At 73.8% G+C, this 53755-nt stretch carries 66 protein-coding genes and 1 riboswitch (1 of these 67 cut by a window edge); of the genes, 32 read left to right on the forward strand and 34 right to left on the reverse strand.

Features of this window, described 5'->3' with window-relative positions; translation table 11 throughout:
- The 3 genes from IG63_RS0102155 to IG63_RS0102165 form a co-directional block, all read right to left on the reverse strand.
- Nucleotides 1-589, reverse strand: partial view of a sigma-70 family RNA polymerase sigma factor gene (locus IG63_RS0102155; RefSeq protein ID WP_036194308.1) — the 5' portion only. It extends 56 nt beyond the left edge of the window; only the first 589 of its 645 coding nucleotides appear in the window; its start codon is at nt 587-589; the stop codon falls past the left edge of the window.
- Nucleotides 590-805: 216 nt separating this feature from the next.
- Nucleotides 806-1441, reverse strand: a complete 636-nt coding sequence (locus IG63_RS0102160; RefSeq protein ID WP_030482737.1) for an alpha/beta hydrolase family protein — start codon at nt 1439-1441, stop codon at nt 806-808.
- On the reverse strand, nt 1441-2226 hold the full coding sequence (locus IG63_RS0102165) for an SOS response-associated peptidase (protein WP_030482738.1): 786 nt from the start codon (nt 2224-2226) through the stop codon (nt 1441-1443). Before IG63_RS0102165 ends, IG63_RS0102160 begins: the two co-directional genes overlap by 1 nt.
- A 64-nt stretch (nt 2227-2290) precedes the next feature.
- Here IG63_RS0102165 and IG63_RS0102170 point away from each other — a divergent pair, with 64 nt between their 5' ends.
- The 3 genes from IG63_RS0102170 to rsgA are packed head-to-tail and all read left to right on the forward strand — an operon-like array spanning nt 2291 to nt 5123.
- Entirely contained in the window at nt 2291-2806 is a 516-nt protein-coding gene (locus tag IG63_RS0102170) for a DoxX family membrane protein (protein ID WP_030482739.1), read from the forward strand.
- 43 nt (nt 2807-2849) lie between these two features.
- Nucleotides 2850-4121: a 3-phosphoshikimate 1-carboxyvinyltransferase gene (aroA, locus tag IG63_RS0102175; protein ID WP_030482740.1), complete on the forward strand. Its 1272-nt coding sequence runs from the start codon at nt 2850-2852 to the stop codon at nt 4119-4121.
- On the forward strand, nt 4122-5123 hold the full coding sequence (gene rsgA, locus IG63_RS0102180) for a ribosome small subunit-dependent GTPase A (RefSeq protein ID WP_030482741.1): 1002 nt from the start codon (nt 4122-4124) through the stop codon (nt 5121-5123).
- 33 nt (nt 5124-5156) lie between these two features.
- On the opposite strand, the gene IG63_RS0102185 is transcribed toward rsgA, so the two are convergent.
- A complete protein-coding gene (locus IG63_RS0102185; RefSeq protein ID WP_030482742.1) occupies nt 5157-5615 on the reverse strand; it encodes a DUF2231 domain-containing protein in 459 nt (152 codons plus the stop codon).
- A gap of 43 nt (nt 5616-5658) precedes the next feature.
- Here IG63_RS0102185 and hisN point away from each other — a divergent pair, with 43 nt between their 5' ends.
- Nucleotides 5659-6543, forward strand: a complete 885-nt coding sequence (gene hisN / locus IG63_RS0102190) for a histidinol-phosphatase (RefSeq protein WP_030482743.1) — start codon at nt 5659-5661, stop codon at nt 6541-6543.
- Nucleotides 6544-6628: 85 nt separating this feature from the next.
- The gene (locus tag IG63_RS0102195; protein WP_030482744.1) at nt 6629-7060 is read left to right on the forward strand and encodes a CBS domain-containing protein; all 432 of its coding nucleotides are present in this window, start codon (nt 6629-6631) and stop codon (nt 7058-7060) included.
- A gap of 1 nt (nt 7061) precedes the next feature.
- Here the strand turns inward: IG63_RS0102195 and IG63_RS0102200 are convergent, their stop codons facing one another.
- Entirely contained in the window at nt 7062-7724 is a 663-nt protein-coding gene (locus tag IG63_RS0102200) for a maleylpyruvate isomerase family mycothiol-dependent enzyme (RefSeq protein WP_051706048.1), read from the reverse strand.
- Between the two features lie 7 nt (nt 7725-7731).
- Nucleotides 7732-9459, reverse strand: a complete 1728-nt coding sequence (locus IG63_RS0102205) for a DEAD/DEAH box helicase (protein ID WP_036194162.1) — start codon at nt 9457-9459, stop codon at nt 7732-7734.
- Nucleotides 9460-9539: 80 nt separating this feature from the next.
- Between IG63_RS0102205 and IG63_RS0102210 the strand changes: the two genes are divergently transcribed.
- Together IG63_RS0102210 and IG63_RS0102215 are read left to right on the forward strand one after the other, a co-directional pair.
- A complete protein-coding gene (locus IG63_RS0102210) occupies nt 9540-10565 on the forward strand; it encodes a permease (RefSeq protein ID WP_051706049.1) in 1026 nt (341 codons plus the stop codon).
- On the forward strand, nt 10562-11227 hold the full coding sequence (locus IG63_RS0102215) for a TIGR03943 family putative permease subunit (RefSeq protein ID WP_051706050.1): 666 nt from the start codon (nt 10562-10564) through the stop codon (nt 11225-11227). Before IG63_RS0102210 ends, IG63_RS0102215 begins: the two co-directional genes overlap by 4 nt.
- Before the next feature lie 26 nt (nt 11228-11253).
- On the opposite strand, the gene IG63_RS0102220 is transcribed toward IG63_RS0102215, so the two are convergent.
- Nucleotides 11254-11571 carry a hypothetical protein gene (locus IG63_RS0102220; protein WP_030482749.1) on the reverse strand — a complete coding sequence of 106 codons (318 nt, stop codon included), beginning with the start codon at nt 11569-11571 and terminating at the stop codon, nt 11254-11256.
- Nucleotides 11568-11867, reverse strand: a complete 300-nt coding sequence (locus tag IG63_RS0102225) for an ArsR/SmtB family transcription factor (RefSeq protein ID WP_030482750.1) — start codon at nt 11865-11867, stop codon at nt 11568-11570. The genes IG63_RS0102220 and IG63_RS0102225 overlap by 4 nt, the downstream gene beginning before the upstream one ends.
- Before the next feature lie 81 nt (nt 11868-11948).
- Between IG63_RS0102225 and IG63_RS0102230 the strand changes: the two genes are divergently transcribed.
- Together IG63_RS0102230 and IG63_RS0102235 are read left to right on the forward strand one after the other, a co-directional pair.
- A complete protein-coding gene (locus tag IG63_RS0102230) occupies nt 11949-12323 on the forward strand; it encodes an FKBP-type peptidyl-prolyl cis-trans isomerase (RefSeq protein ID WP_030482751.1) in 375 nt (124 codons plus the stop codon).
- 29 nt (nt 12324-12352) lie between these two features.
- Nucleotides 12353-12892, forward strand: a complete 540-nt coding sequence (locus IG63_RS0102235; protein WP_036194163.1) for an ASCH domain-containing protein — start codon at nt 12353-12355, stop codon at nt 12890-12892.
- Between the two features lie 129 nt (nt 12893-13021).
- On the opposite strand, the gene IG63_RS0102240 is transcribed toward IG63_RS0102235, so the two are convergent.
- Nucleotides 13022-13231: an RNA-binding S4 domain-containing protein gene (locus IG63_RS0102240; RefSeq protein ID WP_211249178.1), complete on the reverse strand. Its 210-nt coding sequence runs from the start codon at nt 13229-13231 to the stop codon at nt 13022-13024.
- 47 nt (nt 13232-13278) lie between these two features.
- Entirely contained in the window at nt 13279-14532 is a 1254-nt protein-coding gene (locus IG63_RS0102245) for a DUF445 domain-containing protein (RefSeq protein ID WP_245604261.1), read from the reverse strand.
- 106 nt (nt 14533-14638) lie between these two features.
- Here IG63_RS0102245 and IG63_RS0102250 point away from each other — a divergent pair, with 106 nt between their 5' ends.
- From IG63_RS0102250 to IG63_RS0102265, 4 genes are all read left to right on the forward strand, one after another.
- On the forward strand, nt 14639-15121 hold the full coding sequence (locus IG63_RS0102250; protein WP_030482755.1) for a glutathione peroxidase: 483 nt from the start codon (nt 14639-14641) through the stop codon (nt 15119-15121).
- A 61-nt stretch (nt 15122-15182) separates the two neighbouring features.
- Nucleotides 15183-16343, forward strand: coding sequence for an acyl-CoA dehydrogenase family protein (locus IG63_RS0102255; RefSeq protein WP_030482756.1), 1161 nt, complete (start codon nt 15183-15185; stop codon nt 16341-16343).
- A 13-nt stretch (nt 16344-16356) separates the two neighbouring features.
- Entirely contained in the window at nt 16357-17484 is a 1128-nt protein-coding gene (locus IG63_RS0102260; RefSeq protein WP_030482757.1) for an acyl-CoA dehydrogenase family protein, read from the forward strand.
- Nucleotides 17485-17622: 138 nt separating this feature from the next.
- Nucleotides 17623-18117: a GNAT family N-acetyltransferase gene (locus IG63_RS0102265; protein ID WP_030482758.1), complete on the forward strand. Its 495-nt coding sequence runs from the start codon at nt 17623-17625 to the stop codon at nt 18115-18117.
- A gap of 127 nt (nt 18118-18244) precedes the next feature.
- Here the strand turns inward: IG63_RS0102265 and IG63_RS0102270 are convergent, their stop codons facing one another.
- The 3 genes from IG63_RS0102270 to IG63_RS0102280 are packed head-to-tail and all read right to left on the reverse strand — an operon-like array spanning nt 18245 to nt 22104.
- Nucleotides 18245-20326, reverse strand: a complete 2082-nt coding sequence (locus IG63_RS0102270; RefSeq protein WP_245604263.1) for a vWA domain-containing protein — start codon at nt 20324-20326, stop codon at nt 18245-18247.
- Entirely contained in the window at nt 20319-20720 is a 402-nt protein-coding gene (locus IG63_RS0102275) for an OsmC family protein (protein WP_030482760.1), read from the reverse strand. Before IG63_RS0102275 ends, IG63_RS0102270 begins: the two co-directional genes overlap by 8 nt.
- Nucleotides 20713-22104, reverse strand: a complete 1392-nt coding sequence (locus tag IG63_RS0102280) for a magnesium chelatase ATPase subunit I (RefSeq protein ID WP_030482761.1) — start codon at nt 22102-22104, stop codon at nt 20713-20715. Before IG63_RS0102280 ends, IG63_RS0102275 begins: the two co-directional genes overlap by 8 nt.
- Before the next feature lie 19 nt (nt 22105-22123).
- Here IG63_RS0102280 and IG63_RS23465 point away from each other — a divergent pair, with 19 nt between their 5' ends.
- The 4 genes from IG63_RS23465 to IG63_RS0102300 are packed head-to-tail and all read left to right on the forward strand — an operon-like array spanning nt 22124 to nt 24170.
- Nucleotides 22124-22516, forward strand: a complete 393-nt coding sequence (locus IG63_RS23465) for a YchJ family protein (protein WP_245604265.1) — start codon at nt 22124-22126, stop codon at nt 22514-22516.
- 31 nt (nt 22517-22547) lie between these two features.
- Nucleotides 22548-23402 (forward strand): adenylate/guanylate cyclase domain-containing protein, encoded by an 855-nt coding sequence (locus IG63_RS0102290; protein WP_036194165.1) that lies wholly within the window; start codon nt 22548-22550, stop codon nt 23400-23402.
- Nucleotides 23395-23802: an ankyrin repeat domain-containing protein gene (locus tag IG63_RS0102295; RefSeq protein ID WP_051706052.1), complete on the forward strand. Its 408-nt coding sequence runs from the start codon at nt 23395-23397 to the stop codon at nt 23800-23802. The genes IG63_RS0102290 and IG63_RS0102295 overlap by 8 nt, the downstream gene beginning before the upstream one ends.
- Before the next feature lie 5 nt (nt 23803-23807).
- Nucleotides 23808-24170: an NYN domain-containing protein gene (locus IG63_RS0102300; protein ID WP_030482765.1), complete on the forward strand. Its 363-nt coding sequence runs from the start codon at nt 23808-23810 to the stop codon at nt 24168-24170.
- Here IG63_RS0102300 and IG63_RS0102305 read toward each other — a convergent pair.
- Nucleotides 24133-24744 carry a TetR/AcrR family transcriptional regulator gene (locus IG63_RS0102305; RefSeq protein ID WP_036194167.1) on the reverse strand — a complete coding sequence of 204 codons (612 nt, stop codon included), beginning with the start codon at nt 24742-24744 and terminating at the stop codon, nt 24133-24135. The two genes, IG63_RS0102300 and IG63_RS0102305, sit on opposite strands and share 38 nt — an antisense overlap.
- Nucleotides 24745-24780: 36 nt before the next feature.
- Between IG63_RS0102305 and IG63_RS0102310 the strand changes: the two genes are divergently transcribed.
- Nucleotides 24781-25740 (forward strand): DMT family transporter, encoded by a 960-nt coding sequence (locus tag IG63_RS0102310; RefSeq protein WP_051706054.1) that lies wholly within the window; start codon nt 24781-24783, stop codon nt 25738-25740.
- Nucleotides 25709-25969 carry a putative quinol monooxygenase gene (locus IG63_RS0102315; RefSeq protein ID WP_211249169.1) on the forward strand — a complete coding sequence of 87 codons (261 nt, stop codon included), beginning with the start codon at nt 25709-25711 and terminating at the stop codon, nt 25967-25969. The genes IG63_RS0102310 and IG63_RS0102315 overlap by 32 nt, the downstream gene beginning before the upstream one ends.
- A gap of 21 nt (nt 25970-25990) precedes the next feature.
- Here IG63_RS0102315 and IG63_RS22970 read toward each other — a convergent pair whose 3' ends face one another.
- From IG63_RS22970 to IG63_RS0102340, 5 genes are all read right to left on the reverse strand, one after another.
- The gene (locus IG63_RS22970) at nt 25991-26578 is read right to left on the reverse strand and encodes a protein-tyrosine phosphatase family protein (RefSeq protein ID WP_169741745.1); all 588 of its coding nucleotides are present in this window, start codon (nt 26576-26578) and stop codon (nt 25991-25993) included.
- Between the two features lie 10 nt (nt 26579-26588).
- A complete protein-coding gene (locus IG63_RS22975) occupies nt 26589-27668 on the reverse strand; it encodes a hypothetical protein (RefSeq protein WP_030482770.1) in 1080 nt (359 codons plus the stop codon).
- On the reverse strand, nt 27665-28210 hold the full coding sequence (locus tag IG63_RS0102330; protein WP_030482771.1) for an RNA polymerase sigma factor: 546 nt from the start codon (nt 28208-28210) through the stop codon (nt 27665-27667). The genes IG63_RS22975 and IG63_RS0102330 overlap by 4 nt, the downstream gene beginning before the upstream one ends.
- A gap of 81 nt (nt 28211-28291) precedes the next feature.
- Nucleotides 28292-28444 carry a hypothetical protein gene (locus tag IG63_RS22495; RefSeq protein ID WP_157209981.1) on the reverse strand — a complete coding sequence of 51 codons (153 nt, stop codon included), beginning with the start codon at nt 28442-28444 and terminating at the stop codon, nt 28292-28294.
- 125 nt (nt 28445-28569) lie between these two features.
- Entirely contained in the window at nt 28570-29040 is a 471-nt protein-coding gene (locus tag IG63_RS0102340) for a hypothetical protein (RefSeq protein ID WP_030482772.1), read from the reverse strand.
- Between the two features lie 73 nt (nt 29041-29113).
- Here IG63_RS0102340 and IG63_RS0102345 point away from each other — a divergent pair, with 73 nt between their 5' ends.
- Complete coding sequence (locus IG63_RS0102345; RefSeq protein WP_030482773.1) at nt 29114-29620, forward strand: 2'-5' RNA ligase family protein; 507 nt, start codon at nt 29114-29116, stop codon at nt 29618-29620.
- A 27-nt stretch (nt 29621-29647) separates the two neighbouring features.
- Here the strand turns inward: IG63_RS0102345 and bfr are convergent, their stop codons facing one another.
- Nucleotides 29648-30136: a bacterioferritin gene (bfr, locus tag IG63_RS0102350; protein WP_030482774.1), complete on the reverse strand. Its 489-nt coding sequence runs from the start codon at nt 30134-30136 to the stop codon at nt 29648-29650.
- On the reverse strand, nt 30123-30341 hold the full coding sequence (locus IG63_RS0102355) for a (2Fe-2S)-binding protein (protein ID WP_051706057.1): 219 nt from the start codon (nt 30339-30341) through the stop codon (nt 30123-30125). The genes bfr and IG63_RS0102355 overlap by 14 nt, the downstream gene beginning before the upstream one ends.
- A 165-nt stretch (nt 30342-30506) precedes the next feature.
- Here IG63_RS0102355 and zwf point away from each other — a divergent pair, with 165 nt between their 5' ends.
- Together zwf and IG63_RS0102365 are read left to right on the forward strand one after the other, a co-directional pair.
- Nucleotides 30507-31955, forward strand: coding sequence for a glucose-6-phosphate dehydrogenase (zwf, locus tag IG63_RS0102360; protein WP_030482776.1), 1449 nt, complete (start codon nt 30507-30509; stop codon nt 31953-31955).
- Nucleotides 31948-33774: a glycoside hydrolase family 15 protein gene (locus IG63_RS0102365; protein WP_030482777.1), complete on the forward strand. Its 1827-nt coding sequence runs from the start codon at nt 31948-31950 to the stop codon at nt 33772-33774. Before zwf ends, IG63_RS0102365 begins: the two co-directional genes overlap by 8 nt.
- A gap of 109 nt (nt 33775-33883) precedes the next feature.
- Here the strand turns inward: IG63_RS0102365 and smpB are convergent, their stop codons facing one another.
- On the reverse strand, nt 33884-34372 hold the full coding sequence (gene smpB, locus IG63_RS0102370; RefSeq protein ID WP_030482778.1) for an SsrA-binding protein SmpB: 489 nt from the start codon (nt 34370-34372) through the stop codon (nt 33884-33886).
- A gap of 16 nt (nt 34373-34388) precedes the next feature.
- The gene (locus IG63_RS0102375) at nt 34389-34865 is read right to left on the reverse strand and encodes an SRPBCC family protein (RefSeq protein ID WP_030482779.1); all 477 of its coding nucleotides are present in this window, start codon (nt 34863-34865) and stop codon (nt 34389-34391) included.
- Between the two features lie 26 nt (nt 34866-34891).
- Between IG63_RS0102375 and IG63_RS0102380 the strand changes: the two genes are divergently transcribed.
- Nucleotides 34892-35824 carry a pyridoxal-phosphate dependent enzyme gene (locus IG63_RS0102380; protein WP_030482780.1) on the forward strand — a complete coding sequence of 311 codons (933 nt, stop codon included), beginning with the start codon at nt 34892-34894 and terminating at the stop codon, nt 35822-35824.
- A gap of 19 nt (nt 35825-35843) precedes the next feature.
- Here IG63_RS0102380 and IG63_RS0102385 read toward each other — a convergent pair whose 3' ends face one another.
- Together IG63_RS0102385 and IG63_RS0102390 are read right to left on the reverse strand one after the other, a co-directional pair.
- On the reverse strand, nt 35844-36335 hold the full coding sequence (locus IG63_RS0102385) for a cupin domain-containing protein (RefSeq protein ID WP_030482781.1): 492 nt from the start codon (nt 36333-36335) through the stop codon (nt 35844-35846).
- Complete coding sequence (locus IG63_RS0102390) at nt 36332-36760, reverse strand: VOC family protein (RefSeq protein ID WP_036194174.1); 429 nt, start codon at nt 36758-36760, stop codon at nt 36332-36334. The genes IG63_RS0102385 and IG63_RS0102390 overlap by 4 nt, the downstream gene beginning before the upstream one ends.
- A gap of 52 nt (nt 36761-36812) precedes the next feature.
- Between IG63_RS0102390 and IG63_RS0102395 the strand changes: the two genes are divergently transcribed.
- Both IG63_RS0102395 and IG63_RS0102400 read left to right on the forward strand, forming a co-directional pair.
- A complete protein-coding gene (locus IG63_RS0102395) occupies nt 36813-37451 on the forward strand; it encodes a TetR/AcrR family transcriptional regulator (protein WP_030482783.1) in 639 nt (212 codons plus the stop codon).
- 43 nt (nt 37452-37494) lie between these two features.
- On the forward strand, nt 37495-38403 hold the full coding sequence (locus IG63_RS0102400; RefSeq protein ID WP_030482784.1) for an alpha/beta fold hydrolase: 909 nt from the start codon (nt 37495-37497) through the stop codon (nt 38401-38403).
- Here the strand turns inward: IG63_RS0102400 and IG63_RS0102405 are convergent.
- A complete protein-coding gene (locus tag IG63_RS0102405) occupies nt 38375-39028 on the reverse strand; it encodes a hypothetical protein (RefSeq protein WP_030482785.1) in 654 nt (217 codons plus the stop codon). The genes IG63_RS0102400 and IG63_RS0102405 overlap by 29 nt on opposite strands.
- A 91-nt stretch (nt 39029-39119) precedes the next feature.
- Between IG63_RS0102405 and IG63_RS0102410 the strand changes: the two genes are divergently transcribed.
- Nucleotides 39120-39479: a hypothetical protein gene (locus tag IG63_RS0102410; RefSeq protein ID WP_030482786.1), complete on the forward strand. Its 360-nt coding sequence runs from the start codon at nt 39120-39122 to the stop codon at nt 39477-39479.
- 10 nt (nt 39480-39489) lie between these two features.
- On the opposite strand, the gene IG63_RS0102415 is transcribed toward IG63_RS0102410, so the two are convergent.
- The 5 genes from IG63_RS0102415 to IG63_RS0102435 all read right to left on the reverse strand — a co-directional run bounded on the left by IG63_RS0102415 (nt 39490) and on the right by IG63_RS0102435 (nt 45906).
- On the reverse strand, nt 39490-40206 hold the full coding sequence (locus IG63_RS0102415; protein WP_051706059.1) for a sulfotransferase-like domain-containing protein: 717 nt from the start codon (nt 40204-40206) through the stop codon (nt 39490-39492).
- Between the two features lie 94 nt (nt 40207-40300).
- On the reverse strand, nt 40301-42436 hold the full coding sequence (locus tag IG63_RS0102420; RefSeq protein ID WP_030482788.1) for a DEAD/DEAH box helicase: 2136 nt from the start codon (nt 42434-42436) through the stop codon (nt 40301-40303).
- Between the two features lie 291 nt (nt 42437-42727).
- On the reverse strand, nt 42728-43042 hold the full coding sequence (locus tag IG63_RS0102425; protein WP_030482789.1) for a DMT family transporter: 315 nt from the start codon (nt 43040-43042) through the stop codon (nt 42728-42730).
- Nucleotides 43043-43053: 11 nt separating this feature from the next.
- A riboswitch (guanidine-III (ykkC-III) riboswitch) is annotated at nt 43054-43121 on the reverse strand.
- A gap of 51 nt (nt 43122-43172) precedes the next feature.
- A complete protein-coding gene (locus tag IG63_RS0102430) occupies nt 43173-44072 on the reverse strand; it encodes a cation diffusion facilitator family transporter (protein ID WP_030482790.1) in 900 nt (299 codons plus the stop codon).
- A 25-nt stretch (nt 44073-44097) separates the two neighbouring features.
- Complete coding sequence (locus IG63_RS0102435) at nt 44098-45906, reverse strand: bifunctional sugar phosphate isomerase/epimerase/4-hydroxyphenylpyruvate dioxygenase family protein (protein ID WP_030482791.1); 1809 nt, start codon at nt 45904-45906, stop codon at nt 44098-44100.
- A gap of 18 nt (nt 45907-45924) precedes the next feature.
- On the opposite strand from IG63_RS0102435, the gene IG63_RS0102440 reads away from it, so the two are divergent.
- Entirely contained in the window at nt 45925-46557 is a 633-nt protein-coding gene (locus IG63_RS0102440; RefSeq protein WP_030482792.1) for an FMN-binding negative transcriptional regulator, read from the forward strand.
- Here IG63_RS0102440 and IG63_RS0102445 read toward each other — a convergent pair.
- The gene (locus IG63_RS0102445; protein WP_036194177.1) at nt 46532-46852 is read right to left on the reverse strand and encodes a putative quinol monooxygenase; all 321 of its coding nucleotides are present in this window, start codon (nt 46850-46852) and stop codon (nt 46532-46534) included. The two genes, IG63_RS0102440 and IG63_RS0102445, sit on opposite strands and share 26 nt — an antisense overlap.
- 131 nt (nt 46853-46983) lie before the next feature.
- On the opposite strand from IG63_RS0102445, the gene IG63_RS0102450 reads away from it, so the two are divergent.
- A complete protein-coding gene (locus IG63_RS0102450) occupies nt 46984-48126 on the forward strand; it encodes a DUF3500 domain-containing protein (protein ID WP_211249170.1) in 1143 nt (380 codons plus the stop codon).
- 21 nt (nt 48127-48147) lie between these two features.
- On the opposite strand, the gene IG63_RS21960 is transcribed toward IG63_RS0102450, so the two are convergent.
- Nucleotides 48148-49011: an SDR family NAD(P)-dependent oxidoreductase gene (locus IG63_RS21960; protein ID WP_211249171.1), complete on the reverse strand. Its 864-nt coding sequence runs from the start codon at nt 49009-49011 to the stop codon at nt 48148-48150.
- A gap of 70 nt (nt 49012-49081) precedes the next feature.
- Here IG63_RS21960 and IG63_RS20355 point away from each other — a divergent pair, with 70 nt between their 5' ends.
- The 4 genes from IG63_RS20355 (at nt 49082) to IG63_RS0102475 (ending at nt 53016) form a co-directional block, all read left to right on the forward strand.
- Complete coding sequence (locus tag IG63_RS20355; RefSeq protein WP_211249172.1) at nt 49082-50023, forward strand: SDR family NAD(P)-dependent oxidoreductase; 942 nt, start codon at nt 49082-49084, stop codon at nt 50021-50023.
- A 43-nt stretch (nt 50024-50066) separates the two neighbouring features.
- Nucleotides 50067-50990 carry a pyridoxal 5'-phosphate synthase lyase subunit PdxS gene (pdxS, locus tag IG63_RS0102465; RefSeq protein ID WP_030482797.1) on the forward strand — a complete coding sequence of 308 codons (924 nt, stop codon included), beginning with the start codon at nt 50067-50069 and terminating at the stop codon, nt 50988-50990.
- Nucleotides 50987-51571 carry a pyridoxal 5'-phosphate synthase glutaminase subunit PdxT gene (gene pdxT, locus IG63_RS0102470; RefSeq protein WP_030482798.1) on the forward strand — a complete coding sequence of 195 codons (585 nt, stop codon included), beginning with the start codon at nt 50987-50989 and terminating at the stop codon, nt 51569-51571. The genes pdxS and pdxT overlap by 4 nt, the downstream gene beginning before the upstream one ends.
- A 131-nt stretch (nt 51572-51702) precedes the next feature.
- The gene (locus IG63_RS0102475) at nt 51703-53016 is read left to right on the forward strand and encodes an HNH endonuclease signature motif containing protein (RefSeq protein WP_030482799.1); all 1314 of its coding nucleotides are present in this window, start codon (nt 51703-51705) and stop codon (nt 53014-53016) included.
- A 464-nt stretch (nt 53017-53480) separates the two neighbouring features.
- On the opposite strand, the gene IG63_RS0102480 is transcribed toward IG63_RS0102475, so the two are convergent.
- Nucleotides 53481-53720, reverse strand: coding sequence for a DUF6411 family protein (locus tag IG63_RS0102480; RefSeq protein WP_030482800.1), 240 nt, complete (start codon nt 53718-53720; stop codon nt 53481-53483).
- Nucleotides 53721-53755 lie beyond the last annotated feature (35 nt).

Raw genomic sequence — 53755 nt, forward strand, 5'->3', positions numbered from 1 at the left:
GCACGTAGTCGGTGAGCATCTGACGCAGCTGCCGCCGACCGCGGTGCAGCCGCGACATCACGGTGCCGATCGGCGTCTCCATGATCTCGGCGATCTCCTTGTAGGGGAATCCCTCGACGTCGGCGAGGTAGACCGCGAGCCGGAAGTCCTCGGGGAGCCGCTGCAGCGCGTCGGTCACGTCGGAGCTCGGGAGCCGCTCGAGCGCCTCCATCTCCGCCGACTTCAGCCCCGAGGAGCTGTGGGACTCCGCCCGGGCCAGCTGCCAGTCCTCGACGTCCTCGGCCATGGACTGCTGGGGCTGGCGCTGCTTCTTGCGGTAGGTGTTGATGAAGGTGTTGGTCAGGATCCGGTAGAGCCAGGCCTTCAGGTTGGTGCCGGGCCGGAACTGGTGGAAGTTGGCGTAGGCCTTGGCGAAGGTCTCCTGCACCAGGTCCTCGGCGTCGGTGGGGTTGCGCGTCATGCGCATCCCCGCCGAGTAGAGCTGGTCGAGGAAGGGCAGAGCGTCACGCTCGAAGCGGAGCTGCCGCTCGGCGTCGGTCTCGGTCTCGACGTCGACAGGGGCCTCGAGGTCGTCAGGTGCGGAGGTCATCACCCTCCACGATAGCGGTGCGCCGGCGGTGGGCCCCGCGTCAGGACGCAGCGCACGCAGGTGCTGCTCGGGAGCGTCGGCCGATCGCTCCAGGGTGCTGTTGAACGCGCGGATCACGTGGCCTCCTCGGGCTGGGGTGTCGCAGGGCGACGGCGTCGTCACTGGTGCCAACACCACCCCTCCCCGGGGGATTCCCGTCCCGCCGGCGACCGTGGGTCAGCCGCCCGCGAACTCCCGCACCAGCCACTCCAGGGTCGCCTCCAGGACGACGCCGAGCGCCTCCTCCTGGGTCACCGGCGCACGCGCCCGGACCTTCATGGAGTGGTCGGCCTCGGGCACCGGCACCAGGTCGAGGTCGGCCGGGAACTCCTCGGGAGCGCCGAAGGGGTCGCGCTCCCCCTGCACGACCAGGGTGCGGACCCGCGCCCGCTGCAGCTCGACGAGCCGCGACTTCTCGGGCCGGCCGGGTGGGTGCAGCGGGAAGGCCAGGGCCAGCGCGGCCCGGGCGCCCACGTCACGCGCGACGCGGCACGCCGAGCGTGCCCCCGCGCTGCGGCCCCCCACGACCAGCGGGGCCCGGCTGCGCATCGCGTCGAGCGCGGCGACGTAGCACTCGTCGATCGCCGCGGGGGCCGGCGCGAGCCGCTTGCCCTGCACCCGCCACGGCATCTCGACGAGCGTCACCGAGACGTCGTGCCGCGGGAGCCGCAGGGCCAGCAGCTGCAGGTCCGGCGCGTCGATGCCGCCGCCGGCGCCGTGGGTGAGCACCAGGGTGGCGATCGGCCGCTGCGCGCGGCGTACGACGAGGCGGGCCTCGCCGCGGGGCGTGCTGACCAGCCGCTCGGAGACCATCAGCCCCGGCCCTCCACCGGAGCGGGCGCCTCGTCGGCGAGCTCCTCCAGCGGGAGCGGCTCGAGCAGCTCGGGACCGTTGTTGCGGACGTTGGAGACCAGCGTGGAGACGGGGTAGGCCTCGAGCCGACCGGGGGCGGCGGGCTCAAGCAGGCCGAGCAGGTCGTCGGTCTCGGTGCGGCGCGGGTCGAGCCAGTCGGCGTAGCGCTCGCGCGGCAGCATCATCGGCATCCGGTCGTGGATGCGGCCCACGGAGTCCTCGGCCGAGGTCGTGATGACGGTGCAGGTCCAGAGGAAGCGCTCGGGGTCGTCGTCGGCGCGGTCGGGGTCGCGCCAGATCTCGTAGAGCCCCGCCATCGCGAGCAGCCCGCCGTCGGCGGGCCGGATGAAGTAGGGCTGCTTGCGGGGCTTGCCCGCCTTGGTGCGCTGCTCGGTCTCGTACCACTCGAAGTAGCCGTCGGCCGGCAGCAGCGTGCGGCGCTTGGCGAAGGCCTGGCGGTAGGCGGGCTTCTCGGCGAGCGTCTCGACGCGGGCGTTGATCATCCGGCTGCCGATCTTGGGGTCCTTGGCCCAGAAGGGCACCAGGCCCCAGGTGAGCGCCCTCAGCTGTCTCTCGGGCTCCCTCTCGGGCTCCTCGTCCTTCGCCGGCGGCCGCTCCACCACGGCGTAGACCTGCTTGGTGGGGGCGACGTTGAAGTCGGGCTCGAGGTGCGGCAGCTCGCCGCGGACCTCGAACTCCTCCGCGAGGTCCTCGGGCTTCCGGCTCGAGGCGTAGCGACCGCACACGTGCGCGAGGCTATCCCGATCCCCCGACAGGTTGGGGGCCGTGCCGGCTGGGTAAGGATGAGCCATGAGCATCATCCGCCTCGTCGCCCGCCCCCTGCTCGCCTCGACCTTCGCCGTCGGCGCCTACAGCGCGCTGAAGAACGCCGACGCGCTCGCGTCGAAGGCCAAGCCGGTCACCGACAAGATCGTGCCGCAGCTGGAGAAGGCCGGGCTCCCGGTGCCCCACGACCCCGCCACGCAGGTGCGCCTCAACGCGGCGGTGCAGCTCGTCGCGGCGATCTCGCTTGCCCGCGGCACCGCTCCGCGCGTCTCCAGCGCCGTGCTCGCCGCCTCGATCATCCCCACGACCGTCGCCGGCCACGCCTTCTGGGCCGAGGACGACGAGGCCACCAAGCAGCAGCAGCTGCTGCACTTCGCCAAGAACGCCTCGATCCTCGGTGGTCTCGCGCTGGCCGCCGTCGACACCGACGGCAAGCCCGGGCTCGCCTACCGAGCCGGTGCCGCCTCCCGCGCCGCCAAGCGGGAGGCCAAGCACCTGCGCCGCGAGGCCAGGCTGGCCGCCAAGGCGGTCACCTCCTGACGCACGGCCCGGCGGGAGCTCGTCCCTCGTTAGCCTGGGTCGTGTGACGACCGCCCACGAGGACCTCTGGCCCGCTCCGGTCGCGCACGCCCCCGTCGCGGCCACCGTCGCGCTCCCGGGGTCGAAGTCGCTGACCAACCGGGCGCTGCTGCTCGCCGCGCTCTCCGACGGCCCCAGCGTCGTACGACGCGCGCTGCGCTCGCGCGACACCGAGCTGATGGCGGCGGCGCTGACGTCACTGGGCTCGCGGGTCGACGCCTCCGGTGACGACTGGGCCGTGACGCCGGGGCCGCTGCACGGCGGCAGCGTCGACTGCGGCCTCGCGGGCACCGTGATGCGCTTCGTGCCGCCGCTGGCGGCGCTCGCCGACGACGAGGTCACCTTCGACGGCGACGCCCACGCGCGCACCCGGCCGATGTCCGGCGTGCTCGACGCGCTGCACGGCCTCGGGGTCGAGGTCGAGGACGAGGGGCGCGCGACGCTGCCCTTCACGGTGCGCGGCACCGGCGCGGTGCGCGGCGGCACCGTGGTCATCGACGCGTCGGCGAGCAGCCAGTTCGTCTCGGCGCTGCTGCTGGCCGGGGCGGCGTACGACGAGGGCGTCGACGTGCGCCACGAGGGCGAGCCCGTGCCCTCGCTCCCCCACATCGACATGACCGTCGCCTGCCTGCGCGAGCACGGCGTCGAGGTCGACGACACCGAGCCCGACCGCTGGCGGGTGCCGCCGCAGCCCGTGCGCGCCACCGACGTGACGATCGAGCCCGACCTCTCCAACGCCGCGCCCTTCCTGATGCTGGCGCTCACCAGCGGCGGCCGCGTGACGGTGCCCGGCTGGCCCCGCGCCACGCACCAGGCCGGCGACGCGCTGCGCGACCTGCTCGCGCGGATGGGCGCCACCGTGTCGCTCGACGACGCCGGGCTCACCGTCACCGGCAGCGGCCGCATCGAGGGCATCGACGCCGACCTGCACGACGTCGGCGAGCTCACCCCCGCCGTGGCCGCGCTGTGCGCGCTGGCCGACTCCCCCTCCCGCCTGCGCGGCGTCGCCCACATCCGCGGCCACGAGACCGACCGCCTGACCGCCCTCGCCGTGGAGCTGCAGGGGCTGGGAGCCGGCGTCCAGGAGCACCCCGACGGGCTCACGATCGCGCCGGCGACGCTGCACGGGGGCGAGTTCAAGACCTACGCCGACCACCGGATGGCGCACGCCGCCGTCGTGGTCGGGTCCCGGGTCGAGGGGGTGCTGGTGGAGAACGTCGCGACGACCGCCAAGACCTTCCCCGGCTTCGCCGAGGTGTGGGCGGGGCTGTTCTGAGTGGCGGGGTCGACCGGGCGCTACGGCGCTGAGGACCCCGAGCACTACGAGCGACCCCGGCGCCGCACCCGGCCACGCACCAAGGAGCGGCCGTCGTACGACGACGCGGTGCCGGCGGTGGTCGTGACCGTCGACCGCGGCCGCTACACCTGCCGGCTCGCCGACGACCCGCAGGTCGTCGTCACCGCGATGAAGTCGCGGCCGCTCGGGCGCAAGGGCGTCGTGGTCGGCGACCGGGTCCGCCTCGTCGGCGACAGCTCCGGCGCCGAGGGCACGCTGGCCCGGATCGTGCTGGTCGACGAGCGGGTGACCGTGCTGCGCCGCACCGCCGACGACGACGACCCGGTCGAGCGCGTGATCGTCGCCAACGCCGACCAGCTCGTCGTCGTGGTCGCGCTCGCCGACCCGCCCCCGCGGCAGGGACTGGTCGACCGCGCGCTCGTGGCGGCGTACGACGCCGGCATGGACCCGCTGCTGTGCCTGACCAAGGCCGACCTCGCCGACCCCGAGCCGGTGCTGGCCGGCTACCGCCCGCTCGACGTGCCGTACGTCGTCACGCAGCGCGGCGAGGACGTCACGCCGCTGCTGCAGCGCCTCCAGGGACGCACCAGCGTGATGCTGGGGCACAGCGGCGTCGGCAAGTCGACGCTCGTCAACGCGCTGGTGCCCGACGCGCACCGGTCGACCGGCGGCGTCAACGTGGTCACCGGTCGCGGCCGGCACACCTCGACCAGCGCGCTGATGCTCACGCTGCCTCGCGGCGACGGCTGGATCGTCGACACCCCCGGCATCCGCTCCTTTGGGCTCGCCCACGTCGACCCCGCGCAGCTGATCGAGGCCTTCGAGGACCTCCACGAGCTCACCTGGAGCTGCCCCCGTGGGTGCACGCACGGCGAGGGCGAGCCCGAGTGCGGCCTCGACGACGCCACCGGCACCCAGGCCGAGCGGGTCGCGTCGTTCCGCCGGCTGCTGGCCTCCCGCGAGGCCGCCCAGGAGTGGTGAGGGCCCGGACTGGTCGCGCCCGGGGCAGGTGGCTCAGCCCCACACCGACCGGGCGCCGGCGTCGCCGGTGAGCACGACCAGCCCGGTGACCGCGATCGCGCCGACCACGAGCAGCAGCGTGACCGGCAGGGTGAGCACGGCGCTGCGCGACGCGGTGGCCGCGCCGTCGCGCCCTCGCCGCGGCAGCAGCGCGACGGCGGCGGCCACGACGAGCGTGAAGCCGATCATCACGGTGCGCAGCAGCTCGGCGCGCTCCTCGTGGGTCTCGATGAGCGGCGACTCCATCCCGCGGCTCTCGAGCAGGTCCTCGCCGCTGGCGACGGCGACGAAGACGCTGGCCAGCGCGAGGACCGTGACGACCAGCAGCGGCCAGCGCAGCGAGGCCCGGAAGCGCGGGACGACGTAGGCGAGCGCCGTGAGCGCGGCCAGCGGGGTGAGCACGACCGCTGCGTGGACGACGAGCGGGTGCAGCGGGACACCGTTGATCTCCATGCGCGGGAAGGTACTCCCGGCGCCTGAGCCTAGGCTGTGAATCATGGCAGCCGACTTCACCGACGACCTGCGGCTGGCGCACGTCCTCGCCGACGACGCCGACTCGACCTCGCAGAGCCGGTTCAAGTCCCTCGACCTCCACGTGATGACCAAGCCCGACCTGACGCCGGTGACCGACGCCGACAAGTCCGTCGAGGAGGGCGTGCGCCGCGTGCTCTCGCGTGCCCGGCCCCGCGACGCGGTGCTCGGCGAGGAGCAGGGCTCGGTCGGGCACAGCCAGCGTCGCTGGGTGGTCGACCCGATCGACGGCACCAAGAACTTCGTACGGGGCGTCCCCGTCTGGGCGAGCCTGATCGCGCTGATGGTCGACGACGAGGTCGTCGTCGGCGTCGTCTCGGCCCCGGCGCTCAACCGGCGCTGGTGGGCGATGAAGGGTGGCGGCGCCTGGACCGGCAAGTCGCTGCTCCGGGCCAGCCGCTGCCAGGTCAGCGACGTCTCGCGCGTCGAGGACGCCTCGCTCTCCTACTCCTCGCTGCACGGATGGGACGAGCGCGGCCGGCTCGAGGACTTCCTCTCGCTCTCGCGCCGCGTGTGGCGCACCCGGGCCTACGGCGACTTCTGGTCCCACATGCTGGTCGCGGAGGGGGCGGTCGACATCGCCACCGAGCCCGAGCTCGAGCTCTACGACATGGCCGCGCTCGACGTCATCGTGCGCGAGGCGGGCGGGGTCTTCACCTCGCTCGACGGCACGCCCGGGCCCACCGGCGGCAGCGCGCTGGCCACCAACGGCAAGCTCCACGACCAGGCGCTCGCCTTCCTCGGGTCGCACGAGGACCACGACCCCCACGACGGCCGCGGGGGCACCGTGCACGACCTCAGCGCCCGGCGCCCCGCGCCCGAGGCAGAGGCGGCGGACGAGGAGGACTAGTACCGAGGACCGACGCCCTGTCGCCGAGACGCGACGGCCACTACATTCGGGACCAATCCACTCACCCGGCTCGTGGGAGGTCGCGATGAAGATCAAGGACGTCGTCCGAGGCAAGAGCAGCCAGTCGGTCGTCACCATCTCGCCCGACGCCACGGTGCGCGAGCTCGTCGCGCTCCTCGGCGAGCACAACATCGGGGCGGTCGTGGTCAGCGGCGACGGGTCGTCGGTCGAGGGCATCGTCAGCGAGCGCGACGTCGTGCGCCGGCTGCAGCAGGGCGCCGAGGTGCTCGGCGCCGCCGTCAGCTCGATCATGACCGCGACGGTCCACACCTGCGGCCCCGACGACGACCTCGACGCCCTGATGGGCCAGATGACCGAGCGCCGCATCCGTCACGTGCCCGTCGTCGTCGACGGCGCCCTGACGGGCGTGGTCAGCATCGGCGACGTGGTGAAGAGCAGGATCACGCAGCTCACCTTCGAGCGCGACCAGCTCGACTCCTACGTGCACCAGACCTGAGTCACGGCGTCAGCGCGGCGCCGAGCAGCGAGCCGGCGTCGGCGGGCGGGGGCAGCCGGTGCCACACCATCAGCAGCAGGTCGGACGCCGGCGCGCGCACCACCGTGCGCTCCCCCTCGCCCAGGCCGAGCTCGCCCCCCACGTCGGTCGCCTGCAGCACCAGCGTGCCGCGCAGCGGCGCGAGCCGCCCCATCCGGAGCTGCCGCGGGTAGAAGACCTCGGCCACCTCGAGCACGCCGTCCCAGGCCAGCTGCGGCTCGACCTCGTCGGGGGTGCCCTGGCTGGTGCGGGCGTCCCAGAGGTGCAGCCGCGTCTCGTGCACCTGCCGGCGCTGCCAGAAGGCCGCGCGGCCCTTCGGTGGCCCGAAGGTCCAGGCGGCGCCGTCGGGTCCGGCCTCGCGCAGCGCCTCGACCAGCGCGGTCGCGCTGGCGGCGTACCACCGGCACAGCGCGGAGCGCTCGTCCGGCCCGTCGGCGGGGTCGCCGGGCGGCGCGCCCGTGACCACGGCCTGCGTGGCCCACTGGTGGATCCAGCCGAGGTGCTGCGCCAGTGCGCGCAGGTCCCACCCGGGGCAGCCCAGCACCGGCGCCTCGAGCTCGGCGCCGGCGAGGAGCTCGCCGAAGGCCGTGGTGTGCCGCTCGAGCAGCGGCAGCCAGCCGGTCACGGCAGCGTCAGTCGCGCTTCTTGTGGCGCGGCTTGCGCTCCGACGGCGGGGGGCGGCGTCCGGACGGACCCTCGTCGAGCGCGAGCTCGATGAGCTTGCCGCTGATCCGCGTGTCCTTCAGCCGCGACCAGGCGTCCTCGGGCAGCTGACGCGGCAGCTCGACCAGCGAGTGGTCCGGGCGGATCGTGATCTTCCCGAAGTCGCCGCGGCCCAGGCCGCCCTCGTTGGCCAGTGCGCCGACGATCTGTCGGGGCTCGACCTTGTGGCGCTTGCCCACCGCGATCCGGTACGTCGCCAGCGCGGCGTCGCCGCTGCGGCGCGGCCGTGACCCGCGCTCGGGCCGGCCCTCGCGGCCACCCTTGTCGGGACGGTCGGGACGACTGGGGGGCGTGCGCATCGCGTCGGAGGCGGGGTCGAGCAGCAGCGGCTCGTCGCCCTGCGCCACGATGGCCAGCGCGGCGGCCACGTCGACCTCGGGCACGTCGTGCTCCGCGACGTAGTGGCCGACGATGTCGCGGAAGCGCTCGACGCGCGAGGTCTGCCCGAGCGCCTCGGTGATGGCGTCGTCGAAGCGGCTGAGCCGGGTGGCGTTGACGTCCTCGACGCTGGGCAGCGACATCTGCTGCAGCGGCTGACCGGTGGCCTTCTCGATGTGGCGCAGCAGGTAGCGCTCGCGCGGGGTCACGAAGGAGATCGCGTCGCCGCTGCGACCGGCCCGCCCGGTGCGTCCGATGCGGTGCACGTAGGACTCGGTGTCGGTGGGGATGTCGTAGTTGACGACGTGGCTGATCCGCGGCACGTCGAGCCCGCGGGCGGCGACGTCGGTCGCGACCAGGATGTCGAGGGTGCCGTTGCGGAGCTGGTCGACGGTGCGCTCGCGCTGCTGCTGCGCCACGTCGCCGTTGATCGCCTGGGCGCTGAGACCGCGCACCCGGAGCCGCTCCGCGAGCATCTCGGTCTCGTTCTTGGTGCGGACGAAGACGATCATCGCCTCGAAGTTCTCGACCTCGAGGATCCGCGTGAGGGCGTCGACCTTCTGCGGGTAGGAGACCGTCAGGTAGCGCTGCGTGATGTTGGTGGCCTGCGCCTTGGTGCGCTCGACGGTGATCTCGACGGGGTCGTCGAGGTACTTCTTCGACAGCCGCCGGATCGCGCTCGGCATGGTCGCGGAGAAGAGCGCGACCTGCTTGTCGTCGGGCGTCTCGGCCAGGATCGTCTCGACGTCCTCGGCGAAGCCCATGTTGAGCATCTCGTCGGCCTCGTCGAGCACCAGGAAGCGGAGCCGGGAGAGGTCGAGCGTGCCCTTCTCGAGGTGGTCCATCACGCGGCCGGGGGTGCCGACGACGACGTCGACGCCGCGACGCAGCGCCGAGAGCTGCACGCCGTACCCCTGACCGCCGTAGACGGGCAGCACGTGGACGTCGCGCAGGTGGCTGGCGTAGCGGCCGAAGGCCTCGCAGACCTGCAGTGCCAGCTCGCGGGTGGGGGCCAGCACCAGCGCCTGCACCGCGCCGTAGCGCGGCTCGAGCCGGTCGAGCACGGGCAGGGCGAAGGCGGCGGTCTTGCCGGTGCCGGTCTGGGCGAGGCCCACGACGTCGCGCCCGGCGAGCAGGGGCGGCACGGTCTGCGCCTGGATCGGCGAGGGCGTCTCGTAGCCCACGTCGGCGAGGCTGCGGAGCACGGCCTCACCGAGGCCGAGGTCGGCGAAGGACGGGAGGGGCTGGTCGCTGCTCACCCCCTGACGGTAGTGCCGCCGGGGACGACACGGGTAGTTGGCAATGGCTCCCACTCCCGCCATGCACTTCGGTGCTGCGGGTGACGACGCTCCCTCCGGCCGCCGACGAGGCCCGGGACGCCGTTCCGGCCGGCCCGGCCGCCCCCGACGGGCCCCACCGGTGGCTCGGGCAGCCCGAGCTCGTCGTGCTCGGCCTGCTGGTGCTGCTGCTAGCCCAGGGATGGATCACCGGCATGCTCGACGCCCCCGCGGTGCGGGCCTGGGCGGCGATGTTCGTGGCCGTGGTCGTGCAGTCGCTGCCCTTCCTCGTCTTCGGCGTCGTCGTGGCGGCGCTGATCTCCACCTTCCTCTCCGAGCGCCTCGTGCGCCGCGTGATGCCGCGTAACCCGGCGGCCGCGGTGCCGGTGGCCGGCGTGGCCGGCGTGGGCCTGGTCGGCTGCGAGTGCGCGTCGATCCCCATCGCCGGCGGCGTGATGCGGCAGGGCGTCGCCCCGGCCGCGGCACTGACCTTCCTGCTCGCCGCGCCGGCCGTCAACCCCGTGGTCATCGCCTCGACCCTGGTCGCCTTCCCGGGGATGCCGGAGATGGCGCTGGCCCGCTTCGTCGCCTCCATGGCCACGGCCGTCGCCGTCGGCTGGCTGTGGATCAAGGTGGGCCGGCGCACCCCGCCCCGCTTCGGCCAGGGCAGCATGCACGAGCACGGCACCGGCATGAAGGGGTTCCTCGCCTCGGTGCACCACGACCTGATGCAGGCCGCGGGCTACGTCGTGATGGGCGCCACGATCGCCGCCGCGGTCAACGCCTTCGTGCCGCGCGCGGTGCTCGACACCCTGGCCGGCAACCTGCTCGTCAGCGTCGTCGTGCTCGCGCTCTTCGCCTTCGTCGTCGCGCTCTGCTCCCAGACCGACGCCTTCGTGGCCGCCTCGCTGACGGCCTTCTCACCCACGGCGAAGCTCGTCTTCCTGGTCGTCGGCCCGGCGATGGACGTCAAGCTCGCGAGCCTGGAGGCGGGCTACTTCGGCCGGCGCTTCGCGATGGTCTTCGTCCCGCTCGTGCTCGTGGTCGCCACGGTCTCGGCCGTGCTCGTCGGATGGTGGTTGCTGTGATCCTGCGGACCCAGGGCGTCGTGCTCGCGCTGACGGGCGGCGTCTGCGCCCGCCTGGCCCTGACCGACGCCCACCTGCGCTACGTCAACGGCTGGATGCGCTGGCCGCTGCTGATCACGGCGGTCGTGCTGGTGCTGCTGGCCGTGCGCGTGGTGCTGCTCGCCGGCCGCACCGAGGACCGGGCCCCCGCGGCATCGTGGCTGCTGCTGGTCCCCGTCGTCGCCGTCTTCGTGATCAGCCCGCCGGCGCTCGGGGCCTACACCGCCGAGCGCAGCGCCGTCGCCGTGGCGGCCGAGCAGGACTGGGAGCAGGTCGACGACGACGGGCCGGCGACGCGGATGAAGGTCGGCGAGTTCCAGTCGCGGGCGCAGTGGGACGACACCCTCGCGGGGCGCACCGTCGAGCTGGTCGGCTTCGTGACGCAGCCCGAGGGCGGCGAGGGCTGGGTGCTCAACCGGCTCTCGATGTCGTGCTGCGCCGCCGACACGGTCGGCTACCAGGTGCGCGTCGAGGGCGCCCCCGCGCCGACGACGGAGAGCTGGGTACGGCTCACCGGCACCTGGGTCGACCCCAGCACCGGCGAGCGCCCCCGTCCCGGCATGCCCGTCGTCGAGGCGCTCGACGTCGTCGGCGTACCGGAGCCGCGCGAGCCCTACGAGTAGGGCCCGCGCGGCGGTTGGCTCGCGGCTCAGGCGGCGTGCTGGCAGGTCGCGCAGGAGCAGTCGGCGCAGACGCAGTTGGCGCAGCTGTCGGAGCAGTTGGCGCAGCTGCACGCCTGGTGGTTGCAGGTGGGGCAGCTGCACTCGGCGCAGTCGCAGGCCGCGCAGGTGTCGGAGCAGTCGGCGCACTGACAGCTGCTGCACTCGTCGTAGTGGCCGTCGTGCTCGCGGTGGGCGTGGCCGTCGTGCAGGTAGTCGACGTGGTCGAGGTGCACCACGGCGTCGTGGCCGCACCCCGGTCCGTGGGTGTGGGCGTGGCTCTCGGCCTCGGCGTGGGTGGCGGTCATGGTGACTCCTTGGCGTGGTGGAGGGCGTCGAGGAACACGTGGGCGACGTGCTCGTCGCTGAGCGTGTAGCAGACGTGGCGACCGTGGCGGTGGGCGATCACCAGCCGCGCTCCCCGCAGCACGCGCAGGTGCTGGGAGACCAGCGGCTGGGAGAGACCTGTCGCCTCGACCAGCTCGCCCACGGTGTGCTCCCCCTCGGTGAGGCGGTGCACGAGCGCAGCGCGGGCCGGCGAGGAGAGCGCGCCGAACAGCTCGGCGACCTCGTCGTACGCCGCGGTGCTGCCGTCGGCTGACATATGCATGAGTATGCATGTGACTATGGGTTGCTGGCAACCCGCGCCGCGCAGGTCGGGCCGGGGCGTGGCAAGGTGGTGGCCATGAGCGCAGAGAAGCCCGAGATCGAGTTCCCCGACGGCCCCCCGCCCACCGAGCTCGAGGTCACCGACCTCGTCGAGGGCGACGGCGACGAGGCCACCGCGGGCAGCACCGTGTCGGTGCACTACGTCGGCGTCGCGCACTCCACCGGCGAGGAGTTCGACGCGTCGTACAACCGGGGCGCGCCGCTCGACTTCCGCCTCGGCATCGGCCAGGTCATCTCCGGCTGGGACCAGGGCGTGCAGGGCATGCGCGTCGGCGGCCGTCGGCGCCTCGTCATCCCGCCCCACCTGGCCTACGGCGACCGCGGCGCCGGTGGCGTGATCCAGCCCGGCGAGACGCTGATCTTCGTGTGCGACCTGGTGGCCGTGAGCTGAGCGCGACGCCGCGCACGTAGGGTCTCGGGATGAGCCAGGGAGAGCCCGTCGAGGGCGAGGTCGAGCGCTTCTGGCACGAGGCCCGGCGCCACGCCCGCCTCGAGACCATGCCGGGCTACTTCGGTCCCGACGCGATCGGCTCCGTCGTCCCGCCGACCTGGGCCTTCGGCGACGACCCCGACGCCGACGCCCTGCTCGCCCTGGTGCTCGCGGGCACGAAGACCGCGATGACCAGCGCCCGCGACGACTACGTCGGCGAGGAGCAGCTGCCCGAGCGCGGCACCATGAGCATCCTGCTCGACTCCGCCGGCCACCCCCGGGCGCTGGTGGCCACCACCTCCGTCACGGTCGTCCCCTTCGACGAGGTCGACGAGGCGCACGCCCGGGCCGAGGGCGAGGGAGACGGCACGCTCGCCTTCTGGCGCGCGTCGCACGAGCGCCACCTCACCGACCACGACCCCCTCGGCCGCGGCTTCCGCCCCGACATGCCCGTGGTGCTCGAGCACTTCGAGCTGCTTCACCCCGCCCCGCAGTCGCGCGCGACCTTCCGCGCCATGTTCGGGCGCTGAGGCGGCGCACGGCGGGCCGCGTCGCCACACCGGGACGAACCGGTCACCGGGGTCGCGAAACTGCCACTGGCGTCGCGGTATTTCGTCGCGCCAGTGGCGGATTCACCGGCCGGCCGGTGAATCTGCCAGCTACTCCTGCACCACCCGCACGGGGGGTGGGGCGTGCTCGACGAGGAGCACGACGACGTCACCGGCGACCAGCTGGCGGCCGCGGCGGGTCTCGACCTCGCCGTTGACCGTCACGACCTCGGCGGCCAGGAGCTCCTTGGTGTCGGAGCCCTGGTCGACCAGGTTGGCCAGCTTGAGCAGCTGGCCGAGGCGGATCACGTCCTCGCGGATCGGCACGTCGATCGGCTCGGGGGCCCGGGCGCGGCGGCGGAAGGGGTTCACAGCACCAGTGTGACCGCGTGGATCACCACGCCCACCAGGCCACCCACGATGGTGCCGTTGATGCGGATGAACTGCAGGTCGCGCCCGACGTGCAGCTCGATCTTCTTCGCGGCCTCCACGCCGTCCCAGCGCTCGATGGTGGCGGTGATGACACTGGTCAGCTCCTGGCCGTAGCGCCCGACCGCCCACACCACCAGGTCCGCCGCCCAGGTCTCCAGGCGCGCCCGCAGGTCGTCGTCCTCGCCGATGCGCGTGCCGAACGCCGCCAGCTCGGTGGTCGCGCGCCGGCGCAGCAGCCCGTCGGAGTCGTCGAGCGCCGCGAGCAGCGCCGTACGCAGCGAGGACCACAGCGACATGCCGGTGCGCAGGAACTGCGGCTGCTCCAGCAGCCGCCGCTTGAGGGCCTCGGTGCGCTCCTGCGTCTCCGGGTCGTGCTGCAGGTCCTCGGCCAGCTGGGCCAGGAAGCTGTCGAAGGCCCGTCGGGCGGAGTGGTCGGGGTCGCTGCGGATGTCGGCGACCCACCGGATCGCCTCCAGGTGCAGCCGGTTGACGATCACGTCGTTGAGCCGGTCGGGGGCCCACCACGGCGCGCGCTGCGCGACCACGTCGGTGAACTCGTCCTGGTGCTGCACCAGCCAGTCGTGCGCCTCCTCCAGCACCAGGTCGACCAGGCCCCGGTGGGAGCCGTCGCGCACCACCTCGGCGAGGAAGCCGCCGGCGAGCGGTGCGACCGGCTCCGCGGCGAAGCGCGGCACGATCACCTCGCGCACCACCGCCTCGACGTCGTCGTCCTTGAGCCGGCGCAGGCCGAGGCCGAGCACGGTGGAGACCTCGCCCACCACCCGGCCCGCGTTGTCGGGCTCCGCGAGCCAGCCGCCCAGCCGGCGGGCGACGTCGGCCGCGGCGAGACGGTCGCGCACGACCTGCTCCTGCAGGAAGTTCTCCGCGAAGAACTCCTCCAGGCTCTTGCCGAGCTCGTCCTTCTTGCGCGGCACCAGCGCCGTGTGCGGGATGGGCAGCCGCAGCGGGTGGCGGAAGAGCGCCGTCACCGCGAACCAGTCCGCGATCGCGCCCACCATGCTCGCCTCGGCCCCGGCGTTGACGAAGCCCAGGAAGCCGTCCTGGTCGAGCGTCACGACGTACACGACCGCCGCGAGGACCAGCAGCCCGAGCGCGACCGCCTGCATCCGGCGCAGCCGACGCAGTCGCTCGGCGTCGGCGGTCGGGTCGGTCGACATCAGGGGCGCCACGGGTGCGAACCTATCGAGACGTCGCTCACGACCGCGTGAGGCGCCACCCCATCCGAGGCAGGCTGGGCTCCGAAGCACCGACGCACCCACGACCGGAAGGCCCGCTGTGACCACGCTGCACGACTTCACCGCCACCACCATCGACGGCGAGGACCGCCCGCTCTCGGCGTACGACGGCCACGTCGCTCTCGTGGTCAACACCGCCTCGCAGTGCGGCTTCACCCCGCAGCTGGAGGGCCTCGAGCAGCTGCACCGGCAGTACGCCGACCAGGGCCTGGCCGTGCTCGGCTTCCCCTGCAACCAGTTCGGCAACCAGGACCCCGGGAGCGACGAGGAGATCGGCGCCTTCTGCCAGAAGAACTACGGCGTCAGCTTCCAGATGTTCTCCAAGGTCGAGGTCAACGGCGACGACGCCCACCCGGTCTACCGGTGGCTGCGCTCGGAGAAGTCCGGCCTGCTCGGCGAGAAGATCAAGTGGAACTTCACCAAGTTCCTCGTCGGCAAGGACGGCCAGGTGCTCAAGCGCTACGGCTCGACCACCAAGCCCGAGAAGATCGCCGCCGACATCGAGAAGGCACTCGCCGCCTGAGGCTTCGTACTGCGCGGTAACCTGTGCGCGACGTACGCCGTACGACGCGAGGAGCACGTGCATGCAGTTGGCGCTGAGCAAGGACGACACCGACTTCCGCGAGGAGATGCGGGCCTTCTTCACCGAGAAGGTCGCCTCGGAGATCCGTGACGCGGTCCGGGCCGGTCACCACCTGACCAAGGCCCAGATCGTGGAGGCGCAGCAGACCCTCAACGCCGCCGGGCTCGCGGTGCCCTCGTGGCCGGCCGCGTGGGGCGGTCGCGACTGGACGCCGCTGCAGCGGCACATCTGGCAGCAGGAGATGGAGCTGGCGTGCGTCCCCCCGCCGCTGGCCTTCAACACCGGCATGATCGGGCCGGTCATCGCCCACTTCGGCAGCGAGGAGATGAAGCAGCGCTTCCTCCCGCCGACCGCCAACCTCGACATCTGGTGGGCCCAGGGCTTCTCCGAGCCCGACGCCGGCTCCGACCTCGCCTCGCTGAAGACCCGTGCGGTGCGCGACGGCGACGACTGGGTCATCGACGGCCAGAAGACCTGGACCACGCTCGGCCAGCACGCCGACTGGATCTTCGTGCTCTGCCGCACCGACCCCGACGCCCCGAAGAAGCAGCAGGGCATCTCGATGATCCTGGTGCCGATCGAGACCGAGGGCGTCACGGTGCGCCCCATCAAGCTCATCGACGGCGGCAAGGAGGTCAACGAGGTCTGGTTCGAGAGCGTCCGGGTGCCGGGCGACCTCCTCGTCGGCGAGGAGAACCAGGGCTGGACCATGGCCAAGTTCCTGCTCGGCAACGAGCGGGTCGGCGTCGCCCCCGTCGGGCAGACCAAGCGCCGCCTGGCCACGCTCAAGGAGCACGCCCGCGAGGTCGGGCTGCTCGACGACGCCGTGCTGGCCTCGCGGATCGCCGAGCTCGAGAACGACCTGCTGGCGCTCGAGCTCACCGCCCTCCGGGTGGTCGCGAGCTCCTCCGAGGGCAAGCCCCACCCGGCCTCCTCGGTGCTCAAGCTGCAGGGCACGGTGCTGCAGCAGGCCGTCACCGAGCTGCTCGTCGACGTCGCCGGTCCGCTGGCGCTGGCCTCCGGGGCGGGCGAGGACTCCGAGGTGCCCGACTGGGCCCGGGTCTCGGCCCCGCTCTACCTGAACTACCGCAAGGCCTCGATCTACGGCGGGTCCAACGAGATCCAGCGCCAGATCATCGCCGGCAGCATCCTCGGTCTCTGAGAAGGAGCGCGACATGGACTTCACCCTCGACTCCGAGCAGAAGGCGCTGCGCGACGCCGTCCGCAGCCTCTTCTCCTCCTTCGACAACGAGCAGCGACGCGCCGTCGTCGCCGAGGACCCCGGCTTCAGCGAGGAGCAGTGGGGCCGCATGGCCGAGATGGGCCTGCTCGGGCTGCCGTACGCCGAGGCCGACGGCGGCATGGGCGCCGGCCCCGTCGAGCTCTCGTTGGTGGCCGAGGAGCTCGGCCGCGTCGTCGCGCCCGAGCCGTACGTCGAGACCGTGGTGCTGGCCGGCGGCCTCGTCGCCGCCCTCGGCACCGCCGAGCAGAAGCAGGACGTGCTCGGGGCGATCTCCGCCGGCGAGCGGGTCGTCGCCGCCGCGCTGCTCGAGCCGGCCACCCGCTGGGACCTCGCCGCCGACGGCGTCGTCGAGAAGGACGGCACCCTCACCGGCACCAAGGAACCCGTGCTCGTGGGCGGTCGCGCCGACCAGCTCGTCGTCTCCGCCCGTGTCGACGACGGGCTTGGCTTCTTCCTGGTCTCCCCCGGCGAGGGCGTCACCGTCACGTCGTACGCCACCTTCGACGGCGGTCGCGCCGCCCGCGTCGTCCTCGATGGGGCCCCGGCGCAGCGGCTGGGCGACGGCTCGGTCGACCCGCACGCCGCGCTCGCCCGGGTGGTCGCCGCGGCCAAGATCGCCTACTGCCACGAGGCGCTCGGCCTGATGGAGTCGGCGCTGCGGCGCACCACGGAGTACCTCACCCAGCGCAAGCAGTTCGGCGTGACGCTCAACCGCTTCCAGGCGCTCACCTTCCGCGCGGCCGACATGTACACCTCCGTCGAGCTCACCCGCAGCATCGTGGAGTGGGCGAGCATGGTGCTCGCCGACGCCGGCTCGACGCCCGAGCAGGTCACCGAGGCAGCCCGCCGGGCCAAGCTGCAGGTCAGCAAGGCCGGTCGCCACGTCGGGCAGGAGGCGATCCAGCTCCACGGCGGCATTGCCATGACCGACGAGTACGCCGTCGGCCACATGACCGCCCGCCTCACCGCCATCGACCACCTGCTCGGCGACGGCCGCGAGCAGTCGCGCCACCTCGTCGCCTCCCTCGGCGACCACGAGGTGCTCGACCCGCTGCGGTGAGGTGCGGGGGCCGGCGCGGGGGCGGGCGCGGGCGTGGGCGTGGGCGTGCGGCATGTAACGCGGTGTTGTCGCATGTGAACAAGGGCTGTGCGCGGCGCGTCGGCACCACAGCGCCGCGGCACATGGACGGCGTACGCCGTGCCGCCTGAGCCGACCGCGCGGCTGACCTTCCGCGAGATGGACGAGGCCGACCTCGACCTCCTCGAGCGGCTGCTCGGCGACCCGGTCGTGATGGCGCACTACCCCCGCCCGAAGACGCGGGCAGAGTGCGCCGACTGGATCGCCTGGCACCGGCGCGGCTACGCCGCCGACGGCTTCGGGCTGTGGCTGCTGCACGAGGACGGCGTCTTCGTCGGCGAGTGCGGCCTGACCTGGCAGGCGCCCGACGGCCGCCGCGACCTCGAGCTCGGCTACCACCTGCTCCCCGAGGCGCAGGGACGCGGCCTGGCCACCGAGGCGGCGCTCGCCTGCCGTGCCCACGCCGAGGCGCGCGGCGTACGACGCCTCATCGCCGTGGTCGCGCCCGACAACGCACCGTCACGCCGGGTCGCCGAGCGTGCCGGCCTGGCCTGGGAGCGGCGTACGACGATGCACGCGCGCACCGTCGACGTGCTCGCCGCGGACCTCGGCTGAGGGCGCCACTCATCTACCGCGGTGCTGTGCACGGGATCGGGCCGCACAGCCCTTGTTCACATGCGACAACACCGCGTTACATGGGCCCCGCGACCCACCCCCGCGACCTACCGCCCGGCCTGCGGCCTCAGTCGGCGTGCCAGAAGCCGCGGCCGCCGTACCAGTCGCTGAGGTGGCCGTAGGGCGAGCGGGCGTCGCGGTCGCCGAGGTAGCTGCCGACGACGGCGGCGCCGAGGTCGTCGAGCTCGGGGCTGACCACGCGCCCCTCGACGCGGGCGGCGAGGCCGTCGAGGAAGCGGGCGAGGCCGGGGTCGTCGCCGAGCCGGAAGAAGGTGGTCTGGGCGCCGAGGCGGCGGGCGTTGTCGAGCTCGCGCACCGACCAGGCCAGGGTGAGCGGGTGCGGCGGGTAGGAGAACCACACCTCGCCGTCGGCCTCCAGGTGGCTGGTGGGCTCGCCGTCGGTGACCACGAGCAGCACCGGCTGGGCCGAGGGGTGCTTGCGGAAGAAGCGGTTGGCGAGCAGCAGCGCGTGGTGCAGGTTGGTGCCCTTCTCCCACTGCGCGTCGAGGGCCGTGAGCTGCTCGATGTCCATCACCTGCGCGGAGCGGCCGAAGCCGACCAGCTGCAGCGCGTCGCCGCGGAAGCGGGAGGAGACCAGCTGGTGCAGCGCCAGCGCCGTGCGCTTCATCGGGACCCAGCGGTCGGCCATCGCCATGGAGAAGGACGTGTCGACGAGCAGGGCCACCGCGGCCTGGGTGCGCGCCTCGGTCTCCTGCACCTCGACGTCGCCGATCTGCAGGCGGACGCCGTGCGCCGTCGACCCGCCCTCCCCGGCCGTGCGGACGACGGCGTTGGCGACCGTGCGCGGCACGTCCCACGGCTCGGTGTCGCCGAAGGCCCACTCGCGGGTGGCCCCCGACTGCTCGCCGGCGGCACCCGCGCGGCGTACGTCGCGCTGCCCGTGGCGCGCGGAGAGCCGCTCGGCGGCGTCCTTGAGCAGCGCCTTGCCGAGCTGACGCATCGCCTGCGGCGAGAGCCGCAGCTGCCCGTCGGAGGCGCGGGTGAGCATGCCGGTCTCCGAGAGCGCCCGCTCCAGCGCGGCCAGGGTGCGGGCGTCGACGCCGGCCTCCTCGCCGAGCTGGCGCTCGAGCGCCTCGAGGTCGACGTCGTCGAGCCGGGCGCCGTCGTAGGACTGCGAGAGCTGCTCGGAGAGGTCGTCGAGCTCGGCGAGGTCCTGCAGCACGCCGGTGCCGTCGCCGAGGCCGAGGCCCTCCTCGCCGTCGAACTGCTCGCCGCCCGCCCAGTCCTCGCCGGGCCGCAGCGCCTGCAGGTGGTCGTCGAGCTGCGAGAGCTGGCCCATCAGGTCCGGGGACCCGAATGCCTGGGCCGCGAGCGCGTCGAGCTCGGCCCGCTGCTCGGCGGTCATGCTGTTGCGCAGCCGCTGCGCCGCGGCGGCCCGCTGCGCCAGGGCGTCCATCAGCTCGTCGAGGTCCTGCGGCTGCTCGGGGAAGAACTGGCCGTGCCGGTCCATGAAGTCCGCGAAGTCCTCCGGGGTGTCCTCCCCCAGCCGGCGCTTCTCCAGCAGCTGGTTGAGGTCGGCGAGCATCTCCTGCACGGCCTGCCGGTCCTCGTCGGTCGCGCTCTCCAGCGCCTGCTTCATGCCCGCGAAGCGCTGGTCGAGCAGCTCGCGGCCGAGCAGCTCCTTGATCTCCTCGTACGCCGCCCGCCCGTCGGCGCTGCTCCAGTCGTAGTCGGAGAGCTCGCTCACCGCGGCCGCCGTGCTGGGCGGCAGCCCGTCGAGCCGCAGCTCGCGGAAGGCGCGGTCGGCGTCGTCCATCTCGACGTCGCGGGCGAGCTGCCCGCGCTCGGCGAGCACGGCCCGGTCGAGCAGCTCGCGCACCTGCTCCATGGTGCCGTCGAGCGAGTGCCGCTCGAGCAGCTCCCGGCGGCGCTCGGCGACCCGGCGGGCGAGGTCGTCGAGGCCCCGCTGGTCGCGGCCGCCGCGGCGCAGGAACTCGCGCATCGCCCGCTCGGGCGACCGGCCCGCCATGACGTCCTCGCCGATCGACTCCAGGGCCTCGGCGAGGTCGACGGGCGGTGCCAGCGGGTCGCCGCCGGCGTAGCGGCCGTAGCGCGAGCGACCCGGACGCCGCGGCGCGACGCCGCCGGCGGCGCGCGGACGGCGGCCCGGGGTGGGGTCCTCAGACATGGCCAACCCGGCGTACGCCGACGCCCTGCCGCAGTGCCCGCGGCACCTCCGCGACCCGCTCGACCGCGCCGACCAGCCGGTCGACGGTCTCGGGCAGCAGCGCCGAGTCGATCGCGACGGCGTACTCGACGCCGGTGGAGTGCCAGGTGTCGGTGTCGAAGCCGCCCTCGGCCGTGACGTGCACGCCGTTGAGGTGCAGCCCGCGCCGCTCGGCCTCGCGGTAGACGTCGTTGAGCACGCAGCACGCCACCGCCAGGTGCATCACGTGGGCACCGGTGAAGCCGCCGCGCACGCTCATGCCCGTGCCGGTCCAGTGGTGCGGCACGACCAGGCAGTCGGGCCCGTCCTCCAGGAGGGTGCCCGCGCCGACGCTCGCGGTGAAGCGCTCACCCATACACCGTCCCCTCCGCATCGCTGTCCTTGCCGACTCGCTGCGCCAGGAAGAGTCCCTCGAGCGCGAGCTCGACCGCGCCGGCCATCTGGCCGTCGTCGCGGGCGTCGAGGCGCTCGAAGAGCTGGTCGTAGAGGTCGGACTCCCCCAGCGTCGGGAGCCCCGTCAGCAGGTCGCGGGCCGGGACCTGCGGGCCGGTGACCACCATCGCGCCGTCCTCGACCGCCTGCACCAGCAGCCCGAGGTCGAGGCCGCCGAGCCGCGTGCGCACGGTCTCGGCCGTCGCTCGCCGGAGCAGGTGCTCGAGCACCTGCTGCTCGCGCCCCTCCTCACCGGTCTCGAACTCCACCTTGCCACCGAGCACGTCGACCGCGGTCTCGAGGTCGACCACCCGGGCGACGGCGCGCTCCTCGCCCTGCGACGTCGCCCGGTGCAGCGCGGCCGCGGCGATGGTCTCGGCGCCGGCGATGGCGAAGCGGGCCGAGACGCCGGAGCGCTGGTCGACCGAGCTCGACTCGCGCAGCGCGCGGGTGAAGCGCGCCAGGATCTCCACCAGGTGGTCGGGCACCTCGGCCACCAGCGCGGCCTCCTGCCGGATCACGGCGACCTCGTCGTCGAGCTCGACGGGGTAATGGGTGCGGATCTCCGCGCCGAAGCGGTCCTTGAGCGGGGTGATGATGCGACCGCGGTTGGTGTAGTCCTCCGGGTTGGCGCTGGCCACCACGAGCGTGTCGAGCGGCAGCCGCAGCACGTAGCCGCGCACCTGGATGTCGCGCTCCTCCATCACGTTGAGCATCGCGACCTGGATCCGCTCGGCGAGGTCGGGCAGCTCGTTGATGGCGACGATGCCGCGGTGGCTGCGCGGGATCAGGCCCCAGTGGATCGTCTCGGGGTCGCCCAGGCTGCGACCCTCGGCCACCTTCATCGGGTCGACGTCGCCGATCAGGTCGGCCACCGACGTGTCGGGGGTCGCGAGCTTCTCGGCGTAGCGCTCGTCGCGGTGGCGCCACTCGACCGGCAGCCGGTCGCCCTCGGCCTCGGCACGGCGGCGCGAGGCCACGGTGATCGGCTCGTAGGGGTGCTCGCCGAGCTCGGAGCCGGCGATGACGGGCGTCCACTCGTCGAGCAGGCCCACCAGGGTGCGCAGCAGCCGGGTCTTGCCCTGCCCGCGCTCGCCGAGCAGCACGATGTCGTGCCCGGCGATCAGCGCGCGCTCGAGCTGGGGCACGACCGTCGTCGAGAAGCCGTGCAGGCCGGGCCAGGGGTCGCGGCCCTCGCGGAGGGCGGAGAGGAGGTTGTCGCGGATCTCCTCGCGCAGGGCCCGGTGCACGTGCCCGCTCGCACGCAGGTCACCGAGGGTGCGTGAGGACGGAGGGGGAGTCGACACGACTGCCAAACTATCGCGGGTGCGCAAGACGACGGGGTCCTCGACGGGGCTGCCGACGCGGCCGGACGGCGCCTGCCCCTGCGGCGGGGCGACGTACGACGCCTGCTGCGGACCGCTGCTGCGTGCCGAGCGGCTGGCCGACACCCCCGAGCAGCTGATGCGCTCGCGCTACACCGCGCACGCCCTCGGCGACGCCGAGCACCTCTGGCGCACCTGGCACCCCCGCACCCGGCCCGAGCGCGTCGACCTCGACCCGGGCACCACGTGGCTGGGGCTGCAGGTGCTGCGGGCCGAGGACGAGGAGGTGGAGTTCGTGGCGGCGTACGACGACCAGCGCGGCGGCGGGCGGCTCCACGAGCGCAGCCGCTTCGCCCGGCGGGCCGGCCGCTGGTTCTACGTCGAGCCGGTGTGAGGGCGGCGGGGCGGGCGCCTAGCCTTGTCGCGTGTCCCCGGCCGCCTGGATCGCGCTCGCGCTGGCACTGCTGCTGGTCGCCGCACTGGCCGCCCTGGTCCGGGCCCGCACCGAGCTGCTCGCGCTGCGCGAGCGCGTCGTCGACCTCGAGGAGCTGGCCGACCAGGTGACCGTGACCGAGCAGCGCAGCCCCCGCGCCGTGCAGGCCGCCGGCGTCGCCGTGCGCACCGCGCGCGAGACGGTCTCGCGGCTGCGCGCCCAGGGCATGCGCGGCATGCTGCTCAGCTCGATCGACGACCTGACCGCCTGGGCGCTGGAGGAGCGCAGCGAGATCGTACGGGTGGCCGACGAGGAGGGCAACGTGACCATCCTCTTCTCCGACATCGAGGGCTCCACCGCGCTCAACTCCGAGCTCGGCGACGAGCTGTGGGTCAAGGTCCTCGCCGCCCACGAGGAGCTGGTCACGGGCGTCGTGGCGCAGCACCGGGGCCACGTGGTGAAGAGCTGGGGCGACGGCTTCATGGTCGTCTTCCCGAGCCCCGAGCTGGGCCTCGCCGCGGCCGAGCACCTGCAGCGGGCGCTGACCAGCAAGCGGCAGCGCAACCGTCGGCTGCGCGACCACCCGCTCCGGGTGCGGCTCGGGCTGCACACCGGCCGCGCCATCGAGCGCGGCGGCGACTGGTTCGGCCGCAACGTCGCCAAGGCCGCCCGCGTCGCCGCGATGGCCGACGGCGGCGAGGTGCTCGTCAGCACCGAGCTCGCGGCCCGGCTGCGCGAGCGCGGCGGCGACGAGCTGCCGTGGACGCTGCGCCGCACCGAGACCGTCGAGCTCAAGGGGCTTCCGGGCGAGCACACCCTCTGGCTGGTGGAGGCGCGCGATGGCTGAGAGCACCCCGGGCGAGGACCGCGACCGCCCCCTCACCGCCGAGGAGACCGCACGGGTCGTCGAGCTGGCGCAGCACTTCGCGCGCGAGGGCATGACCGCCGAGCTCGCGGGCTTCGTCGACCACGGCCTGCCCGTCGAGGTCACGGACACCGCGGGCAACACCCTGCTGATGCTGGCCGCCTACCACGGCCACGCGACCACGGTGCGGATGCTGCTCGAGCGCGGAGCCGACGTCGACCGCCGCAACGAGCGCGACCAGAGCCCCGTCGCCGGCGCGCTCTTCAAGGGCGAGGACGACGTCGTCCGCGCGCTGCTCGAGGCGGGGGCCGACCTCGACGCGGGCACGCCCACGGGCCGGGCCGCCGCCGAGACGTTCGGCCGGCAGGACCTGCTGCCTTGAAGCAGGTGCTCGTGGTCGACGGCGCCAACGTCGTGGGCGCGACCCCCGACGGCTGGTGGAAGGACCGCGCCGGCGCCGCCGCGCGCCTGCACGGGCGGCTCGCGGTGGCCGACACGTCGTACGACGAGGTGGTGCTGGTGCTGGAGGGCAAGGCCAGGGGCGGCATGCCCGCGGGGCGCGACGCCCACCTCCGCACGGTGCACGCCCCCCGCGACGGCGACGCCACCATCGCCGCGCAGGCCGAGAAGGCGCTCGCCGCGGGTCACCAGGTGGTCGTGGTCACCGCCGACCGGCTGCTGGCCCGGCGCGTGGAGCTGCTCGGCGCGCGCGTCATGAGCCCGACCTGGCTGCTCGCGCTGCTCGACTGAGCACCCCCACGCCGGCGTCGCGGCCGCGCGCGAAGGCGTCGTCGGGCACGCCGATCCCGGAGGCGGCCATCACGCCCTCGTGCAGCAGCATCAGGTGGTCGGCGACGGCGTCGGCGTCGGCCCCGCCGACGCCGGCCGCCTCGACCAGCCCGCGCAGCAGGCCCAGGGTCCAGCGCTTGTGGGCCACGATGACGGCGTACGCCGGGTGGCCGGGGTCGCTGATCTCGGCGTGGGCGTTGATCATGCCGCAGCCCTTCCAGGCACGGGCGCGGGCCCACGCGGCGGAGGCGTCGAAGTACGCCGCCAGCCGGTCGAGGGGGTCCTGGCCCACCGCGTCGAGCCGCTCGGCGACCAGCGCGCGCCACTCCAGGTCGCGGGCGCGGAGGTACTCCACGACCAGCCGCTCCTTGGAGCCGAAGCGGTCGTAGAGCGTCTTCTTGGTCACCCCCGCGCGCTCCGCGACCGCGTCGACGCCGACGGCGTGGATGCCGCGCTCGTAGAAGAGCTCCGAGGCCGACGCCAGCACGGCCCGCGCCTTGGGGGTCCACTCGATCTCGGGGAGGGAGGTGCTCATGGACGTGACTATACCGAACGGTGTACTTTCGTCCGCATGAATAGACCGATCGGTATACCGCGCCTCCCGGCACCCCTCCTCTCGGCGCTCTTCGTGGTGCTGTGGTCGGCGGGCTTCATCGGGAGCAAGCTCGGCACCGCGCAGGCGCCCTTCGACACCGTGCTGCTGTGGCGCTCGCTGCTGCTCACCGCGCTGCTGTCGCCCTGGCTGGTGGCGGCGCAGCGCGGGCACTCGGCGCGCGACCTCGGGCGCCAGGTGGTGGTCGGGCTGCTCTCGCAGGGCGTCTACCTGGTCACCGTCTACTGGGCGATCGGCCTCGGCGTCAGCACCGGCACCACGGCCCTCATCGACGGCGTCCAGCCGCTGGTCGTGGCCGCGCTCGCCGGCCCGCTGCTCGGCGCCACCCTGGTCGCCCGGCAGGTGGTCGGCCTGGCCATCGGGCTGCTGGGCGTGGTCGTGGTGACCGGCGCCGACCTCGCCTCCCCGGCGACGACCGCGCCGTGGTGGGGCTACCTGCTGCCGCCGCTCGGCATGGCCGCGCTGGTCGCGGCGACCTTCCTGCAGCGCCGCGCCACCCGGCGTACGCCGCCGCTGCAGGCGCTCGCCGTGCACAGCGCGGCCACGGCTGCCCTCGCCCTGCTCCTGGCGGGCGCCCACGGTCACGTCGTACCCCCGGCGACGTCGGCCTTCTGGCTCGCCCTCGCGTGGATGGTCGTGCTCGCGACGCTCGGCGGCTACGGCCTCTACTGGGTGCTGCTCGAGCAGCGCGGGGTGACCCAGGTCAACTCGCTGCTCTTCCTGGTGCCGCCGGTGACCACGGTCTGGGGCGCGGCGTGGTTCGGCGAGCCGCTCGGCCCCGTCACCGTGCTCGGGCTGGCCCTGGCGCTGCTCGCCGTGCGCCTCGCGCGCGGCAACGCGCCCGATGAGCCCGCGCCTCGGGAGGGGTCTGAGTCGCATGATCATCGTGAGCGGACACCTCAGCGTTGCCCCGGATGAGCGCGAGGCCTACCTCGCGACGTGCGTGGAGGTGGTGCGGCGCGCCAGGGCGAGCGACGGCTGCCTCGACTTCGCCCTCTCCCCCGACCTGCTCGACCCCGGCCGGGTCAACGTGCTGGAGCGCTGGAGCGACGCCCAGCAGCTGCGGGCTTTCCGCGGGGCGGGCATCGGGACCGAGCAGGCGACGATGCTGCTCGACGTCGCCGTCGAGGAGCACGAGGTCGTCTGAGGTCAGGCCCTCGGCCCCCGGTCACCAGCCCTGGGCGCGCTTGCGGCGGATCACGTCCGCGAGGTCGAGCCGGTGGGCCGCCCGCCAGGCCGCCACCCGCTCCAGGTCGCGGGCGAGCGCGTCGGGGGTGCCGTGCCGGCCGTGGTGCCAGCGCAGCGCGTCGTCGGCGTACGCCACGAAGGCGACCGGTCGCGCCGCGCGGATCAGCCCGAGGGCCTCCTCCGGGTCGACGCCCTGAGCCAGCAGCACGGCGAAGCCCAGCGAGGGTCCGCGGTTGATCCCCATGTGGCAGTGCGTGAGCACGGTGCCACCGGCGTCGAGCGCCTCCACGACCCAGGCGACACCGGCGTCGAACCACGCGTCGGGCACCCGCTGACCGGCGTCGTCCATGCCGTGGTGCAGGTAGCCGACGCCGGGTGCGTGCTCGGCGACGAAGGCGGCGTCGTCCCACTCGATGCGGCAGTCGACGACGTGGGTCAGGCCCGCCTCCACCAGCTCGCCCAGCTGCGCCTCGGCGAGGGACGCGTCGCGGGTGTCGAGGTCGCCGCCCACGAGCAGGTGGTCGGTGACGAAGCCCGCGTCGGCCACCGCCAGCGACCCCACGCTCACCAGTCCGCGCTCACGACCCGGGGTCCGGCTCGACGGGCGCCTGCTCGGACGCGCCGTCGGTGGCGCCGCCCTTGGCACCGTCGTCCTTGCCGACGCCGGCGCCGCCCGGCTCGGTCTCCGGGCTCGGCGTGGCGGTGTCGGACGGGCCCGACGTGGGACGCGACGACGGCGACGTGCCGGACGAGGGCGAGGGATCGGGTGTCGGCGCGGGCGAGCGGACCGGCACGGGCTGCGGCGCCACGCTGGGAGAGGCGCCGGGCAGGGGCCTGACCGAGGGACGCGGCTTGGCCACCGTCGCGGGCTGTCGCGGCCCGAAGGTCGGCGTCGGGCCGGGGTCAACGCCCGGACGGGGCGAGGACGACGGGGACGAGGGGGATGACGGGGACGAGGGAGACGACGGGGACGGGGCCGGTGCCGCGGCGGGGCCGTAGACGGGCCGGGGCGGCGGTGCCGCGGTCGCGCTCGTCGACGAGGGCCGGCGGGGAGTCGTGGTGGAGGGCTCGGCCTCCAGCGACGGGCGGGACGACGGCGCCCCCGACGGGCGAGGGAGCGGGAGGGGCTGGCGCGTGCCCGAGCGCGCGGTCGGAGCGACCGCCCGCGGGTCGCGCGCCGCCTCGCCGTCGGAGGGTGCGCTCGACGGCTGCGGCCTCGGCTCGGGCGGCAGCGACGAGAGCGGCGGCGCCCCGAGCGGCGGCTCGGCCGCGCGCTCGGAGGGCTCGGGGAAGTCGAAGGGCAGGTAGCCGCGCGAGAGGTCGGCCACCCGGTCCTGCCAGGGAGCCGGCAACGTGTTGGCCGCCGCCGAGAGCCCCGTGGCGGTGACGCCGGAGAGCGCCAGCACCAGCGCCGCCGACGCGGCGCTCGAGCGCTGGGCTCCTCCGCGCACGCGCCGCCGCTCCCGGCGGGGCCGCAGCGGCGTCGCGACCGCCTCCGGCTCGGCCCGGCCGAGCAGGGCCGCCAGCGCGGCCGACGGCGGCGGGGCGGCCGGGGGCTCGGCCAGCACGGTCAGGTCGCGCAGCAGCGCGGCCGCCTCCTCGGGCGGGGCGCCCATGGCCAGCAGCTCGTCGCGGAGCTCGTCGAGGACGCGGGTCATCGCACGCCCTCCCTCGAGGCCATCAGCTCACGGAGCCGCGCCAGCCCCCGCCGCTGCAGCTGCTTGACGGCGGGCACCGTCTTGCCGGTCACCGCCGCCGTCTGCTCCAGCGTCAGGTCGGCGATGACCCGCAGCGTCACGACCGCGCGCTGGTCGTCGCCCAGGTGCGCCATCAGTGCCACCGCCCGCTCGGCCTCGACAGTGCGCACGGCCGCGTGCTCGGCCGACTCCGAGACCCGGTCGTCGTGCTCGGGCTCGTAGGGGAGGCTGGCCGGCCTCCGGGCGCGGCGGCGTACGTCGTCGACCACGCGGGCGTGCGCCACGGAGAAGACCAGGGTGCGCAGTCCGTCGACGCCACCGCGGAGCGCGGCGAGACGTGGGTGGACCCCCAGGAAGACCTCGCTGGTGAGCCCTTCGGGGTCCTCGACCCCGCGGGCACGCAGGTAGCCGAGCACCTGCGGCGCGAGGGCGTCGTACACCTCGCCGAACGCCGCCGGGTCACCGACGGCAGCGCGGCCGACGACCTCCTCGGACAGCTCCACGTGCGACGACTCCTGGCCTGGTCGATGGCCCGAGCAGCCTGTCGGCCACCAACGGGGGGTAGGGGTGGCCGACAGGCTACGTCATCGGGGGTGCCGGAGGGTGCGGCCGAGGCCGCCCTGCTCCGCACCGGCGCCGCGGCCGACCTGGTGGTCGACCGTGGAGGTGGCACGCTCACGGGACTCCTCACCGCGGGGGGTGGTGTCGACGCACCGGGCACGCGGCATGTCCGGCATCGACTCCCCCCTCGGGTTTCGAGTCACCCTCGTGAACCTGTTCCACCCCGGTAATCGACGCAGGTGCCGAAAGGTTCCGCACGAATTTTCCACGCACCTCCGGGGCGTGGTGGAGCCGTGCGCCGTCAGCGGCTGAAGCGCTTGTCGCGCTCCTCGGCGTTGATGTCGGCCTGGAACTGGTAGCGCATCACGACGTCCATGAAGACCTTCCAGTCGACGTCGCGCGCCTGCACGATCGACCAGTTGTCGCGGTAGTGCCCGAAGGCGACCGACCCGTCGCGCACGAGCATGTCGACGCCGGGGTCCTCCATGTCGTAACGCTGCGTCGTCGAGCTGCGCACGATCTCGACCACCGAGCCGGTGACGATCACCTTCTGCGGCACCGTGACCGTGAGGAAGACCCAGCAGATGACGCAGACGATGGCCGCGCCGCCCGCGAGCGCCAGGTCACCGGTCGACTGCAGCTGCCAGCCGCGCCACCCGGCGGACGCCGTGGCGACGGCGGCGACGATGCCGAGCATCGCGATCCCCTTGCGGCCCGGGCTGCGCGCCACGTAGACGTGGTCGGGCTTCGCGGAGCCGGGACGGGTGGCCATGCTCCGAGAGTGCCATGACGAAAGCCCCATCGGTGATCAAATGGATGATTTCGTCGTCTGTCAGGGTGGCATCGTGGCCGACCCCCCACTCGTGCTGACGCTGGAATTGGCCGAGCCCGACCAGCGCCGCTTCGAGCGCGAGCGTGCCGCGCTCTTCCCGGAGGGCCGCACCCAGGTCGGCGCGCACGTCACGCTCTTCCACGCCCTGCCGGCCGCCCTGCGCCCCGAGGTGGAGGACGAGCTGGCGGCCGTGCACGACGTACGCCGCCCCGAGGTGACGGTGCGCGGCGTCCGCTCGCTGGGCCGCGGGGTCGCCTACGACCTGGCCTGCCCCTGGGTGGAGCAGCGCCACCAGCAGTGGCGACGGCGCTGGCGCCCGCACCTGACGCGGCAGGACGACGCGGGCCTGCGGCTGCACGTCACGGTGCAGAACAAGGTCGAGCCCGAGGTCGCCCGCCGCACCCTCGAGGAGCTGGGTCGCGACCTCACGCCCTGGACCACCGAGGCGGTCGCCCTGCAGCTCTGGCGCTACGACGGCGGTCCCTGGACCCACCTGGCCGACGGACCGTTCGCGCCCTGAGGCTCGTGCCGTCGCCGAGCCTCGACGTCAGCCTTGGGGCGTGGTGATCTCGATCGACTGCGAGAGGTACTGCGCGGCACCGACCCGCTTGATCGCCTCGAGCTGCGCCTCGAACCACTCGGCGTGCTGCTCCTCGTCCCGGACCATGTCCTCGAAGACGTCGGCGGTGCCGTGGTCGCCGAGGGTGTGGCACTCCTCGGCGGAGGCGTTGAACTGGGCGACGGCGGCCTTCTCGCTCTCGTAGGCGAGCGCCAGCATCTCCTCGGCGGTCTCGCCGATGGTGATGTTGCCCAGCCGCTGCACGTTGGGGTGACCCTCGAACATCAGGATCCGGTTGATCAGGTCGTCGGCGTCCTTCATCTCGTCGATGGAGAGGTCGTAGAAGACCTTGCCGAGCTTGGGCAGACCCCAGTTGTCGAGCATCCGCGCATGCAAGAAGTAGGTGTTGGTGACGGTGAGCTCGAAGGTGAGGGCGTCGTTGAGGAGCTCGACCACCCGGGGGCTAACTGGCTGCAACTTCGACTCCCGTCGTCGGCGCGACGCTCTCCAGTGCCGCGGTCGCCACATGCTCGCACAGCACGCGACGGACGGCGAAGATGCAGGATCCGCACTCCTGGCCGGCCCCCGTGGCCTTGCACACCTGCGCGGTCGTGCGGGCGCCGGCCCTGACGGCCTCCTCGACCTGGCGCTCGCCGACGACGGCGCAGTGGCAGAAGATCACAGGTGACTCCGGGTCCGGGGGGCGACGGAAGCTGAACGCAGGCAAGGCTTGCCTAAGAAGCTCCGGGCGTCAACCCGTACGCGACGCATCTCACGCCGTCGGGACCGGAGCCTCGAGACTCACCCGTCGTCGTGTGCGCACCCACCCCAGGGGTACACCTGGACCATGGCCTCCTTCGAGACCCTGCCCCCGCACGTCCTCGTCCTCTTCGGCGCCACCGGCGACCTGGCGGCCCGCAAGCTCTTCCCCGGGCTCTACCGGCTCGCGGCGGCCGGCCGGCTGCCCGAGGACTACCGCGTGATCGGCAGCGGTCGCCACTCCCCCGGCAGCGACGACGACTTCCGCACCCAGGTCGGCGACGGCCTGCGCAAGACCGTCGACGACCTCGACGACGAGCTGCTGGCGAGCTTCCTCGACCGGATCTCCTTCCAGACCTCCGACGCCGACGACGGCAGCGACCTCGCCAAGGCCGTGCGGGAGGCCGAGGAGCAGCTGGGCGACGACGTACGCCGCCTCGTCTACCTCTCCGTGCCCCCCGCGGCGATGCCCGGGATGATCGCGATGCTCGGGCGGGAGGACCTCACCGAGCGGGCCCGCCTGGTGATGGAGAAGCCCTTCGGCCTCGACCTCGAGAGCGCCCGCGAGCTCGACCGCAGCGTCAAGGAGGTGGCGGAGGAGGACCAGGTCTTCCGCATCGACCACTTCCTCGGCAAGGAGGCGGTGCAGAACATCCTGGCGCTGCGCTTCGCCAACGGCCTCTTCGAGCCGGCGTGGAACAGGCACAGCCTGGCCTCGGTGCAGATCGACGTGCCCGAGGACCTCGGCATGGAGGGGCGCGGCTCCTTCTACGAGTCCACCGGCTGCCTGCGCGACATGATCTCGACCCACCTGTGCCAGCTGCTCGGCTTCGTCGCGCTGGAGGACCCGGGCCGCTTCGAGGAGAAGGCGGTGCGCGACGCGAAGTCCCAGGTCTTCGCCGACCTGCAGCCGCTCGACCCCGCGCGCGTCATCCTGGGCCAGTACGACGGCTACCGCGACGAGGACGACGTGGCCGACGACTCCGACGTCGAGACCTTCGTGGCCATCGAGGCCCACGTCGACAACGACCGCTGGCGGGGCGTGCCCTTCTACCTGCGCACGGGCAAGCGGCTGGCGGTCTCCGACCGGGTCATCACGCTGCGCTTCAAGGGCCCCGACTGCACCCTCTTCGACGTCGACGAGGACGGCACCTGCCCGGCGCCCGGCTCGCTGCCGCCCAACGACCTGGTGCTGCGGCTGACCGACGACGCCGAGATCCACGTCGAGCTGCGTGCCAAGCGCCCCGGCCCCGACATGGAGCTGGTGCCCGCGGTGATGCACCTGCACGTGGCGGAGGCGGCCAACGGCTCCTCCCCGCTCGAGGCCTACGAGCGGCTGCTGCTCGACGTGATGCGTGGCGACCAGACCCTCTTCACCAGGGCCGACGAGGTCGACCGGCTGTGGCAGGTCGTGGCGCCGGTGCTGGAGCACCGGCCCGAGGTGCAGCCGTACGAGCAGGGCTCCTGGGGTCCGCGGGCCGCTAGTGAGCTCCCCGACGGCGGGTGGCAGCTCGAGCACTCCCCGTCGCATGGCTGAGGAGCTGCCGCAGGGTCACGACGACTTCCTGCCGATCGCCCACCACGGGCTGATCGGCGACCTGCGCACCTGCGCCCTGGTCGGGGCCGACGGCACCATCGACTGGTTCTGCGCCGGGCGCTTCGACTCCCCCAGTGTCTTCGCCTCGATCCTCGACCCCGAGCGGGGTGGCGCCTGGAGGCTGGGGTCGCGGGCCGACGACGTACGGACCTCGCAGTTCTACCTGCCCGACAGCAACATCCTGGTCACCCGCTTCATGACCGAGCGGGGCGTCGCCGAGGTCCACGACTTCATGCCGGTGCTGCGCGCCAAGGACCCCGACCACCGCCAGCGCGTCGTACGCCGCGTGAGCGCCGTGCGCGGCAAGGCCGAGCTCCGCATGGAGATGACGGCGCGGCCCGACTACGGCCGGATCGCCAGCACCGTCGAGCCGGTCGACCACGGCCTGCTGATCACCGGCGACGGCGTCCGGCTCGGGCTGACCGCCAGCTGCGACCTCGAGGTCAGCGACGGCACCGCGACCGCGACCTTCGACCTCGCCCAGGGCGAGGAGGTCCTCTTCGTGCTGGAGGTGCTCGACGACGAGGCCGAGGTCGCGTCGCCGGCCCAGGTCGACAGCGACCGGCTGCTGCAGCGCACCACGGACTTCTGGCGCACCTGGATCGGCCGGTCGAGCTACCGCGGCCGGTGGCGCGAGACCGTGCACCGCTCCGCGCTGACCCTCAAGCTGCTCACCCACGAGCCCAGCGGCGCCGTGATCGCCTCCCCGACGACCTCGCTGCCGGAGGCGATCGGCGGCGAGCGCAACTGGGACTACCGCTACGTCTGGATCCGCGACGCGGCCTTCAGCCTCTACGCGCTGCTGCGGCTGGGCTTCACCGAGGAGGCGGCCGACTTCGTGCGCTGGCTCTCCGAGCGGATGGCCGAGGACCACGACGGCGACGACCTCGGACCGCTTCGCGTGCTCTACACCATCGACGGCGAGCTGCCCCACGAGAGCGAGCTCGACCACCTGCGCGGCTACCGCGACTCCCGGCCGGTGCGCGTGGGCAACGGCGCCGTCGACCAGCTGCAGCTCGACATCTACGGCGAGCTGATCGACTCGGTCTACCTCTTCAACAAGTACGGCCCCGGCATCAGCGCCGACGCCTGGGCCGACCTGACCAGGGCCCTGGAGTGGCTGCTTGCGAACTGGGACCGCCCCGACGCCGGCATGTGGGAGATCCGCGACGAGCCCCGGCACCACACCACCTCGCTGCTGATGTGCTGGGTCGCGATCGAGCGGATGATGCGCACCGCGCGACAGCGTGGCCTCCCCGGCGACCTCTCGTCGTGGGCCGAGGTGCGCGACCAGATCTACGCGCGGCTGATGGAGCGGCACTGGAACGCCGACATCGGCGCCTTCACGCTGCACGACGAGGGCACCGACCTCGACGCCGGCGTGCTGCTGATGCCGCTGCTGAAGTTCGTGGCGCCCAACGACCCCCGCTTCCTCTCCACCCTGGCGGCGATCGAGGAGCGACTCGTCTCCGACAGCCTGGTCTTCCGCTACGACGTCGAGGCCTCCCCCGACGGCCTCAGCGGCGACGAGGGCACCTTCTCGCTGTGCTCCTTCTGGTACGTCGAGGCGCTCACCCGCGCCGGCCGGCTCGACGACGCCCAGCTGGCGCTGGAGAAGATGTTCACCTACGCCAACCACCTCGGCCTCTACGCCGAGCAGGTCGGCGTCGCCGGCGAGCAGCTGGGCAACTTCCCCCAGGCCTTCACCCACCTCTCGCTGATCTCCGCGGCCCTCAACCTCGACCACGAGCTGGGCTGAGTGGCACGCGGTTTCGCAAGTTGACTGGTGAAACTGGCACTTCCCCACCGAAGCTTCGGTCGGTGAGCGCTGGTTTCCCCAGCTAACTGGTGAAACCAGCAGCCCCGCATCAGCCCGTACGCCGCTTCATCCGGTGGCTGAACTCGCGCTCGATCTCGCGGGAGGCCTCACGCTCGGCGAGGGCGCGCCGCTTGTCGTAGTCGCGCTTGCCGCGGGCGAGGGCGATCTCGACCTTGGCGCGGCCGCCGGAGAAGTAGACCGACAGCGGGACCAGCGTGGTGCCCTTGGCCTCGAGCCGACGCTCGATGCGCGAGATCTCGCGGCGGTTGAGCAGCAGCTTGCGCTTGCGGCGTACGGCGTGGTTGGTCCAGGTGCCCTGGGCGTACTCCGGGATGTGCACCTGGTGCAGCCAGACCTCGCCGCCGCCGGGACCGGCCTCGACGTCGGCGAAGCCGTCGGTCAGCGAGCAGCGGCCGGCGCGCAGCGCCTTGACCTCGGTGCCGGTGAGGACCAGCCCCGCCTCCCAGGTCTCCTCGATCTCGTAGTCGTGGCGCGCCTTGCGGTTGCGCGCCACGACCTGCTCCTGCTCGGACCTCACCGGGCGATGGTGACAGTCAGGACCCGGTCTCGGCGATCCGTTTGATCGCCCCCAGCGTCCGGGGGATGCCGCTGAGCGCCGCCTGGGTGCGGTCCTCCACCTGCGCGGGGGCGTCGTCGCCGTACCGCTGCTCGAACATCGCCAGGCCGGCCGGCAGGAAGTCCCAGGTCTCGGTGAGCCGGGTGCCGCCCTGCACCGGCTGCAGCTCGAAGCCCCAGCGCACGAAGCCGTCACCGACGTGCCACGCGAACTCGCGGCCACGCGAGGCGACGACGACCTGCGAGCGGGTCTCCCAGGTGCGCGTGGGCGTGACGTTGCGGCCGGTGAACCACGAGCCCACGGCGCCCGGCACCGCGTCGTCGTCCCACCAGCACTCCTGGCAGATCGGGCTCCACTCGCCCGTGCGGGTGACGTCGCTGACGAGGTCGTAGAGCGTCTCCGGCGACGCCTCGACGACGACCGACTCCTGGTGGTGACGTGGTGAGGTCTCCATGCCCTCAGCCTGCCAGGATCGACATCATGGCGACCCTCGGCACCTACCCGACCCCCGTCGAGCCCGCGCCGCGACTGGCGGTGGCGCTCGGGCTCGACGAGCGCGACCTCTGGGTCAAGCGCGACGACCTGCTCGGCCTCGGCGCGGGCGGCAACAAGGTGCGCAAGATCGCACGCACCGCGACCGCCGCCGTCGAGCGCGGTGCCACGACGCTGGTCACCACCGGCGCCGCGCAGAGCAACCACGCCCGCGTCACCGCCGCGGCCGGCGCCCGTCTGGGCCTGGCCGTCGAGCTGGTGCTGCGGGGCGAGCAGCCCGAGGCGCCGACGGGCAACCTGCTGCTCGACGCGATGTTCGGCGCGACGCTGCGGTGGTCGGGCGACGTCGACACCCCGACGCTCGAGCGGCTCGCGGTCGAGCGCGTCGCCGAGCTCGGCCCCACCGCGGCGCTGATCCCGTACGGCGGCTCCGACGCCGTCGGCGCCGCGGCGTACGCCGACGCGGGGCACGAGCTGCTCGAGCAGGTGCCCGACGCGGCGCACGTCGTGGTCGCCGTCGGGTCGGGCGGCACCATGGCAGGACTCGTGGCGTCACTCGGCGCCGCGCGGGTGCTCGGCGTCGACACCGGCGCCGTGCCCGACCCGCTCGAGCGGGTGGCCCGACTCATCGTCGAGCTGGGCGGGCCGACCGCGGGGCTGCGGCTGCGTCGCGACCAGGTCGGCGACGGCTACTCCACCTTCCCCGCGCCGGTGCGGGAGGCGCTGCTGCTGGCCGCCCGCACCGAGGGCCTCGTGCTCGACCCCGTCTACACCGGCCGTGCCCTCGCGGGACTCGCCGCCGCGGTCCGGGAGGGCGACGTACGCCGCGGCGAGCGCACCGTGCTGCTGCACACCGGCGGCCTGCCGGGCCTGCTCGGCTCCCCCGAGGCGCAGGCGTGGGCGACCACCCTGGCGCCGTGAGCCGACGCCGCGGGCGGGCTCACGCGCCGTCGAGACTCATCGGCGGTCCCACGATGTCGATGGCGAGCTCCTCCGCAGCTGCGACGAGGGCGGCCACGTCGGGCGCCGAGGGCGTCGGCAGCCCGTCGGCGTCGGGTGGGCGCCCGATCCCGCGCACGTAGCGCTCGAACTGCGCCGGCGCGGTCAGCTGGAGACCCCGGACCGGACCGGCGGTGACGACGAAGCAGTGCTCGAGCCCGCGCGGCAGCAGCACGAAGCCTCCCGGGCCGAGCTCCCAGGTGCGACCGTCGCACTCGACGCGCAGCTCGCCGTCGATGAGGTAGAAGGCCTCGTCCTCGCGGCGGTGGACGTGGCGCGGCGGACCGAAGCCGACCGGCGCGTGCCACTCCAGGAAGGTGAAGGCGCCGTGCGTCTCCTCACCGGTGGCCTTGAGCGTCATGCGGCTGTCGAGGAACCACCAGGGCTCTCCGGCGTCGGCGGCGAGTGCGTAGCCGCGGGGGTCGAAGCTCATCGCGATCCCCCCTCGTGACCCAGCTCCTGACCACCGTCGTGCCGCTCGAGGGTGTAGAGCCGCAGCTCCACGCCGTCGGGATCGCGCAGGCCGACCAGCACCCACCCCTGGTGCCCCTGGACCACGCCCCCGTGCGGCTGGTCGAGGTCGTCGAGGTGCGCGGCCCAGTCCTTGAGCTCGGCGTGCGTGCCGACCAGGAGGCTCACGGGGTCGAAGCCGGAGAGGGCCCGGGCTCGCTCCGGCTCGTGACGCAGCGCCAGCCTGAGGTCGCTGCCGGGCTCGCGCAGGGCGACCCCCCGCAGCTCGCCCTCCTCGACGAACTCGATCTCGACCTCGAGCCCGAGGACCTCCTCGTACCAGCGTCGACTGCGCCCGACGTCGGCCACGGGGAGCTTCACGTGGTGGATCCCTCTCAGCACGGGCATGTCGGCCTCCTGCAGACCTAATTAGAGTTGACTCTAGAGTAGAGTCCAACGCGTGGCCGACGCTGTCAAGACCTCCTCCCCCACGCCCCGCGGCGACCGCGCCCGCACCACTCGCCGGCGCATCGTGCTGGCGGCCCGCGACCTCTTCCTGCGCGACGGGTACGCCGCCACGACGCTGCAGGCGATCGCCGACGCGGCCGGGGTCGCGGTCCAGACGGTCTACTTCCACTTCGGCAACAAGCGCACCGTGCTCAGGCACGTCGTCGACGTCGCGGCGACCGGCGACGACGAGCCGGTCCCGCTGCTCGAGCGCCCCTGGGTCGCACGGATGCGGGACGCCCCCGACGCCGCGTCGGCGCTCGAGGTGTGGGCCGAGGTCAGCCAGGAGATCTACGAGCGCATCGTCCCCGTCATGCGGGTCGTGCGCGAGGCGGCGGGGAGCGACCCCGACATGGACGCGCAGGAGCGCACCAACCGGCGGCAGACCCTCGCCGCGCACGGCATGCTCGCCGCGCACCTCGCCGAGCGCGGTGCGCTGCGCGCCGATCTCGACGAGACCGCGGCCGCCGAGGAGCTCTTCGTGCTCTTCGGCCTCGACGTGCACGTGCTCGTGACGCGTGAGCTCGGGTGGTCGGTCGACCGCTGGCGCGCATGGGCGGTCGCCACCGCCGTCCGCACCGTGCTCCGCTGACCCTGCGCGCGTACGCCGGCGCACGGCGGGGCACCCTGGCCACGTGAGCGAGCTCCCTCCCGTCCGCGCCGCCTTCGACGGCTTCACCGAGCACGACGTCGAGGTCGGCGGCACCACCGTGCACGCCGTGGTCGGCGGTGACGGACCTCCGGTGCTGCTGCTCCACGGCTACCCCCAGACCCACGTCATGTGGCACGCGGTGGCGGCGACCCTGGCCGAGCACCACACGGTGGTGGCGGCCGACCTCCGCGGCTACGGCGACTCCGCCAAGCCCCACGGCGACCCCGAGCACGAGACCTACGGCAAGCGCGCCATGGCCGCCGACCAGGTGGGCCTGATGCGGGCGCTCGGGCACGAGCGCTTCGCCGTCGTCGGGCACGACCGCGGCGCTCGCGTCGCCCACCGGCTCTGCCTCGACCACCCCGAGGCCGTCACCCGCGCCGCCGTGCTCGACATCGCCCCCACGCGGCACGTGCTTCACCACGTCGACCTGACCCTGGCCCGCGCCTACGAGCACTGGTTCTTCCTGTCCCAGCAGGGCGACCTCCCCGAGCGGATGATCGAGCCCGTCGCCGAGACCTACCTGCGCAGCAAGCTGGCCGCCTGGTCCGCCGACGGCGTCGTCTTCGAGCAGGGCGCCGTCGGCGAGTACGTCCGTTGCTTCGACGCCGCCTCGATCCACGCCACCTGCGAGGATTACCGGGCCGGGGTGACCAGCGACCTCGCGCTCGACGAGGCGTCGTACGACGAGGGCCTGCGTGTCGGCTGCCCGCTGCTCGTCCTCTGGGGCGCGCAGGGGCTCGTCGGCCGTGCCTACGACGTGCTCGACGTCTGGCGCTCCTACGCTGCCTGCCCCGACCTCGTCACCGGCCACGCCCTCGACTGCGGTCACTTCCTGCCCGAGGAGCGTCCCGAGGAGACGGTCAGGGCCCTCCTCGACTTCCTCGGGTGAGCCGCTCGACGGCGGCGACGAGCGCGTCGTAGCTGCCGAACTCCGGCCCTGACGGCATCAGGTGGTCCCTCGCACCGACCAGCGCGCCGCACCCGTCGAGGAAGAGGCCCTGGATCCCCGACTGTCCAAGCACCCCGCCCGCGGCCAGGTCGGCGCGCCGTTGCAGGCGTGGCGGCGCGGCGGAGACGACCGCCAGCAGCCGGGTCCCGGAGGGGACCGCCTCGGCGAAGTCACCCGCATCGAACACCTGCCTGCCGGAGCCGCCCTCCTCGGCGCCGCGCCAGAAGGCCAGGTACGCCGCGCCGTCCTGGACCACGGGCTCCCCGCTGTCGCGGAGCACGCGGTCGACCTCGATGCGCATCACCACGTGACGGCGCAGGCTCTCGGTGTAGCCACCCACCCGCCCGACGACGACGATGCCGTCGTACTGCGCGAGCAGCTGCTCCCACGACGCGATGGCCTGATAGTCGTACCTCACGGTCCGGAAGACGCCGACGTCGATCGGCCGGCAGGACGACGAGCTCGCTGGCGTCGGCACCACCCTGGGCGAGGTGCCTGCCTCGGGCGAGCAGGCCGAGACGAGGGCGCCGAGCACCGCCGCGGCGACGACCCGTCTGCAGATCACCTCGCTACGACGCGCACGTGGCTGCACGCGTTCCCCGGCTGCGGCGACGTCCTGCCCGCGGAGACGGCGGCACCCCTGCGAGACTGCTGGCATGACAACCGCGCGACCCACCGCCGTGCTGCTCGGTGGGCTCGCTGCCTTCCAGGCCGGCCTCGCGGTCGGCGCCCCGTGGGGGCGGGCGGCGTACGGCGGCCAGCACCCCGGCCCGCTGCCGACGCGGCTGCGCACGGTGAGCGGGGTCGCGAGCGCGGCGTACGCCGCCGCGGCGCTCGCGCTCGCCGCCGACGGGACCAGCGAGCCGGTGCGGCGCCGCCTGCTGCGCGGGGTCGTCGGTCTCGTCGGCACCGGCACCCTCGTCAACGCCGCCTCGCGCTCGCCGGTCGAGCGCGCCGTGTGGACGCCGTACTGCGCCGTCACGGGCGCCCTCGCCCTCCGCGCGCTGCGGGGCTGAGCGCGACGACTCAGAGCGCGTGCGCGACCAGCCGCTCGTACACCGGGAGCGCGTCGGCGTAGGCCTCCTGCAGCCGGGGCTCGTCGTCGCCGGGGGGAGACGGCGGGGGCGACATCGTGCCGAAGCCGGTCGTGCGCGACGTGGAGGCGTGCCACTCCTCCCACAGCTCCCACTCCGGGCGCATGCCCGGTTCCCAGGTCAGCGTCTCGGGCCGGTGGTCGAGGCCGATCCGCTCGCACCAGCGCTCGACGACGGCGTCCGGGTCGTCACAGAGACGGTTGGCGTCGACGACCACCAGCGGCTGCCCCACCTCCTCGACGACGTCGGCGGCCCGGCCCAGGTCGGGCCACCCGGTCTCGGCGTCGGTGAAGTCGGGCCAGCGGCGCGCCAGCGAGCGCAGCGCCCCCGACGGGTGGCGCACCAGGAAGGAGTTGCGGAAGCGGCCGAGCACGTCGGCCTCGAGCAGGTCGACCGCGTGGTAGGCCATGTCCTTGACGAAGACTGGCCGCTCCTCGGCCGCCTCCTCGATCTCCTCCAGCACCTCGCGAGCCGCACTGTGCGGGATCGTCTCGGCGTACCGCTGCGAGTGCCGGTCGGGACCGAAGTAGTACGCCCGCGAGAAGGGCTCGTCGAGTACGGTGTGGTCACCGCGCTCGCTCACCATCCGCTCGAACGACGTCGAGACCGAGCGCGGCACGCTCCACAGCACGATGACCGGGTAACTCACGCGACTTAGTATGCGGGACGCCGTGGCCAGGGCTTGTCCTGCGGGCGAAGCCGCCGCGACGAACGACGCCGCCGGCCCCGCGCCGTACGCCGCCCTACGCCGCCTCGCGGTCCTGCAGGGCGCCGGTGAGCAGGCCGACCAGGGCCTCGAGCTGGACGTCGACGGAGGTGGCGACGCCCTCGCCGGCGCCGTCGAGCGCGCGGGCGGCGAGGCCGGCCTTGCGGTCGATGACCTCGGCGATGCGGGTGTCGATGGTCTGCGTGGCGATGATGCGCCAGGCGGTGACCGGGGTGTCCTGGCCGATGCGGTGGACGCGGTCGATCGCCTGGGTCTGCTCGGCATCGGTCCACGACAGCTCGGCCAGCACCAAGTCGGAGGCCACCTGCAGGTTGAGCCCCACGCCCGCGGCGGTCAGCGAGCAGACGATCACGCTCACGTCGGGGTCGTTGACGAAGGCGTCGATCTGCTCCTGGCGCGACTTGGTGGTCTGGTCGCCGCGCACCGAGGAGTAGCGCAGCCCCCGGCGCTCGAAGAGCTGGCTGGCGGTGTCCATGACGTCGACGTGCTTGGCGAAGAAGACGACCTTGCCGACGTTGCGCGCCAGCTGCGCGGCGTAGTCGGCGGCGAGCCCGGCCTTGGCCTGGCCGATGCGCCGCAGCATGCCGAAGACGTTCTCGGTGCTGCTGGAGTCGGAGTCCTCGCGCTCCCACGTGGCCACGCGGCGCACGAGGTCGTGGTCGATGCCCTCGACCACCTGGCCGGACTGGCGGGTCGCGATGGCGCTGTCGTAGCGGCGCACCAGGCGGGCGGCGAGCTCGCGCTCGGCCTCGCGGATGGAGCGCCCGGCCTCGTCGTCGAGCTCGACGGGGAGGTCGGCGATGCGACGGGCGGGGATGTCCTTGGCGACGTCGACCTTGCGGCGACGCACGATGCCCATGTCGACCACGCACTGGCGTGCCGCCGGGTAGAAGCCCGGGTCCTGCGGCGTCATGCCGGTCGCCTCGAGCTTGCTCATCAGGGTCGCGAGCGGCTTCTTGTCGTCGATCCAGCCGAGGAACTCCCAGATGGCCTGGAAGTCCTCGATGTCGTTGATCAGCGGCGTGCCGGTCAGCGCCATCAGCAGCGGGCGCCCGGTGCGGGAGCGGATCTGCTCGGAGAGCTGCAGCACGAGCTGCGAGCGCTGCGACTGCTTGTTCTTGATGAAGTGCGCCTCGTCGACCACCATGCTGCGGAAGCCGAAGTCGCCCAGCCAGCCCACGTGGCGGTCGAGCACCTCGTAGTTGACGATCACGATGTCGGCGAAGCCGTCGACGTCGTGGCCGTCGCCGTGGATCACCGTGGCCTCGCGCTGCGGCGTCCAGATGCCCGCCTCGCGCGCCCAGTTGGTCTTCACCACGTTGGGGACCACCACGAGCATCGGGAAGGCGTCGGCCGCCTGCGCGGCGAGCAGCGCCTGCGCGGTCTTGCCGAGGCCGGGCTCGTCGGCGAGCAGGAAGGTGCGGTGGCCAGCGGCCGCGGCGGCGACGAGCTGCGCCTGGTGCGGCATCAGCTCCAGGCCGTCGGGGGCCTTGAAGGCGCTCGCCTCGGGCAGCGCCATGCAGGCCGACGCGCCCTCCCCGGCGTACTCGAAGGAGCGGAAGAGGGGACCCAGCAGCTCCCAGCCCGCCAGCCGCTTGGCGGCGGGACGACGGTCCTCGGCGGTGCTGAAGTCGGGCACCAGGAAGGGGTTGGAGAGACGTCGCTGCACCACCGACTGCGGCGTCACCTGCCGCTGCGAGCTGGGCAGCACGACGTCGGGCGTCACGGGCTCGGGCTCGTCGGGCACCTCGAGCCCGGCGGCCTCGAGCATCTCGCGCTTGAGCCGCTTGGCGGCGTCGCTGATCTCGGCCGACTGGTCGAGCAGGGTGAAGAGCGTGCTGTCGCGGGCGGCCGTGGTGGCCATGATCGTGGCGATGCCGTCGAGGCGCTTGAGCTGCTCGGCCCGGCGCGAGTCGTTGAGCGTCTCGTCGGCCTTGACCCGCGCCCGCTCCTCGCGGGCGAGCAGGCCCACGACCTGGAACTTCGTGCGCACCGAGGGCATCACCGACCCCCGGCCGACGGCGTTCTCCACCTCGCGGACGGTGCGCGCGAGGACGGGGATGATCCCCTCGTTGTCGCGCTCGGCGTGGCCGCCGTTGCGGCGTCGCTGTCCTCCGCGACGCTGCTGCGTGCGCTGGCCTCCTCGGGCCACAGGCTCCTCCTCGGTGTGCGGGTCCGGATCCCGGACCGGCACGACTGGCTCCGTCGCTTCTGCTGGCGTCGGCGGCGGTACGACGCGTCGCCGGGACACCCCTCTCGGGTCACTCGGACCCGCTCCCCGTGCTGCGTCCCGTCGGGCCCGAGGGCTTGGATCGGGCCGGAGCCGGACCCGAACGGGTCATCTCCGACGACAGGACGACGGCCACGCGCGGCAGCCGCCTCCACCACCATACCCGAGGTCGGCCGCCGTGGCCTGCCGACCACGGGAGCCGGACGACGACGCTCAGTGCAACAGCTTGAGCCCGGCGACGCAGCCGACGATCCCGGCGAGCAGCAGCACCCGCACGGCGCTCACCGGCTCCTCGCCCGCCCACATGGCCCAGGCCACCGTGAGCACCGCGCCGATCCCCACCCACACGGCGTACGCCGTGCCGAGCGGCAGCTCCCGCATCGCGTAGGCCAGGCCGAGCATGCTCAGCACCAGCCCGACCACGAAGACGACGCTCGGACCGAGCCGGGTGAAGCCCTCCGAGCGACCCAGGGCGGTGGCCCACACGGCCTCGAGCACCCCGGCGACGACGAGCACGAACCACGACATGACGCTCTCCTCGAGCATCGTCTTGTCGGGGGGCCGGGTACGACGCGCCTCGTCCGGCGGCCTGCTGGTCAGGCACCTCCAGGGTGGCACGACGCATGAGCCGGGGCCAGCGAAGACGGGGAGGCGTCGGTCACCAGTCGATCTCGTGGCACTGCGCCGTCGGAGCCGCCTCGACCTGCAGCGTCGCGTGCTCGACGTGGTGGTGCTCGCGCAGCACCAGCTGCGCCTCCAGGAGCACGGCGTGGGCGTCGGCACCGCCCGCGACGACGAGGTGGGCGGTCGCGACGTTCATGCCCGAGGTGAGCACCCAGACGTGGAGGTCGTGCACGTCGGCGACGCCGCGCACGGCCTCGAGGTCGCGCACGAGCGCGTCGAGCTCGACCTCCGCCGGCACGTGCTGCCCCAGCACGGCGAGCACCTGGCGACCGAGCAGCACCGCGCGCACGGCGACGAAGACCCCGATGGCGACCGCCACGCCGGTGTCCCACCAGGCGTCGCCCGTCGCCACCACCAGCAGCCCGGCCGCGACCACGCCCACGCTGCCGGCCGCGTCGGCCACCACCTCGTAGTAGGCACCCTTGACCGTCAGCGACTCGCTGGCGCCACCGCGCAGGAGCAGCATCGAGACCAGGTTGACCAGGAGGCCCAGGCCGCCGACGAGCAGCATGGTGCCGGTCTGCACCTCGACGGGGCTGCCGAGCCGCGAGACCGCCTCGGCCACGACGTACGCCGACACCCCGAGCATGATGAGCACCGTCAGGCCGGAGGCGAGGATCTCGGCCCGGTAGGAGCCGTAGGACCGGCGACCGGTCGGGTCGGGCCGGGTGGCGATGCGGGTGGCGGTCAGCGCGGCGCCGAGGGCGACGACGTCGGCCGCCATGTGGCCCGCGTCGGAGATCAGGGCCAGCGAGCCGGAGACGAGACCGGCGACCAGCTCGACGACGAAGAAGGTCGCGACGAGCCCGAAGGCGAGCACGAGACGCCACCGGTGGCGTCCCGCGGCGCTGGCGTGCCCGTGGCCCGCACCCATCAGGGCACCGCCGCGGTGCGCCCGGTCACGTCCGTCCCTGGGCGGCGAGCCGGATCGGGGCGTTGGTCGCGCCGTAGCCGTCGTAGCGACCCCGGCGCTCGACGACCTCGAGGAAGACCTCGCCGACGGTGCGCGTGTAGAAGTGCACGAACTCGCCCTCGGCGTCGCGCTCGTAGAGCAGGTCGAGGTCGCGCAGCTCGGCGACGACGTCGTCGGCGAGGCCGTAGCGCGCGACGAGGTCGTCGTAGTAGTTGGCCGGGACGGGCAGGAAGCGCGTGCCCCGCTCGCGGGCGCGCCGCGCGACCGCGACGACGTCGTCGCAGGCGACCGCCACGTGCTGGGCCAGCCCCTCGGTCGCGGCGGGAGCGACGTTGAGCGGCAGCCGCACCGCGCCGTCGGCGGTGCGCATCACCTGGCTGCGCACCAGCCCGCGCGGGCCGGCGACCTTGGTGCCGGTCTCGGCGTCGAGGCCGAGCACGGAGGTGTAGAAGAGCACCGCCTCGTCGAAGTCGGCCCACGGCTGCGCGAGGTTGACGTGGTCGAGGCGGGCACCGTCGAGCGGCGACGCCACGGCCTGCGCCGCGCCCTCGAACTCCTCCACCCACGGCGCGTCGGCGCCCGCCGGTGAGACGCAGAGGAAGACTTCCGTGCCGTCGGGGGCGGCGATCGCGTCGAGCGGCAGCTCCGTGGCATAGGTACGCCGGTGCACCCGCGGCGCCATCAGCTCCCCGGCCCGTGCGGCCGCGGCGCGTGGGTCCGCGACGTCGAAGCCGACCGCGGCGACGTGGGGCACCTGGTCGCGGGCCTGCTGCTCGTTGAGGACGACGCGGGCGTCGCCGGCGGTCCAGAGCCGGACCGGCTTGGTGCGGTGCCGGCCGCGGAAGCGGAAGCCGAGCTGGTCGAGCAGCACCTCGACCTCGCCGGTGTCCTCGCCCTTGACCTCGACGAAGTCGAAGCCGGTCGGTGCGGGCGCGGGGGTCAGGCGGCGCCACCCCGCGGAGCCGGCCGGCGGCTCCGCGACCTGCGCGGCGGCGGCGTCCTCGAGCCAGACCAGCGAGCGCAGCGCGTGCGTCGCGGTGCGGCGTACGTCGGTCTGCCGGAAGGTGTCGTTGAAGACCTCGAGCGACAGCGGGCCGTCGTAGCCGGTGCGCAGCACGTGGGCCACGAAGCCCGCGAGGTCGAAGCTGCCCTCCCCGGGGAAGAGCCGGTGGTGGCGCGACCACGACAGCACGTCCATCGACAGGTCGGGGGCGTCGGCGAGCTGCAGGAAGAAGATTCGCTCGCCGGGGATCTCCTCGATCGCGGCGGGGTCGTGCCCCCGGCTCAGGATGTGGAAGGAGTCGAGGCAGAGCCCGACCGCGGGGTGGTCGGCGAGCTCGACGATGCGCCAGGAGCGGCGGTAGTCGTCGACGTGGCGGCCCCACGCGAGCGCCTCGAAGGCGATGCGCGCGTCGTAGCGCTGGGCCAGCTCGCCGAGCCGGCGCAGCTGCGCGGCCGAGACCTCGTCGGAGTCGACGCTCGCGGTGGCGACGTTGGAGCACACCAGCATCAGGTCGATGCCCAGCCGCTGCATCAGGGCGAGCTTGGCCTCGGCGCGGCGCAGGTTGTCCTCGAGCTGCTCCTCCGTGACGCCCTCGAAGTCGCGGAAGGGCTGGTAGAGGTCGAGGGTCAGCCCCAGCCGCGCGGCGAGCGCCCGCACCTCCTCGGGACTGTGGTCGCTGGCGACGAGGTCGGGCTCGAAGACCTCGATGCCGTCGAAGCCCGCGGCGGCGCAGGCGTGCATCTTCTCCACCAGGGTGCCGCTGAGGCAGACGGTCGCGACCGAGGTACGCATTCCTGGGACGATAGCGAGATGTACACCCCGCGCTTCAACGCCGTCGCCGACGAGGCCGAGGTACGCCGCACGGTCGCCGCCGTCGGGTCGGCCCAGCTCGTCTCGACGGGCCCCGACGGGTATCCCGCCGCCACCCTGCTGCCGGTCGTCTGGCGCGACGACGTCGTGGTCGCGCACCTCGCCCGCGCCAACGACCACTGGCAGCACCTCGACGGCGCTTCCGTGCTGCTCGTGGTCACGGGACCCGACGCCTACGTCTCGCCGGGCTGGTACGCCGCCAAGGCAGAGCACGGCCGCGTCGTGCCGACGTGGAACTACTCCGTCGTGCAGCTGCGCGGGCGTGCCCGCGTGCACCAGGACCCCGCGTGGCTGCGCCGCGCCGTCGACGACCTGACCGACGCCCACGAGGCGCACCGGCCTCAGCCGTGGGGCACCGACGACGCGCCGGCGGCGTACGTCGAGGGTCAGCTGCGCGGCATCGTCGGCGTCGAGGTGCGGGTGGAGCAGGTCGAGGCCAAGGCCAAGCTCAGCCAGAACCGCTCCGAGGCGGACCGCGACGGCGTCGTCACTGGGCTGCTCGCCGAGCCCGACCCCCGCGCGGCGGCGGTGGCCGGGCAGATGCGGGTCAGGCGATCCGGCGCAGCCGGTTGATCGTGAGGCCGTCGCCGTCGAGCAGCCCGCCCATCCGGTCGGCGAAGTCGACCAGGTGCGGGGTGGCGAGGTGGGCGTCGAGGTGCGCCGCGGACTCCCAGTTCTCGTAGAAGAAGAACGTCCCCGGCTCCTCGACGCTCTCGTGCAGGTCGTAGTTGACGTAGCCCTCCTCCTGCGAGGTCGGCTCGACGAGCGCCTGCAGCGCCTCGCGCAGCTCGTCCTCCTTGCCGGGCGCGGCCTTCATGGAGGCGATCACGGTGAGCAGGTCGCGGTTGTCGTCGGTGGGTGTCGGCACGGTGGTCTCCCGGGGTGAGCACGGTCAGGTGGGCAGGACGCTAGGGGCGGCGTAGCCCGCACCACCAGGGGTCTTCTCACCGGGCGCGAACGACGGTCGGCAGCGCCGGCGCGATGCCCTACGTTGGCGCCGTGGAGACCGATCCCCGACGCGCGGCCGCCGACCGCATGGCCGAGGCGGCCGCCGCCTGGCTCGGCTCGCTCGACGACGAGCAGCGGCGTACGGCGCAGGGCCACCCGCCGGGTGACGACCCGTCGGAGGCCGGCGACGCCGAGCGGCGGCGCTGGTTCTACACCCCCACCGACCACGGCGGCCTCACCATGCACCAGCAGCGTCCGGCGCAGCAGCGCGGCGCGATGCGGCTCGTCGCGAGCGGGCTCTCGACCGCCGGCTACGTCACGGTCGCCACGACCATGGGGCTGGAGAACGTGCTCGACCACGTCGAGGGCTTCACCGTGCGCTTCGACCGCGAGCGGGGCCGCGACCCGGGGCTCTACTACCTGCGGGTCTTCGGCGATCCGGGCGGCGCGCGGCCGTGGGGGTGGCGCTTCGGCGGTCACCACGTCTCGCTCAACAACCTGGTCGTCGGAGGCGAGCTGGTCGCCACCACCCCGTGCTTCTTGGGCGCCGACCCCGCCGTCTCGCCCCTGCTGGGCGGCGCGCTCAACCGCCCCCTCGGCCGGGTCGAGGATCTCGCCCGCGAGCTGGTGGGCTCGCTCCCCGAGGAGCTGCGCGCCCGCGCGGTGCTGCTGCCGAAACCGCCGTCCGACCTCGTCACCGCCAACCGCACCACCGTGGGCCCGGGCGACCGGGTGGTGCCGCTCGCCGGCATCTGGCGCGGCCCGCGCTTCTCCGACGACGGCGAGCAGGCAGCGCTGCAGGCGCTCAGCGACCGCATCGACGACGCGGCCGGCTTCGAGGAGTCCGACCACGCCGCCGTCGAGCTGACCGAGGAGCCACGCGGCGTGGCGGGGGCCGACCTCGACCACGGCCAGCGCGGGCTGCTGCGCGACCTGCTGGGCTGCTACCTCGGGCGGGTGCCCGAAGGCGTCGCGCCGGCGTACGACGACGCCGCGCTCGACGCGGTGCACCTCGCCTGGGCCGGCCCCCTCGAGCCGGGCTCGCCGCACTACTACCGGCTGCAGGGCCCACGGCTGCTGGTCGAGTGGGACAACACCCAGCGCGAGGCCAACCACGCCCACTCCGTGTGGCGCGACCCCGAGTCCGACTTCGGGCTCGACGTGCTCGCCGCCCACCGCGCCGCCCACCACTGAGGCCGCCGTCGGTGCGCAGGCTCAGCGGCGCGACAGCAGCCGGAAGCCCGGGCCCACGAGCCGGTCGTAGAGCGCCGGCACTGCGGTGAAGGCACCGATCAGCGCGTAGTTGGTCAGCGCCGTCTGGCTGCCCAGGCGCGGCGCGTCGAGGTGCCGCACGATCTTGGCCGCCACCACCTCCGCGCTGACGGCCGGCGGTGGTGCGACGCTGCGCCGACCCCCGTCGTCGAGCGCGCGCTCGTAGATCGGCGTCTCGACGCTGCCGGGCGAGACGTAGGCGATCCGCACCCCCGGCAGGTCGGCGTTCTCGATCTTCAGCTGGCGCGCCAGCGCGCGCACGCCCCACTTGCTCACGACGTACGCCGTCATCTCGGGCACCGCGACGTGGCCCAGCAGCGAGCCGACGAGCACGAGGGTGCCGTGACGCTGCCGGCGCAGCACGCGCAGCGCGTGGCGCGAGACGTGGGCGGAGCCGCCGAGGTTGACGTCGACGACCGTGGCGAAGTCGTCGGGCGAGGTCTCCTCGAAGCGGCCGTAGGTCACCAGCCCGGCGCAGTGCGCGACGGCGTCGAGGCGACCGTGGCGGTGCACCACGTCGTCGACCACGGCGGCGACCGCGCCGTCGTCGGCCACGTCGCACGGCGCGACGTCGGCGGTGCCTCCGGCCGAGCGACAGGCGTCGGCGACCTCGCGCAGCTGCTCGCGCCGGCGCGCGACGAGCACGACGTGGTGGCCGCGGGCGGCGAGGGCGAGCGCGGTCGCGCGGCCGATGCCGCTCGACGCGCCGGTCACGAGGGTGACGGGGGCAGTGGGCACGGGTCGCTCGGGGACGTCGACCTCCTGGTCGTCTCGCGGGGGATGCTGCGGGTGGTCCTGCTGGGTCACTGCGGTGCTCCTCGGTCGGAGCGGGGCTGCGCTGGGGGGTACCCGGCGCCCTGGTGGGCACTCCCCGGGCGTGACCCGTCGCGACCGCACCCACGCCCGGCCACACCCCCGCGCCGTGGTCGTCGTCGGCGCGACCTCGGGCATCGGCCTGGCCACCGCGCGCCGCCTCTCCGCGCACGGCGACCAGCTGGTGCTGGTGGCTCGCGACGAGCAGCGGCTGCAGGAGGTCGCGGCGTCGCTGCCCGGACCGGCCGTCGTCGCGCCCGCCGACCTCGGCACCGGCGAGGGCGTCGCCGAGGCCCTCGCCGCGTGCGCGGCGGCGTACGGCCGGGTCGACGCGGTCGTCACGACGGCGCAGACCATGGCCTACGGCAGCGTCGAGCAGGTGCCCGAGGAGGTGCTCGCCTCGGTCGTCGACGTCGGCGTCCACGGCACCGCACGGCTCGCCCGGGAGGCGCTGCCCCGCTTCCGCGAGCAGGGCGGTGGGCAGCTCGTCGTCGTCGGCTCCCTGCTGGCCGAGATCTCGGTGCCGGGCATGGGCGCCTACTGCGCCGCCAAGTGGGGGCAGCTCGCCCTGGTGCGCGCGCTCCAGCTCGAGACCCGCCGCCAGCGCGGCGTCCACGTGAGCCTGGTGGTGCCCGGGGCGGTCGACACCCCGATCTACCACCAGGCCGCCACCTACGCCGGCAGCCCGGGCTCCGCGCCGCCCCCCGTCGTCGGCCCCGACGCCGTCGCGCGGGCGATCGAGCGCTGCCTGCAGCGGCCGCGGCGCACGGTCCAGGTGGGGCCGGCCAACCGGGTGGTGCGCGCCGGCTTCCGCTACCTGCCCGGCCCGTACGCCGTCCTCGTGGGTCCCCTCGTGCGCCGCATCGCCCTGCGCGGACCGACCACCCCCGACCACGCCGGCAACGTGCTCGCCGCCCGGCCCGAGGCCGAGGCCGAGCGCGGCGGGTGGACCCCGTGGGGCGCGCTCCGCGACGGCCACGGGCGCGCACGCTGGCGTCGCCGCTGACCCGGGGTGCGCGGCACCCGCGCACGGGAGGATGATCTGACCCATGAGCGAGAGCACCACCAGCACGGGCACCACCCAGGGCCACGACGGCACCGGCAGCACGCGCGTCAAGCGCGGGCTGGCCGAGATGCTCAAGGGCGGCGTGATCATGGACGTCGTCACCGCCGAGCAGGCCAAGATCGCCGAGGACGCCGGCGCCGTCGCCGTGATGGCGCTCGAGCGCGTGCCCGCCGACATCCGCGCGCAGGGCGGCGTCTCCCGGATGAGCGACCCCGACATGATCGACGGCATCATCGAGGCCGTCTCGATCCCGGTGATGGCCAAGGCCCGCATCGGTCACTTCGTCGAGGCGCAGGTGCTGCAGAGCCTGGGCGTCGACTACGTCGACGAGTCCGAGGTGCTCACCCCCGCCGACTACGCCCACCACATCGACAAGTGGCAGTTCACCGTGCCCTTCGTCTGCGGCGCCACCAACCTCGGCGAGGCGCTGCGGCGCATCACCGAGGGCGCGGCGATGATCCGCTCCAAGGGCGAGGCCGGCACCGGCGACGTCTCCAACGCCACCACCCACATGCGCACGCTGCGCGCCGAGATCTCCCGGCTCTCCTCGATGAGCCACGACGAGCTCTACGTCGCCGCGAAGGAGCTGCAGGCGCCGTACGACCTGGTCCGCGAGGTCGCCGAGGCCGGACGCCTCCCCGTCGTGCTCTTCACGGCCGGCGGCATCGCCACCCCCGCCGACGCCGCGATGATGATGCAGCTCGGCGCCGAGGGCGTCTTCGTCGGCTCCGGCATTTTCAAGGCCGGCAACCCCGCGCAGCGCGCCGCGGCCATCGTCGAGGCCACCACCTTCCACGACGACCCCGACGTCATCGCCAAGGTCTCGCGCGGCCTCGGCGAGGCGATGGTCGGCATCAACGTCGACGACATCCCGCAGCCGCACCGGCTGGCCGAGCGCGGCTGGTGACGGCGGGACCGCTCGTCGGGGTCCTCGCCGTCCAGGGAGACGTCCGCGAGCACGTCCGCGCCCTCGAGGCCTGCGGCGCCACCACCCGCCTGGTCCGCCGACCCGCCGAGCTCGACGACCTCGACGGGCTGGTGCTGCCCGGCGGCGAGTCCACCACCATGGACCGGCTGCTGCGCGCCTTCGACCTGCGCGACCCGCTCCGCGAGGCGCTCGCCGGCGGGTTGGCGGCGTACGGCTCGTGCGCGGGGATGATCCTGCTCGCCGACCGGCTGCTCGACGGTGTCGTCGGCCAGCAGACGATCGGCGGCCTCGACGTCACCGTGCGTCGCAACGCCTTCGGCCGCCAGGTCGACTCCTTCGAGGGCGACCTCGACGTGGTCGGCCTCGACTCCCCCGTGCACGCCGTCTTCATCCGTGCTCCCTGGGTCGAGCAGCACGGACCCGCGGTCGAGGTGCTCGCCCGCGCCCATGACCACCCCGTCATGGTCCGTCAGGGCCGCCTCCTCGCCTCCGCCTTCCACCCCGAGCTCGTCGGCGACCACCGCATCCACCGCCTCTTCGTCGACCTCGCCCGCTCCTGACGCCCCACACCCCGGGTGGTCGAGGAGGTCGCGCAGCGACCGTCTCGAGACCCCGCAACCCAGCCCGCGAACTTGTCCACAGATCTTCGAACGCACGTTCTATTGTCAGTGCCACCACGTAGAATCACTCCATGGAGCCGCACCCCCACCTCCCCAAGCGACAGGTCCTCGACGTCCTCGTCGCGGCCCGCGCCGAGGAGCACGAGGCCCAGGTGCGCCAGCTGAGGCTCGCGCTGGAGTGGGCGCTGCTCCACCCCGCCGCGGAGGGTGCCTCCTACGCCGGCTGGGGCGACGACGGCCTGGTGCTCGGCGACGGTGTCGGCGGACCTCTCCCGCTCGCCGGCGGCGGCGCCCCGCTCGTGGCCGCAGCAGCACCACTCGAGCTCGCTGCCGCGCTAGGCCGGCCGGTCGAGCACGCCCAGCAACTCCTCGGCGACACCCTCGAGCTCGCCTTCCGGCTCCCGCGGCTGTGGGAGCTGATGTGCGCCGGGCACATCCCGGTGTGGCGCGCCCGCGCGATCTCGCGGGAGACCCGCGACCTGAGCCTCGACGCCGCGCTGCACGCCGACCGGCTGCTCTGCGCCGTCCCGGACCAGCTCGACCAGCTCTCCACCGCTGGCGCGGCCCGACTGGTCCACGAAGCCCGGCTCCACGCCGACCCCGACCGCGCCCACGCCGACGAAGAAGCCGCTGCCGCACGTCGTGGGGTGTGGCTGCAGCGCGACGGCCGCGCCCCCGGCGTCACCGACCTCCACCTGACCCTGGACACCCCGGATGCGATCGCCTTCGACCACACCGTCGGACGACTCGCCGGCGAGCTGAAGGAGCTGGGTGACACCGACGCCCTCGACGTCCGCCGCGCCAAGGCCGTCGGTGTCCTCGCCGACCCACAGCACGCGCTCGACCTCATGACCGGGGAGACCACCGACGCCCGACCTCGAGCCGCTGGCACCCTCGATCTGAGCGTGCACCTCACCCCATCAGACCTCGCCGACGATCAGGGCGTCGCAGTGATCGAGCGACTCGGCGCGCTGTCGACCGACCTCTTCGCCGGCTGGCTCGCCCGCCACGCCGTGGACGGCGTCGCCGTCCGAGTCCGACCTGTCATCGACCTCGATGCCGACCACGCCGTCGACCGCCACGACCCAACTCCGGCGATGCGCGAGCAGGCGATCCTGCGCGAAGCGACCTGCGTCTTCCCCGGCTGCACCCGCGACTCGCGCTCCTGCGACCTCGACCACATCGCGGCGTACGACCCCTCCGGTCCGCCCGACCAGACCCGCCCTTCCAACCTCGCGCCGCTCTGCAGGCGCCACCACCGCGCCAAGACCCACGCCGGCTGGAGCTACGCCCGCCGCGACGGCACCTACGACTGGCTCAGCCCGCAGGGCAAGACCTACACCGGCGTCCCTGTCAGGCGGGCACCCCTCGCCACCTGGCGCTGACCAACTGCGCGCCCACCACCCGGGTGGTCGAGGAGGTTGCGCAGCAACCGTCTCGAGACCCCCGCACGCCTGCGCACCTCACCGGGTCTCGAGACAGGCGCTGCGCGCCTTCCTCGACCACCCGCCCCCTGTCGGTCGAGCTTGTCGAGACCCTGCTCGCACGCACCTCACCGGGTCTCGAGACAGGCGCGACGCGCCTTCCTCGACCACCCGCCCCCTGTCGGTCGAGCTTGTCGAGACCCTTGTGCGGCGCTCTCCTCACCGGGTCTCGAGACAGGCGCTAGCGCGCCTTCCTCGACCACCCGGGCGGCCCTGCGCGCCTTCCTCGACCACCCGCCCCTTGTCGGTCGAGCCTGTCGAGACCCCGCACGCAGGTCAGCTCACCGGGTCTCGAGACAGGCGCTAGCGCGCCTTCCTCGACCACCAGGGAGCGCTGCGCGCCTTCCTCGACCACGCGATCCAGCTCAGTCGACCTTGCGGCGGCCCTTGCGGCCGGCGGCAGCGCCCTTGCCGGCCCACTTCGAGGTGGAGTCGAAGGGCTTGCGGCCCCACCGGCCGAGCGGGCCGGGGAGCTTGCCGGCGGTGTTGCCCGCGGCGCCGGCGGTCTTCTGCGTGGCGCGCTGGGGGTGGCGGGAGAGCTTGGGGAGGAGGAAGGCGAGCACGGCCAGCACGACGACCAGCACGACGATGACGGCGATGACCACGAGAGCTCCAAAGGGTGAGAGGTGACTGGCCCGTG

This window comes from Nocardioides aequoreus (assembly GCF_000720335.1).
Taxonomy (GTDB): Bacteria; Actinomycetota; Actinomycetes; order Propionibacteriales; family Nocardioidaceae; genus Marmoricola; species Marmoricola aequoreus.

Bases quoted from the DNA above. Each gene is read 5' to 3' on its own strand.
- IG63_RS0102185 (WP_030482742.1), bottom strand. From the start codon at position 5,615: ATGGAGATCAACGGTGTCCCGCTGCACCCGCTCGTCGTCCACGCAGCG.
- IG63_RS0102410 (WP_030482786.1), top strand. From the start codon at position 39,120: ATGACAACCGCGCGACCCACCGCCGTGCTGCTCGGTGGGCTCGCTGCC.
- IG63_RS0102260 (WP_030482757.1), top strand. From the start codon at position 16,357: ATGGACTTCACCCTCGACTCCGAGCAGAAGGCGCTGCGCGACGCCGTC.
- IG63_RS0102435 (WP_030482791.1), bottom strand. From the start codon at position 45,906: ATGCGTACCTCGGTCGCGACCGTCTGCCTCAGCGGCACCCTGGTGGAG.
- IG63_RS0102385 (WP_030482781.1), bottom strand. From the start codon at position 36,335: ATGAGCTTCGACCCCCGCGGCTACGCACTCGCCGCCGACGCCGGAGAG.
- hisN (WP_030482743.1), top strand. From the start codon at position 5,659: ATGGCAGCCGACTTCACCGACGACCTGCGGCTGGCGCACGTCCTCGCC.
- pdxS (WP_030482797.1), top strand. From the start codon at position 50,067: ATGAGCGAGAGCACCACCAGCACGGGCACCACCCAGGGCCACGACGGC.
- IG63_RS0102365 (WP_030482777.1), top strand. From the start codon at position 31,948: ATGGCTGAGGAGCTGCCGCAGGGTCACGACGACTTCCTGCCGATCGCC.
- IG63_RS0102160 (WP_030482737.1), bottom strand. From the start codon at position 1,441: ATGGTCTCCGAGCGGCTGGTCAGCACGCCCCGCGGCGAGGCCCGCCTC.
- IG63_RS0102195 (WP_030482744.1), top strand. From the start codon at position 6,629: ATGAAGATCAAGGACGTCGTCCGAGGCAAGAGCAGCCAGTCGGTCGTC.
- IG63_RS22495 (WP_157209981.1), bottom strand. From the start codon at position 28,444: ATGCCGGACATGCCGCGTGCCCGGTGCGTCGACACCACCCCCCGCGGT.
- IG63_RS0102295 (WP_051706052.1), top strand. From the start codon at position 23,395: ATGGCTGAGAGCACCCCGGGCGAGGACCGCGACCGCCCCCTCACCGCC.
- IG63_RS0102170 (WP_030482739.1), top strand. From the start codon at position 2,291: ATGAGCATCATCCGCCTCGTCGCCCGCCCCCTGCTCGCCTCGACCTTC.
- IG63_RS0102375 (WP_030482779.1), bottom strand. From the start codon at position 34,865: ATGGAGACCTCACCACGTCACCACCAGGAGTCGGTCGTCGTCGAGGCG.
- IG63_RS0102255 (WP_030482756.1), top strand. From the start codon at position 15,183: ATGCAGTTGGCGCTGAGCAAGGACGACACCGACTTCCGCGAGGAGATG.
- IG63_RS0102340 (WP_030482772.1), bottom strand. From the start codon at position 29,040: ATGGCCACCCGTCCCGGCTCCGCGAAGCCCGACCACGTCTACGTGGCG.
- IG63_RS0102230 (WP_030482751.1), top strand. From the start codon at position 11,949: ATGAGCGCAGAGAAGCCCGAGATCGAGTTCCCCGACGGCCCCCCGCCC.
- IG63_RS0102220 (WP_030482749.1), bottom strand. From the start codon at position 11,571: ATGACCGCCACCCACGCCGAGGCCGAGAGCCACGCCCACACCCACGGA.
- IG63_RS0102440 (WP_030482792.1), top strand. From the start codon at position 45,925: ATGTACACCCCGCGCTTCAACGCCGTCGCCGACGAGGCCGAGGTACGC.
- IG63_RS0102425 (WP_030482789.1), bottom strand. From the start codon at position 43,042: ATGTCGTGGTTCGTGCTCGTCGTCGCCGGGGTGCTCGAGGCCGTGTGG.
- IG63_RS0102380 (WP_030482780.1), top strand. From the start codon at position 34,892: ATGGCGACCCTCGGCACCTACCCGACCCCCGTCGAGCCCGCGCCGCGA.
- IG63_RS0102225 (WP_030482750.1), bottom strand. From the start codon at position 11,867: ATGTCAGCCGACGGCAGCACCGCGGCGTACGACGAGGTCGCCGAGCTG.
- IG63_RS0102390 (WP_036194174.1), bottom strand. From the start codon at position 36,760: ATGCCCGTGCTGAGAGGGATCCACCACGTGAAGCTCCCCGTGGCCGAC.
- IG63_RS0102270 (WP_245604263.1), bottom strand. From the start codon at position 20,326: ATGTCTGAGGACCCCACCCCGGGCCGCCGTCCGCGCGCCGCCGGCGGC.
- zwf (WP_030482776.1), top strand. From the start codon at position 30,507: ATGGCCTCCTTCGAGACCCTGCCCCCGCACGTCCTCGTCCTCTTCGGC.
- IG63_RS0102430 (WP_030482790.1), bottom strand. From the start codon at position 44,072: ATGGGTGCGGGCCACGGGCACGCCAGCGCCGCGGGACGCCACCGGTGG.
- IG63_RS0102305 (WP_036194167.1), bottom strand. From the start codon at position 24,744: ATGAGCACCTCCCTCCCCGAGATCGAGTGGACCCCCAAGGCGCGGGCC.
- IG63_RS0102275 (WP_030482760.1), bottom strand. From the start codon at position 20,720: ATGGGTGAGCGCTTCACCGCGAGCGTCGGCGCGGGCACCCTCCTGGAG.
- IG63_RS0102235 (WP_036194163.1), top strand. From the start codon at position 12,353: ATGAGCCAGGGAGAGCCCGTCGAGGGCGAGGTCGAGCGCTTCTGGCAC.
- IG63_RS0102475 (WP_030482799.1), top strand. From the start codon at position 51,703: ATGGAGCCGCACCCCCACCTCCCCAAGCGACAGGTCCTCGACGTCCTC.
- IG63_RS22975 (WP_030482770.1), bottom strand. From the start codon at position 27,668: ATGACCCGCGTCCTCGACGAGCTCCGCGACGAGCTGCTGGCCATGGGC.
- IG63_RS0102310 (WP_051706054.1), top strand. From the start codon at position 24,781: ATGAATAGACCGATCGGTATACCGCGCCTCCCGGCACCCCTCCTCTCG.